We start from the raw sequence: 57671 nt of genomic DNA, 5'->3' as shown, positions 1-57671 counted from the left end.
TGGACTCCGTACAGCACCATGCAGACACGACCGCTCTCCGGTGTGTATGTTGGACCATCTGTGGGCAGTACGGTCTTTGTTGGTGGCATGAATGGCTGGATCGCCAATTCCAGTTATGCCAATGCCTCCGTCAACGGCAACCTGCAGGACTATGGAATCATTCTTGGGACAGGTGCTTCGACCTCGGCCTATACCGTCTACGGAACCGACCTCTACGGCAACAATGCCGCGAAGGTAGGGCAACAGACCGGAGGCGGTACGGGCGCAACCGTATTGATCCCTAACTGAGCATCAGGAGACGCGCTCTAATCATGCCGGTCGATACGAGACCATCAAGCTGGAAGCATTTCCTCACCATGGGAGCGGTCGTCGTCACGATGATCGCTCTCGGGTTCAGCCATGCCCAGGGGCAGGATGCAGAGGCTATCAACTTCCAAACTCATGCTCTCTGGTCGCCGCGGCTGAACATCGAGGCCGGCACGGCCATCGTCTATGGCATCGACGCCACGCTTCCCCAGCGCGTCGAAAGCTGGCGCAGTCACGGATATCACGTTGCGCTTATGACCGGCGTCTCCTGGGGAGAGTACAGCGATTATCTCGACGGCCGTTTCGACGGCAAGAAGCACTGGGACGAAGCCCAGATGGACCGCGATGGGAAGATGGTCCTGCACGGCAGCAATCCCCGCATCCCTTACATCGCTCCATCGGCCTCGTATGGAAAATTCCTTGCAGCCGGAGTGCTGCGCGCTCTCGATGCCGGTGTCGAAGCGGTCTTCCTGGAGGAGCCCGAGTTCTGGGCGAAGTCCGGCTGGAGCGAAAGCTTCAAACGCGAGTGGCAGGCCTTCTACGGAACTCCATGGGAATCACCCGACAGCTCGCCGGACGCACAGTATCGCGCATCGAAGCTCAAGTACTTCCTCTATCGCCGCGCGCTTGCGGATGTCTTTGCCGCAGTGAAGCAGTACGGAGACGCACATCACAAAAGAATTCCCTGCTACGTCGCGACTCATTCATTGGTGAACTACGCGCAGTGGCGCATTGTCAGTCCGGAGTCGTCGCTGATCGATGTCGGCGCCGATGGATACATCGCGCAGGTCTGGACCGGAACATCGCGCACACCCAACGCTTATGACGGCAAGGTGCAGGAGCGTACCTTCGAGGCCGCCTTCCTGGAATACGGCGCCATGCAGAATCTCGTCCGCGCCTCAGGCCGCAAGGTCTGGTACCTGAACGATCCCATCGAAGACAATCCCAACCATACCTGGGAAGACTATCGCTTCAACTGGGAGAGCACGCTGACGGCATCGCTCTTTCAGCCGGAGGTCAGCAGCTACGAGCTTGTGCCGTGGCCCGAGCGCATCTTCGGTCCGCGAGGCGTCTATCCCTCGGAGGCTGATCCATCCAAGCGGGTGCCTATAGCGGCTTCCTATGAGACGGAGCTCCAGACCGTTTTCCATGCTCTCGGCCAGATGAAGAAGAGCGCAGGCCGTGCACAGTGGCTGGCAGCGGGCTCACAAGGAATCGGTGTTCTGGTCTCAGACGCCCTGATGTTCCAGCGCGCCACGCCCTCTTCTTCTGATGAGCGGTTGAGCTCCTTCTTCGGCCTGTCGTTGCCGCTGGTCTCTCACGGCATCCCGGTGGAGCCGGTCCAGATCGAAAGCTTCCACCAGGCGAAGATTGCCGACCGTTATCGCTGCCTGCTGCTCACCTATGAAGGGCAGAAGCCGCCGTCCATCGCCTTCCACCATGCACTCGTCAATTGGGTAAAGGCTGGTGGAGTCCTCGTCGTGATCGATGACGGAAAAGATCCGTATCAGGCCGTCACCGATTGGTGGAATGCCGCGCCGCGTCACTATGCCCGCCCGATGGATGAACTCTTTGAAGAGCTCGGTATCGCGAGCTCGCAGACCGGTGTCGTGCATGTGGGCAAAGGAGCAGTGCTCCACGAGGCCGCATCGCCGACCGCGCTGGCGATGCAGGCGGATGGTTCGCACCATCTCCTCAACAGCGTCAAGACTGCGCTCGCGGCAAGGTCGATGCGACTCGAGGAGAGCGATCGCCTTGTCCTTCGCCGTGGACCATACATCATCGCGAAGGGACTTTCTGAAGCAACGACCGCTTCTTCCGGTAAAGCATCCGGATATTACGTCGATCTCTTCAGTGCCAACATGGACGTGCTGCATACCTACGCGCCCAAAGGGAACACGCACCGCTTCCTTCTCGATATTGCGGCCATCAGCACTGCAACGCCAACGGTCATTGCATCTGCGGGACGCATTAGCAACGAACACAATGAACAGAAGTTACTGACCTTCTCCGCCGATGGCATTGAAGGCTCCACGGCCATGGTTCGTATCAAGACAGCCTCCGCCGTTACCGGAGTACGTGTGAACGGCGCTGCCCTCGACCATACCGCCTTCGGCTCTGACGGCGCCACCGCATGGCTGCGTTTTCCGCAGCATGCATCGCCACAAACGATCGAAGTGCATTTCAAATAGTCTGCGCCGCAATTACGGCGTGGAACCGCTGCATCATTTTGGGAGTCATACATGAAGCTCGCGCAAAACACTAAAAGCCGATGGACGTGGCTGCTCGTCCTTCCTTATCTCGGTCTTCTTTTGCCGTTTCTCTATGCACGGCGTACGCCGGAGATCTACGGGGTGCCGTTTTTCTACTGGTACCAGTTCGTCTGGGTTTTTCTCACTGCGGCACTGACCGGCATTGTCTACTGGAGGACACGCTAAATGCAGCTCCTTCACTCCCCAGCCTTTCTTGTCTTCCTCGCGATCCTTGCCGCTGTCTCTGTGCTTGGTTTCCTCGGTGCCCGTTGGAAGCGCGGGGACCTCGACCAGCTCGACGAATGGGGTCTTGGCGGCCGGCAGTTCGGCACACTGATCACGTGGTTCCTTGTGGGCGGTGACTTCTACACCGCCTACACCATCATCGCTGTGCCGGCTCTCGTCTTCGGCACCGGCGCAATGGGTTTCTTCGCGCTGCCTTATACCATCATCGTGTATCCGTTTGTCTTTCTTGCCATGCCACGCCTGTGGTCCGTCGCCCGCAAACACGGCTACATCACACCGGCTGACTTCGTGCATGGCCGCTACGGCAGCCGCACCCTGGCGACGCTGGTGGCCATCACCGGCATTACGGCAACCATGCCGTACATCGCCCTGCAGCTTGCCGGCATGGGAGCCGTGCTGGCGCAGCTTGGCCTTACTGGAGATTCCTGGATCCAGCAGGATCTGCCGCTCCTCGTCGCATTCCTCGTCCTGGCGCTCTACACCTATTCGAGCGGTCTGCGCGCCCCGGCCATCATCGCGATCGTGAAAGACGTTCTGATCTATGTCGTCGTTATCGCCGCCATCGTCATCATTCCTGCAAAGGCCGGTGGTTACACCCACATCTTCTCCGGGGCAGATGCTGTCTGGAGCCGCCAGAACACGGCATCGCTCATTCTGCTTCCCAGGGACTACACCGCCTACGCCTCGCTTGCACTGGGTTCCGCTCTGGCGGCGTTCATGTACCCCCATACCGTGACCACCATGCTCGCTTCGAGCAGCGGCCAGGTCATTCGCCGCAATGCGGTGCTCCTGCCCGCATATACCTTCCTGTTGGGGCTTATCGCTCTCTTCGGTGTGGTCGCGGTCGCTGCCGGAATTCACCCCGCAACCTCCAGCGGAGTCGTGCCGGAGCTGATGACCCGTTTCTTCTCGCCCTGGTTCACCGGTCTTGCCTTTGCTGCCATCGCGCTGGCGGCGATGGTGCCGGCGGCGATCATGTCGATCGGAGCCGCCAACCTCTTCACCCGCAGCATCTACCGCGCCTACTTCCGGCCTCATGCAACGGCACAACAGGAGTCGCGCGTCGCCAAGAATGTTTCCTTCGGCGTCAAGTTTGGAGCACTGCTCTTCGTCTTTACCTCATCGCACGATTTCGTCATCAACCTGCAACTGCTGGGCGGAATCTGGATTCTGCAGACCTTCCCTGCCATCACCTTCGGTCTCTGGAAGAGGGTCTTCCATCACCAGGCTCTCATCGCCGGTTGGGTCGCCGGGATGACCGTAGGAACATCGATGGCCGCGGCGCTGCGCCTGCACTCCTCTGTCTATGCACTCAACATCGCAGGCACAAACATCAGGCTCTATGCCGGCATCTGGGCACTGATGGCGAATATCGTTGTCGTGTGGCTGACGTCGATGCTTCTCGACCGCACCGGTATCCAACGCAACCACGACGAAACTGCACACGCCGATTATCAGGACGAGTGTGGCGTCTCCGAGGTTCTCATCAAAACGGTGTCATCGTGAATCAACGGTTCCCTGTCTTCGTACCCTCCACCCAATCGTCTGAATCACGACCGCCGCAACGCTCAGGCAGGCAAACACAACCACCCATGGAAGCTTGCGTTTCTCGATCATCTGGTACGCAACTCCATGCGCGATGGTGAGCCCGAAAGTGACATAGGCCCACTGCTGTATTGCCTTCCAACGCCCTACCCCGAGGCGGCGTAGCGAAAGGTCGTTCGAGATCGCCAGCAGCACCAGAAAGAGTAACGCCGCCCCCAGCCCGACAAAGTTGGCGAAACCAAACTCCGTATTCTGGATCGCCAACGGATGCAGGCGCTTGAAGAAGTACATCCACATCCGCCCCCGCAGATGCACCGTCAAGCCAACGGCGGTATGTACCAGCGCAAGTATTGCGGCCCAGATGCCGATATCTCTGCGCAGGTCGAAGCTCACCGGGTTTGGTCTGCGGCGAAGAACGTTCCACGGACCAAGCCACAGCGAAGCCACAAAGAAAGCTAGGCTGGCATACGCTGTTGCCATGCTGAGCCGATGCCTGAAGTCAGGAGGAGGTGTCGCAAGATAAGCGCCGGCGGTGATGATGATCGCGCTCATAGCGAGCAGGCTGTGCCGCTTCGTGCGGTTCACCCAGTATGCTGTGCTGCCCATAACTTTGTTTCTCTCTTGTAGACATGGTTGCGGACGTTCTACGTCCCGGCAGTTCCGCCCATCCTTCTTACCATTGCGGAACGGTCTTTGCGAAGTAGATGAACCAAGCGGACAAATGGGCGTGAAGCCAGCCTGCTCTCCATCGCATAGTGGTCCCGGGCACGAATTCTGCCAGCGAAGCGAAAAACGGCCCATGTCCCTATGGGGACATGGGCACGTGGAGATGGTTGATCTCAAATATGGCGCGGGGCTTCTATAGTCCACCAACTAACTTCGCAAGCTGCTCCGTGCAGACCTTCCACCCCTCATGGAAGCCCATCTTCTCGTGTGCTTCGCGATCCGCCTCGGTCCAGTGGCGCGCGACCGCGGTGTACTTCGTCTTCCCCTCGTATGCCTCAAACGTAAGCGTGACGGTCATGAAAGGCTTCTCCGAGGGCGCCCATGCGTCGGTATAGGCGTCGGTGAAGACCACACGCTCATTCGGCACTACCTCCAGATAGACGCCGCGGGATGGAAACTCCGTTCCGTCCGGACCGCGCATTACGAACATCGTCGTTCCGCCTGCACGAAGGTCAGTCTCCGCATGCGTGGTCGTGAACGGTAGGGGAGCGATCCACTGTTTCATCAACTCCGGTTCCGTCCATGCGCGAAACAGCTTCTCCGGTGCGGCGTCAATCACGCTGGTAAGAATTAGGTCGCGGCCTTTGGTCTCTGTCGTCGTGTTGCTCATACGTCCATTGCTCCTTTTACTGTGAAGATGTGAAGTCGATGTGTTATCGCGGCTTATTAAGAAAGGGCGCAGTTGAAGAACCACTGGATTCCGAACTTGTCGGTCAACATGCCGAAACGTGCGCCCCATGGCATATCGCTCAGCGGCAGGCGAATCGTACCGCCGTCTGCAAACACAGCAAAGAACTGTTCCAGCTCAGCCAGTGACTCGCAGTCGACTGAGACCGTAAAGTTGTTCCCGGCATGGACCTTGCCACCGGGCGCTGAGTCCGAGGCCATCAGAATGGCTTGACCCCTGTAGTTCAACTGGCTGTGCATGATCATGRCATCGGCATCGCTCGAAGGCTGACCTTCGGCATTGGGATACGGGGTGAGCTGCAGCTCCGTGCCAAGACATTGTTGATAGAAATGCATCGCCTGGCGGCAGTTGCCTTCAAAGTGCAGAAATGCAAGAACGCTCTTCATCGTGATCTCCTTGTGTCGAGTTGTGGGGGGGATTTAGAGCATTTTCCTGTTGCGGAGTATCCCGTGAGGAGTGTGCAGCGGCGTTTTCATTGAGGAAAACGTCCCTAGATGCACAAGCCCCGCACGACGCCTACAGGAAAAATGCTCTAGCGTGCGAAGACAGTCTTCAGCCGCCAGTCGCGCAGATAGAGGCCTGCCCAGGCAATCGCGCCAAAGACAACCGGGAACAGGATGTTGAACCAGCCTGCGCTGACGCGAACATGTGTTGCCACCGCTCCACCCAGGTAGCCCGTCAGCAGCACCGCGCCCAGAATGGCGGTGCGGGGAATGAGGTAGAGAAGTGTGCTCAGCAGCAGCACTACACCGAGGCCGATGATGCAGCTTTCGGGATAGCCGAGCTGCACGGTGGCCTGCACCACAAAGGGCGGCTTAACCAACAACGATGAAATTGGCGACGGTAAGCACCAAAGGTGCGCTCTATACCAGCCTAGGGTGAAGCCCTAGGTCTTCGGCCCATTGAAAAATAAGGGCTGAAAGCCCGCTCTATAGATCTTCAAACGCATCGAATTTGTCGATACACCCTAGCAACTAGACGGTTATCCCAAACCCGAACCGGGGGAAAAGGCGTGCCGTATCCAGGAACGTGGTTACGCCGGCGATGCGGTCGCCATCCAGCTCCAGCACGATCAGGCCCCAGGCCTTATGACCGCCCTCGGGATTCGGGCGGTATTGCACAAATGCAGGCCAGCCGGAGGCAGAGGTTGGGAACAAGCGCGATCCCTTGCAGCCGCAACCCAGGCCCAGCATCCACGTCTGAATCTCCTCTGGCCCCTGCAGCCATAGTTCGAACGGAGGCATGCACAGCGTGACATCCTCACGCATCAGCGCCGTAAGCCCGGCGACGTCGTACTGTTCGAAAGCGGCGACATAGCGCCGCAGCATTCCCTGCTGGGCTGCGGTCAACGAAACCGGCTGTTCCTCACTGCGTTTCGCCAGCGTTGCCCGGGCGCGCTGCAATGCGCTGTTCACAGAAGGCACGGAAGTCTCCAGCGTCTCCGCCACCTCGGCGGCAGAGCACCCCAGAACCTCCGTCATCAGCAACGCGGCGCGCTGTCGTGGAGCAAGATTCTGCAGTGCTGCCACAAAAGCAAGCCGCACGCTCTGCCGCTGCACCACCTGTTCCGCCGGGCTGGCATCGTTCGATACCACCTGTGTATCCAGAATCGGTTCAATCCAGTACTCCTGCGGCTGCTGTGTCAACGACTCCAGCGGAGGCGCACCCGGAGAAGGCATTCCTTCGTCAACCGGCCGAGCACGCCGGCCACGCTTCTTCAGCTCATCGAGACATACGTTCGTGGCAATGCGGTACAGCCAGGTCTTCAAGGTCGAGCGGCCGTCAAAGCTCTCAAGGCTCTTCCACGCCCGGATCATCGTCTCCTGCACGGCGTCGTCCGCATCGAAGACAGATCCCAGCATGCGGTAACAGTGGCCGGTCAAAGCAGGCCGATACATCTCGATCTGGCTGATATCTACGGTCACAGAAGCGGAGTCGATTGTAGCGGTTCGGCGTAGCCGTTGTCCTTTGCCGGCTCCGATCCGGTAAACAAACGTATTGAAAACTTTGCCATCTTCAGCAATCATTCCAACACGCCATCAGGAACCATACTCTCCGCCGCAGGAGGTCTTCGATGTCGCACTATAAAAGCCTTTCCTCTCTCGGTCGTCCTGTCAGGATAGGGGAAGTTGCCTACTCCTTCGACAACCTGCAAAGTTCACCGGCTCTTCTGGTTGAATTAGGCCTGCGCCTCGACCCGCTGCGCACGCTGGTGGTGCAGGAAGACGCCGATGCTGCGGCGGTCGCCGGAGTTGTTGATGCCGGAGAGATCTCGCACATTGTCGTTCGTTCTCCACAGGGGCCTCTCACCGGCATTGTTGTGGTCGATTGGGCAACTGGCCGGATCGCCGGCATGCTCGATGCCACCGTAAAGGATTTTCAAAGCGCCATTACTGCTGTACAGCGCGGTGGAATTCGTGGCGGCAGTTATCACCACGAGTGGCTCACAACCGCCCGTCCCCCGCTGATCTACTGCCGCGGAGGACATTGGGCTGACGCCGACCCGTGCGACCTCCATAAGAAGTAGCCGGCAATGGGCGAACTGATCAAGCAGCTCGACATTCGCGGAATCTCATGGCGCAGCCTGTTTCTTACCGGTGCGTTTCCCGCTCTGCTGTGTGTCAACTGTGTGCTCGGGTATACGAAGGGCTGGCAGGGTTGCACGCAACTCATCGTGACCCTGGTGTCCTTCAAAACCGAATGGCAGAGCGTGCTGCGAATCCTCATCGCCTACCTTCTGCTCTGTGCGCTCTTTGTCGCATTGCGCGTTCCGATTCTCGTCTTGTACCGGCGTATTCCTCTCCCTCTCATACATGGCTGGTGTCTCCGGTGGCATGTCGGCAGAAGAAGATCCGCAAACACTGCAAAAGAGCAAGCTCTCTGGAAGATCTCTGTCGCCCGCTGGCATGAACGTGCTTTCGATGCCAATGTCTCCATGGTCGAGAGCGTACGGAAGAAACTTACGCTGCCGAGCGAAGACAAACTGAAACAGGTATGGAATCTTCGGCGTACGCAGATTGCCGCGAATGCGCACTTCGGGTCGTGGAGACGTTCTCAGTTACAGAAGGCTCTCGAATGGCTCTATGTGCTGGCATCGATCCGCGCTCTGGTGGCTCAGCGCGCCGCGGAGATCGCCGGGCGCGCTTCACAGAGCGATGCGGCAAACTGGCAGCAGGCACAGGACGAGCTTGGAATGATTGCGCCCTCCGGCTGGATCAATGAGGAGCTGCAGCGTTGGAGAGACCTCTGCCATTCCAATACCGCACAGGAGCGAATCGCTTCGCTCAACCGGCATGAGCTCTATGACAACTATGCCCGGGTGTTCCGCCGCGCCGAACAGTTTCCCTCGGAGGAGTGGATCGAGGCCACGCCGCTCGGCAATACGATGGCTGCGCTGGAAGGCTATTCCACGCTTCGCTATGGCATTGACACCAGCCTGCTATGGTCTCGTGTCGAGAAGGTTATTCCTGCCGCTCAGCGCGATGAGATCTATGCCGCCCAGACCGCCGTCTATGCCCTGCTGAACAGCTCCGCGGCCCTGTTCATCGCCGGTGTTGCGGCCATCGCCTGGACGGTAAAACATCTCTCTGAGGTCTGGCAAAGCACAGCCCGCCATCTCTCCCTCCTTGCCTGCTTCTTCCTTCTCGCCTGGATCTTTTCAAAGTTTGCGGTGTACGCGGCAGGGCAGCTTCGCTATCAAATCGAGGCAGGGGTCGATCTCTACACACCGCGTCTGCTCGCCGCGCTTGGCCTGGTTCCGAAAGACCTGGCCGAGCGCCGCAGTATGATCGAGTCCCTTGGCCGTTTCATGGATGGTTCCAGCGTATCCAGCTTCAACTTCGTCCTGCAGCCTTTGACCGATCCGGTTCTGTCGATCGAAAAATCAAAGTAAGACAGGGAAATTCAGGAAGAATCACTCATGGAGTCGCTGGTGTACTTGGTCTGGCTGGCGGCGCTTGCCCTGCTTTATCCACTCCGCCGCGGGTGGCCATGGTCAAATCCAGAAGACGCTCCTGGTGGCTCTTCTATCTATGACAGCTAAAACGCTGTCATCCTGAGCGCAGCGAAGGACCCGCTTTTCTGGTCGCCCGCTGAGGTCAATCCAGCCAACATCGTTAACGCGGTAGAATCCCATGCAACGCACGCCGAGAGGGAGATCTGGATGGACGCATTCGATCCACAACGCCGTTCCTTCCTCGTGGGCGCCGGCAGCCTCGGCCTGTCCCAGGTATTGCCGCCCGCTTCGGCTCAGACGAACAACCCGGTCCAGCAAGGCTATGTGCTCGGCGCTGCTGAAGGTGAAACCCTCATCCACTTTCGCGATCACGGCGCTATCATCATCAAGGCATCTCCGGTAACAGGTTCCGGCGAGCTCGCGCTTGGAACACAGCAGGTAATGCAGGGTACGGGAATTCCCGTTCACCGGCACTTTCATATGGACGAGGCCTTCTACGTCCTGGAAGGCAGCGGCAGCGTCCTTCTGAACGACGTTCCCCAGGGCTTCGAAAAGGGCGCAACCATCTTCATCCCGCGTAATGCGTGGCACGGCTTTCAGAACCCCGATCACGAACTGCTCCTTCTCTGGATGGTTTCGCCTCCGGGATTGGAAGGTTTCTTCCGCGAAACCTGCACCGCTCCCGGAACACCGTCCAAGCAACTCACCCGCGAACAGATCCACGCGATCGCACTTAAATACGGAACCGAGTTCCGATAGCTCTCCGGCGACCTCCGATGACTCCTCTAGACTGGCTACTCGAATCCGACCCCGCCATTCGCTGGCAGACGATGCGCGATCTGGTGGAATCCTCCCAATCGGCGGTCAACGAAGGAACTATTCGACAAGCTTCATCCGAGCGTTCCCGCATCCCAAACGAAGGCCTGGGAGCAAGGGTTCTCTACAGCCAGCAGCCGGATGGTTCATGGCTCCGGACCGACGAGCCCAAATGGGCATCAACGCTCGTGACCATGCTTCTGCTGCGATCCTTCGAAATCGATCCAGCCGATCCCGCCGTGGATGCGGCGGTTGTCCGGCTCGAGACCAGTCTCTGTTGGGATGACCATCCCGGCTTCTGGGACCTGCGGCCTCCCACACCCGGCGGCAATCCATTCTTCGAAGGCGAAGAAGAGCCTTGCATCAACGGCGGTGTGCTCGCGCTCGGCGGCTACTTCGGCCGTCCGTCCTCAACCCTCGCGCAACGTCTTATCTCGCAGCAGCTTGAAGATGGAGGCTGGAACTGCGACGCTCCAACCAGCAGCCGCTCCTCCTTCCACACCACCATCTGCGTCCTTGAGGGTCTGCTCGAGTATGAGTGCGCCGCCGGGCCGTCTCCAGAGATTGCCGCCGCCAGAGCCCGCGGTGAGGAATACCTGCTGGAGCGCAGCCTCTTCCGCAAGCTTTCGACCGGCGAAGTCGCAAACGCCGAATTCCTGGAGCTCGCCTTCCCGCCGCGCTATCACTACGACATTCTCCGCGCCCTCGATTACTTCCGCGCGGTTAACCGCGCCGATCCGCGGCTCAGCGAAGCAATCGGGGTTCTCAAGAGCCGCCGCCAGCCAGACGGCCGTTGGCTTCTCGACCGTGCTTACGACGAGGCGCTCCCGTTTCCGATGGGAGAGACAGTTGGTGGGCCCAGCCGGTGGAATACTCTCCGTGCCCTGCGCGTCCTTCGCTGGTACGAACGGCAAGCTTGACCCTACAGCGATGGGTATTGCCGAATTCACCGCCAGAATGCATGACGACGCAGCAGGAGAGGGGTATAGTCGAGGGCAAACGCTCTAGTCGAAAGAATGACTGGGACGGTGACAACTGCAATCCCTGCCCCGGCAACTAAAGTTGCATGAAACGGAAGGTGAAAGAAGCGTTGCAGATAATCGCGTTCTCGGTGAGCGCACTGGCCTTTGTCATGACGGCCTGCAAGAAGACAGCCACGGTCGCCCCTAACTATGCCGGCGCGATCGATACGTACTACGCCGCTCACCCTCTCTGCGTATGGCCGACGCCCCAGCAGTTCCCCGTACAAGTAGCGCACTCTGACCAGGACAAGACGCGTCAGTTCGACGCCCTGGTCGACCAGGGACTGCTGACCCGCACCTCGGCCGAGAAGAAGATCATCATCGTCTCCAAACAGATGAACAATTACGACATCAGCGAAAAGGGCCGCTCCGCCTGGACTACGGATCCATCCCAGCCCGGCTACGGCAACTTCTGCTATGGCCATCGCAAGGTTGCGTCGATTGACAGCAACACGCCTACCTCCGATCAGCCGGGCGCGACCACGACGGTGAACTATCACTACACCATCGACGGCGTCCCCGCCTGGGCAGAGGCCCCCGAAACCAAGATCGCCTTCCCAGCGATACAGTTCGCTCTCAGCGGACCTAAACCGACAACCGCAATGCTCACCAATACCCCGCAAGGCTGGCAACTCACCAAAGCCGCTAACAGCAGCACCGGCGACGACTCAGGCGTCGTGCAGTAGTTAGGGTGACAGATTCGGAAGCAGTACATATAAGCGCTGAAGGCGCGCTCTATACCAGCCTGGGGCAACGCCCCAGGTTAGCGGTATTAACAATCTAAAGGGCTGAAGGCCCGCTCTATAGAAATGCAGCTTGTGGGACTAGAACATTCTTCCTGTGGGTCTAATGTAGGGGTTCCGCACCTATGGGGTTCGCGCAATGAAAACGCTCTATTACTGCGTTTGTCGAGCACCAACCGTCCGGGTTGTCATCCTGAGCGGAAGCGAAGGACCTGCTTTGTTCAACCTTGGTCAAAAGAAATTCACGAGATCGTCTTTACCAACCGGTATCGATCCAGGGTGATCTGTGCCCGGATAGCATCAACAGCACTTGGATAACGCACCCGCGCAAACGCAACCCAGGCATCGCGATACGCCTCCCACGCTGTCTCCGCGCTGGAAAGACCATCTGCCGTCACTGCTCCCTCGTCGATCGCTTCCTTCGGCTGCGTCCGCAAGCCCTTGACCTTCTTCTCGTACTCACGCTGCAACAGAACATCAGACGTAGCAATCTGATTGGCAGAAAGGACAGGCCATTGCTTGCGTTCGAAATGCGTGATCTCTCCACGAAAAAGATCGTTGAGGATCTCCTGTGAACCAAGAGTCCGTATCGTGCGGATAGTTCCACCCTGATACACCTCGGAGATATGTGCGTCGACGTATGCATTCTGAGCGGCAAGAAGTTTTCCGAACGCCTCCTTCTGTTCAGGATCCATCGAGGACTTCAATGAGTTGTAGTAATGGCTCCGCCGCTCATCCTTTATCTCGGATGCGTAACCGCTGCAGAAGTTCATCGTGAAGGTGTTTCCTGCATAGTCGCAGAACTCAAACGGCTCACGATTGCCGCGGGCGCGTTTCTCAATCTCCGGCAGTGCGCCTGTCGCCATCCACTCTTCCGTCTCGCAGGCGAACCGCATCGCCAGGGGAACGTTACGCTGCACTCCTGCGCCGTTGACATAGAGATCGGCCAGAATCAGCGAACCGCCAACCACCCAGCTCGTAGGTTGATCCGGGTTCTGCGCGAGCTTAGCCTTCTGCGCAAGCCGCTCCTGCCACGCACAGGCACGCGCTTCAGCGTAGTTCACGGCCTGCCCGATACCGCGATAGGAGCGATAAGACGCACACGCCGGAAATACCTTCGGAGCAGGAACCGTCTGTGCCTCGGCGGGCAGCGGAACGGAGGCATACGCAGCGCAATCCGCAGGTTGGCCGGCAGAAACGGTCTGACCCAGGGCAGCAAACGCACAGTTTGCCATGAGAGTGGCTGTCGCGAGACCAAAGAGCTTTTTCCAGCGGGAACGCGCGCAGATCATGTGAGCGCAGTATATGACGATTCGCGAGCACCGCACGCTACTTGTACCTTGTCACGCCATCGAAGGGCGCCTCGATCTTCACTCCGCCACGCACCATTCAACTATTCAACTATTCAACGATTCAACGATTCAACTACCTCACGCGTAGTTCCCGGCTGAACGGAAACACTTGCCTTCATCGTTAAAGAAAAGGATTTCCCCACAGCGGCGGCCCGCCTGGTTGGTGTAGCAGATCACCACTGAATTCGCTCCGGTGTAAACCGTCTCCAGCGTGAAATGCAAACCCGGAAACAGACCCATGGCCTTCTGCCAGTAAGCACGGATGGCGGGCTTGCCGTGCAAGGTACCGGAAGGTTCTCCCATAATGTTCACGATATGCGGAGACGACATTTCAAAGTCGTCCGTGTAGAACGCCATTACCTGGTCCAGATCATGCGAATTCCAGGCAGCAATCCAGTTAGCGGCGAGATTCGAAGGCATCATGCCTCATTGTGGCACGGCAAATGAATGAGAACCCAAGGTCTTACCGACAAATGTGCCTACCATACTCTAGATGGCCCATCCATCGCTTATGAATCTCCGACGAACTTTGTTCGTTGAGCGGTAACGCGATGGACGGGATCGTCGGGATCCTCAGCGAACTCGATTCGCTTTGGGGTATTCGAGCATCAGTTCGAACCGTTTTGCTTAAGGGCATGGCTTCAGCCATGCCGCACATACGCCAAAGAAGCAAGCGGCTTCAGCTGCTGAGGTCCGCTCTTCACCCGTCCGCACCATTCAACCCGCAGAGAGAGCCATTCAACCGCAGCTCGAACCGCCATCAAACCTTAAACAATCCGCGAAACCCTCTGCCGCGGTAAAAGCAGGGCGCAGTGTTGTGATACACAAAGACGCGCCCATAGCGCCGGTCGCCAAAGATAGCTCCGCCCAGCTTCGTAATCTCATCCGGCGTCTTCAACCAGCTCTGCGTCTTGGTGTCGAAGCTCCCAAGCTTCTGCAGCTCTCGATACTGCTCTTCGTCCAAAGGCTCAATCCCGATCTCCGCCGCCATATCCAGAACATTACCCGCGACCGGTAGGCCTTCCTTCTCCCGCTTCTTCTGCCCTTCCCGGTCATAGCAGACGTTTCGGCGACCGTCGGGACTTTCGGCCGAACAATCACAGAAGATGTATTCCCCCGTCTCATCATCTCTACCGATCACATCCGGCTCACCGCCGGTCCGCTCCATCTCAATCAACGTCCAAAGCGCCCGAGTCTTTCGTTCGAGCCTTGCCTGCACGTCATGCCATGCAAGCCCTGCATGACGGTTCCCATTCCTCTCAAAGCGTTCCTGCAGCGTTTTGAAGAGTGTCTCGCGTTGTTCCTTTGAGAGAGTCGCAGCGGCCATCGAGGGAGCTTCTGCAATGGCGCGACTGTCAGCGCCAGCCTGAATGGATGATAGCGAGCAAACAGGCTCTCCGTGGATAAACCGCCGACTAAAACTTCTTATTGAATCTCGTGATCTCGTTCCTAATACATCTTCGTAGGCGTGCACGGGTCATACCCAAGCGACTGCACGCTCACCGGCACCGGAGGCGTCGGCGGCGTTGACCACGGCACTGCATTGAAGTCGAAGAACTCCAGCAGATTCGGTTGCGCTGCATCGCGTGCCGTCAGGTGCGCGGAGGAGCCGAGGAAGCGGTTCTCCACGAACTTGATCACCGCCGTGTGATCCATCGGCGTGTGCGAGACGAAGTGCTTACGCGTGAAGGGCGAGATGATGATGTTCGGAACGCGGAAGCCGAGCTGGGCCGCGAAGCCCTGTTTGGCAGGTGCGTCGGCCGCGTTGGCTCCGGGGTCATTCGAGTTCAGGTCGCAGTGTGTGGTCGGTACTCCACCGCTGGGTACGCAGGGTTTGTAGGAATCGGCATTCACGGAGATCTGCGCGACGTCCGGAATGGAGCCGAGTGAGGCATCGGTATTCGCGTTCGATGCACCCGGCACCGGAGGCACATGGTCATACGGCCCGCCGCCTTCGTCATAGCTCAGGAAGAAGACGGAATTCGACCACGCCGGGCTGGCCGTGAACGCATTGATGACCTTAGCCACCTGCGCCTGTCCTACGATGTTCGACCCGCCGGAGCCTGGATGTTCATCGTTATTGCCGTAGCCCGCTTCGATGAAGGAGAAGCTCGGCAGCGTGTTGTTGGTCAGGTCAGTAAAGTAAGTCGAGAGAGGTGCAACATGGTTGGGATCGATGCAGAAAGAGTTGGAAGCATCGCCGACAACACTGGACTTCTGCGTCGGAGCCACGCATGCTGATCCCGAAGGGTTCTGGTACAGATACTTGTTTGCCCACCCGAAGTAGCTGAGGACGGTGGCTGGGAACTGCGCCGCCGCGCCTCCCGTGCAGTCATCCGCGGAGAGGCATGAACCCTGAGTGACCGTGTAGTAAACCTTCCAGCTCACACTGGACTGGTCCAGCTCCTGGAAGATGGTCGGCAGGCCAAGCTGCGGTAGGTGATCGTTCGAACCGGGATCGAAGACCAGGCCCTGTGTGGTTCCACCGGTAAAGGTGGCGATGCGGTTGGGAATGCTCTTGCTCGAGAGCGGTGAGAACCAGCGGTCAGAGACGGCGAACTGCGACGCCATGTAGTAGTAGTAGTTCAGGAATCCCTGATCGTAATACCCCATCACACGCATACCGTTTGTGTCCGTATAGTTGCCGGAGCAGACTCCCGACTGCAGGCACGACTTCGCAAAGCCTTCGGCCGTGTGCACGAAGCCGTCAAGATTGATGCCCCGCAGCGTGCTGAAGTCATAGCGGCTGACGTCGCCATAGCTCTCCAGCCAGGAAGAGCTGGCGTCATCAATGCAGGAGCTCTTCAATTTGAAGAGCTGATACGAGACACCTTCATCATTCTGGTTGCTGACGCTGGCGAGCTTATCGTCAATGCCGTCGACGTTATACGTCTTGCCATCCTGGCCGATATTCCAGCCGTTGCTCAGACGATACGGATTCAGCATGCCGAAGTAGCTGTCGAAGCTGCGATTCTCCTGCAGCATGAAGACAACATGATTGATCTTTTGTAGATCGGCCGCGGGCACAACCGTAACCGTAGCAACCACCGAAGTGTTGCCATCCGAGTTCGTGGCGGTTGCCGTGTAGTTGGTTGTGGCGTTGGGTGTGACCACCTGCGTTCCGCCGGTCGCGGCGAGCGTGTAGTTGGAGCCATCGTTTCCGCTAATAACGACTCTGGTGGCATCGCCGGCGACGACCTTGAGCGTGGAAGAGCCGCCCGCCGTAATCGTGGAAGAGGTCGCGGTGAAGCTGACTGTAGGCGGCGCCTGATTCCTGACCGTGATGTTTACCGGTGTATTGAGCGCTCCGCCGCAGTTATCCCACTCCTGCACGAAGGTGTTGTATGAGCCTGGATTGAGAGTCAGCTTGGTGTTAAGCGACGCGCCGTTGACGTGGTAGGCAAGCGTGTTATTGACGTAGATGCCCATCGCTGCCACACCTGCCGCGCAGGTGGTGCTGCCTGCCGTGGCGGTGTAGGTCACAGGCGAAGTATCCGTGCTGTTGTTCGCGGGCGAGCTGATGGTAACGCCGTTCTGTGTGCTGCCGCCGGGGATCGTAATACTGACCGGCGTAGTCGTCGAACCGCCGCAGTTATCCCACTCCTGCACCACTGTGTAATACGAACCCGGACTCATCGTGAGCTTGGTGTTCAGCGAGGCGCCGTTCACCTGATAGACAAGCGAGTTATTGACATAGATCCCCATCGCGGCGACGCCGCTGGAGCAGGTCGACGCAGTAGCCGTGGCAACATAACTGACCGGGGAGCTCACCGTCGAGCCGTTCTGGGGACTGGAAACCGAGACGGTAGCAAATACGGGAGCAGCCAGGAGAAAGAAAACAGCAGCAAGAAAGACACACAGCTTGCGATTCATATTGTTTTGCCCTGCAAATCGTCAGAGGGATCGACCGGCGTCGGCTTTCCCGCACACCCGGACGAAGATGTGTGATGCCAAATTGTTCGGTAGCGACTGCCTGGGTCATGAGATTTTTGTCAGCCGAAATCGATAGATTCATTCTGTGTTTGGGTAGGAATCCAGGGTCTCCGCACCCGCCCTAGCGTTGCGAGGGCGGGGCACCCATGCGAAGGAAACGCATACTCCTTCCGAAAGAGATAATGCACTCATGGTCAACACCCGCTCTGCTAGCGCAATACGGCCCGCAAGCGTAGCCGACGCCGATAGCATCTGGCTCATCCTCGAGCCCGTCTTCCGTGCCGGCGAGACATACACCTTGCCTCGGGATATCGGACGCGATGAGGCGCTTGCCTACTGGTTCTCAGCCGGTAACCAGGTCTTTGTCGCGGAAGATGCCGGTGAGATTCTCGGCACCTATTACCTGCGCGCCAATCAACGCGGCGGCGGATCGCATGTCTGCAACTGCGGCTACATGACGGCAGTGCGCGCAACCGGCCGAGGCATTGCCCGAACGATGTGCCTGCATTCCAAAGAGCAGGCAAAACACTCCGGCTTCCGTGCAATGCAGTTCAACTTTGTGGTCAGTACGAATGACCGCGCCGTAAAACTTTGGCAGAGTCTCGGGTTTGCGATTGTAGGAAGGCTGCCGCTGGCCTTTCAGCATCCATCAAGGGGCCTCGTCGATTCACTCGTCATGTTCGCGGAGCTCTGATCGAGAGGACAAGGTCCCTTTGTTTGGTCATTTCGTAGCTCCCAAAGGGAACGGAGAAATCTGCTTCTCCCCCATACTTTCCTCCCAGCGACAAAGCCCCTCAAGAACCTCATTCGAGATTTTGAAAGACAAACCTTGCCTGCCCATCGATCAGGGTGTAGATTGTCTACATCATTGATGTAGGCGGTCTACACCCTGGAGTATTTTTCCTGGAGGTGTAGTGCAGGGCTAGTGTATCTATGGGCGTTTTCCGCAATGAAAACGCCGCCGCACGCTTCTCCCCGGGATACCCAGCAACAGGAAAAATACTCTATGGCGACAAAGACGAAATATCAGAACCGGATCGAGCTCCTGCAAGGCACCTTGGACATGTTGATCCTGAAGACGCTTCAGTGGGGCGAACAGCATGGCTATGGAATCAGTCAGGCGATCCGGGTGAGTTCCGGTGAAGTTCTTCAGGTGGAGACCGGCTCGCTTTACCCGGCGCTGCACCGGCTGGAGAACCAGGGCTGGGTCGAAGCCGAGTGGCGGAAGAGCGAGAGTAATCAACGCGCGAAGTATTACCGGATCACGAAGCTGGGCAAGGAACAACTGGCTTCCGACTACGAACGCTGGGGGAAGATGGTTGCCACCATCGAGGCAATCATGACGGCGAAGTGAGGTAGTACATGAGACTATTTCGATTCTTACGGCGCAAATCTGATCTGACGGAAGAGCTTGAAAGCCATCTGAAGATGGCAATCGCAGAGCGGGTAGCACGCGGGCAGTCACCGGAAGAGGCTCGCAGAGCGGCTCTCCATGAGTTTGGCAATGTGCCGATGATTGCAGATGTGACCCGAAGCCAATGGGGATGGCTGCGTCTGGAGCAGTGGCTACAGGACGTCCGCTATGCGCTGCGGCAGCTACGTAAAGAGCCCGGCTTCACGCTCACCGTTGTCATCACCCTCGCGCTTGGCATCGGTGCGAACACTGCCATCTTCACGCTGGTGCAGGGCATCCTGTTACGCTCGCTGCCGGTGAGTGATCCTTCGCGTCTCTATCGCGTCGGCGACAAAAACGATTGCTGTTACTACAACAACTATCAAAACGATAACGGCGATTTCGATATCTTCTCCTACGATCTCTATCTCCACCTCAAGCAGGCGGCGCCGGAGTTCGAGCAGTTGGCGGCAGTGGAGGCCGGTGGCAACGGATTCAGCGTGCGCAAAGGCGCTGAGCCGGCTCGCCCCATGCGAAGCGAATATGTCTCGGGCAACTACTTCGCGACCCTGGGTGTAGGCGCGTATGCCGGCCGTGTCCTCAGCGAAAACGACGACACACCCGGCGCCGCACCCACACTGGTGCTGAGCTACAAGACCTGGCAGGCCGACTTCGCCGGGGACGCAGGCATCGTCGGCTCCACCGTTTATGTGCAGACGCATCCCTTCGTTGTGGCGGGCATCGCGCCTCCCGGATTCTTCGGCGACCGCATCATCTCCAACCCGCCCGACTTCTGGATGCCCCTTGCCAATGAGCCCGTGCTTGAAGGGGCTAACTCCGCACTGAAGGGCGTCGATGAGCTCTGGCTCTATCCACTCGGAAGACTCCGTCCCGGTACCAATGTGCAGGCCTTGCAGGCGAAGCTGTCGGTAGCGTTGCAGCAATGGCTCACCACGCGTCCAACATACGCCGATCATGGGGGTACCGCGCTGATCCCGCGGCAGCATGTCGTTCTTGCACCCGCGGGCGGCGGCATTCAAAGGCTGCAGCAGCAGACGGGCACAGGGCTGCGCATGATGATGATCCTTTCTACGGTGGTCCTCCTCATCGCCTGCGCCAATATCGCCAACCTGCTTTTAGCGCGCTGCACCGCACGCCGCGCGGATGTGGCGGTGCGCATCGCGCTGGGTGCATCGCGGTTCAGAGTCATACGTGAGATTCTCACCGAGAGTGTCTTGCTGAGCCTGATGGGCGGTGCGGCAGGCTTGGCCGTCGCCTACGCCGGTTCGTACACGATGTTGACGCTCGCATTTCCAACCGCCAGAAATATGCCGGTTCAGGCGCTTCCTTCAACCGCGGTCCTGGCGTTTACGTTTGCCGTGTCAGTGCTTACCGGCATTGTCTTTGGAACGGTGCCCGCATGGCTGGCGTCGTATGCGCAGCCAGTCGATGCTCTTCGTGGAGTGAATCGGTCGACCGCAGATCGCTCGTCTCTGCCGCAGCGGATTCTGATCGTCTTTCAGGTAGCCCTGTCGATGGTCCTGCTGGCTGGCGCATTGCTGATGACAAAATCCCTCCGCAACCTGGAGCATCAGAACTTCGGCATCACCACCGCCAACCGCTATGTGGTCTCCATTGATCCAAAGGGAGTGGGTTATACCGTCGATCGACTTCCCGCGCTTTACCAGCAAATTGAAGATCGATTCACCGCGCTGCCGGGAATGGCCAACGTCAGCCTTGTCCGGTATATCCCTCTCGGCGGCAACATGTGGGGCTCCTGTGTTATCCCTCAAGGTCACGCTACGCCGGGGCCAAAGGACCCCTGTTTTGCAGCCTGGGATCGCGCCAGTACACGCTTTCTCGATTCGCTTGGGGTGCCGATTGTGCGTGGCCGCAATTTCTCCACGCGGGATACTGCCACCTCGCAGCAGGTCGTCCTGGTGAATCAGGCCTTTGCCAGGCACTTCTTTCCCAACCAGGACCCGATTGGCAAGCACTTTGGTGTGGGTTCGATCCAGTACTCGGGCGCCTTTGAAATCGCAGGTGTCTTTGCAGACTTCAAGATGACCGATCCGCGCGGCGAGGTGCGGCCGCTCTTCTTCCGTCCGTTGTCTCAGCAGTTTCACGGGTACAAAGAACCGGATGCCGATGCAGCAGAAAAGAGCTCCATGTATCTCAACTTCATCATTCTTGACTTTGTGCAGGCGCCGGCGGACGTCGAGACGCTGACGCGCAGAACGCTTGCTTCCATCGATCCAAACATCCCGGTAATGCATTTCAGCCCCTACGACGTGGAGGTTGCAGGCAACTTCAACCAGGACCGGCTGCTGGCGCGACTCACCAGCGGATTCGGAGCCCTGGCATTGATCCTGGCTTCGGTGGGGCTGTACGGTGTGATGTCCTACTTCGTTGTCAGGCGGACAAGCGAGATCGGCATCCGCATGGCGCTCGGTGCGGCGCGCTCCAGTGTGGTGGCCATGATGTTGCGCGGTGCGCTTTGGCAGATTCTCGTTGGCCTGGGGATAGGCATACCTGCAGCTCTGATTGCCGGCCACTTTATGGCGAGCCTTCTCTACGGAGTGAAGCCATATGATCCGCTGGCGTTCTTCGGCGCGATCATGCTGCTGACCCTCTGCGCCGCCGTGGCCGGATTCATTCCTGCACGACGGGCAGCATCGATTGATCCAATGAAGGCCCTCCGGGCCGACTGATAGCGCCGCGCCAACGCGGCGACCGCCGTTGGCGTCCTAGATTGCCGAAGGAGGAAGACTATGGCGAACCCAACTCCTCAGGATCAAACGCAGCAGAACGCCGGCACGGCAGGAAACAACGAACGAGACCAACAACTCGCGGAGGCCGCCGAGATGAGAGAACGAGGCACTCTCACGCCGGAAAGCAAAAAGCAAGGAGCCACCTCTCACCTTCCTGTCGAAGAGACCGAATACATGTATCGCACGGAGGATGAACGTGACGATCTGACTACGGATAAAAAGGATCTTCGCAAGACCGCCTGAACAATATGTATCGACTTATTCGACATAGCCGATGACCGGGTCCCCCATGTCCCTGAGGGACATGGGCCCGGCTCTCTCGTCCCCAAGTTGACCGCCTCCGACGGTCGCATCAACACAGGATGAATTGGTTCTGCAGTAAGTCACCAGGGACCCCGCCATACGGGAGCGCTTGGGCAGGAAAAAGAGAATTGCGACGCGATTCTCTCAGGGGGCCCTGGTAATCCACTTAGTTCGAGCTTCGCCCGAATTCCTTTTATCTATCATTTGGCGGTTGTCAAGGCGACCGGTAAGCCCTATCCGACTGGTGGAGACTTCATGGTTGGTTACCTGGTACCCGGGAGTGGAAAAACGGGTTTTCCCTTACAAAACCAGATTTCGATTAAAAGCCAGGCGCGTTTCCGCATCGGAAACGCGCACGATCAGCTGTAAGGTAACCCGGGCAGGATAACCAAAGAGTTCGTGGAAAAACTGTTTGTTTCTTGTCATTTACCCCACATATCCGCCAGCATCTCTAACACCGTTCACAAAGAGCGGGAGCTGTAGTGGAGAGGGGTAGTATGCAGTTCCTCGGACAATACACATTAGAACGTAACCCAATGAGCCTCACAAGAGGCCTGGTTGTTGTAAATGCGACGAAACGGCAGCTACAAGCGCTGTCAGTCCTGCTAGACGCCCAAGGTGAAGTTGTTAGCCGTGAAGACCTGCTCAACAAGGTATGGTTCGATGCGGCGGTTGAAGATCACAATATCACTCAGACCATTTTTATGCTGCGGCGTCTTCTTGGCCGCTTGCCGAATGGAGCGGACTATATCGAAACCATCCCCAAGCGCGGATACCGTATCTCTCGTGCCGCGTTGCAACCCGTCTGGACAGATGACACATCGCTGACTCTGCTTCCCTTGGAAAAGAAGAAGCCTATGCGAGCGAAGGTCGCCGATGCGTTTCGAGGCATCTTTCATCTACATCGACAGGTCCACGCCAGCTAGAGCATTTCTCCTGTAGGTGTAGCGCGGGCTTATGTATCTATGGGCGTTTTCCGCAATGAAAACGCCGCTGCACGCTCCTTCCGGGATACCCCGCGACAGGAGAAATGCTCTAGGGAATATCTGGGTTCGGCCCTTTTGAGGACGGCAAAAATGTGACGAAGCGCTTCCGGCGCGATTTGAAGCGCTCGTCACGTCTCGCCGGGCGATCCGGCGGCCACATGGGATAAGCTGTCATTCCAAGAGATATATGAGCTATCAGGTGGTGCATGCTGAAGGACTCCCGGCGTTTCTGCGCTTCGGCCGTAATCGGCTTCAGTTCGTTGCGGAGATGGCCCGCCGCGGTATCGACGTCAGCACCTTGCGGTTAGGATCGAAACGGATCTATGTGATCAACCACCCTGACCTGATCCGCGACGTGCTCGTAACCCACGAAGCAGGCTTCACGAAGGGCGCGGGATTGCAGGCGATGAAGCCCATTCTCGGCCAAGGCCTGCTGACCAGCGAAGGCGAACATCACACGAGCCAACGCCGCCTGGTGCAGCCGGCGTTCCGGCACGAGCGGATCGCCAGCGCGGCCACCACCGTCGTGCAATGTGCAGCGGCGTTGCGGCAACGATGGGCAGACGGCCAACAGATCGCCATGGATCAGGAGATGATGCAGCTCAGCCTGCGCATCCTCGGGCTTACGCTCTTTGGTGCGGACAGCGACGGCTCCGGCAAAGAAGTGTCGCAGGCGCTCACTCTTGCCTACAGCGTGTTCACAGGCTTCAACCCCCTGATCGCGTTATTTGCTCCCGCGCGCAAGCGCTTCGAACGCAAGGCGGCGATGGTCCGGGGCCAGGTCGATCAGGTTCTCAAGAAGGTGATCGAGGACCATCGCAGGAATCGGGAAGCATATACCGACATTCTCTCCCTGCTGCTGGAATCGTTTGGCGATTCCGTACCTGAAGATCTGTTGCGCGACGAAGTGCTGACCCTCTTTCTGGCAGGGTATGGCACTACCTCGATCGCCCTTACCTGGGCATGGTTCCTGCTCGCGCAGCATCCCGAAGTGGCTCGCAGCATGCGCGCTGAACTGGATGCAGTCCTTGGCGAGAGCCTTCCGGCGTTCGAGCATCTCCCGCGGCTGGAATATACGGGATGGGTCTACCGTGAGGTGCTGCGCCTCTATCCTCCTGCATGGATGATCGCCCGTGAACCCATTGCGCCATACATGTTGGGAGAGATCCAGATCCCTGCAGGCTCCATGATCACGATGAGCAGCTATGCAACCCAACGGGATTCTCGCTTCTGGCAGAAACCCGAGGCCTTTGATCCGGAGCGATGGCAGCCTTCGCGGCAACAGGGCCATCCCCAGTTTGCTTTCTTCCCCTTCGGCGCCGCCTCGCGATCGTGCATGGGCGAACACTTCGCCATCATGCAGGGGGTCCTTGCGCTTGCAACGCTGGCGCAGCAATGGAATCCAGTGCTGCGTGAGGATCAGAACGTGGAGCTGCGGCCACAGATTACCCTGCGACCCAAAGAATCGATACGCTTCACTCTGCAGCGACGTTGATTGACCCTTCCTGTAAGTCCTGCGACCCAGTGAACGAAGTCACTGCACAGGCTTTTCGTTTCCGGGAACAATGCGGGACGTGACCTGTAGCTGATGATAGTTGCGATAGGTGGCGAGGAAGGACCAGACGGTCTTGTGGAAGGTTCCGGCGCCCTGGGTGACCTGCAGGTTGATTGTGGACGGCAGCCAGAAAGTCTCACCATTGAGTGCGACCGGTGCGTAGTCGACGGTGATGACCCGCTGACCCACAACAGCCGATTGATAGAAGTATCCCGGTTGAATCACGTGACGTGGTGTGCGGATCTCCAGATGCGTGATCTCCATCGAGGCAGGATCGATGACGGCGACACCGGTGCTCTTTTCCGAGAGAAGACATTTGGCGGAGTCTTGGGATGTGAAGACTGTAGCGAAACGGACGATGTAGGGCTCCGCCGACCGGCTCTTTTTGCCTCGCTGCAGGGTGTAGTTGAGGCAGGCTGCCTGGTTGACAGAGACGACGGCGAGGCCGCCTTCAAACGCTCCATCAAGCAATGTGGGACTCTCCATGTTGTGTTTCGCCGCCGCCTTCCCGTTCGCACCTTTGATCTCGCGCGATTCGACAAGAGATGTGGTGCCATCAGAATTGGGAGTTCGCTTCAGGCGAAAGATAGCCTCGGTTACGGTGTTCTTGTCTGGAAGACCAGGTTCCACCTTTGAGACCACCTCTTCATCGCAGAAGAGACTGGGGAGCCGAGTGTCGTAGTGGTTCAGATTTGCTTCCAGCCGCTGCAGTATCTCTGCCAGCGTGGCCGTCTTCTGCCCCTGTGCATGTAGCAAGGGCGACATTCCAAGCGATGCGGTAAGCACTACGATCGTGGAGGATGCTCTGGAACTCTTCCGCAATTCGCACCTCCTTCGTTCCATCGATAGTCAGAGGCAATATTTAGATTGTGTCGAACTTATTGACGGTCGGCGAGGGACAAGGTCACCCCCTCTCATGGGTATCCACTGACGAATATCGCAAACGAGATAGGGAACCGTTGCGTTCGGCGCAACCATTTCGCACCGCAGGTGCGAATGTCTTGCTTAAGGGGATGGCTTTAGCCATCCCGTACCAGGCCGAGAAGGAAAGCGGCTTCAGCCGCTGAGGCCCAGCTACATCGGGCTCCATCCTGTGGAGCCCTAGAGCTTTTTCCTGTAGGTGTAGTCTAGGGCTTGTGCATCTATGGGCGTTTTCCGCAATGAAAACGCCGCTGCACAACCCTTCCGGGATACCCAGCTACAGGGGATCGCTCTAATCAGCACCTGTAAGCTTCAGCCAGCGTCCTCTTTCGAAATACCAAACGATGGATGCTTTCTCTAGAAACGCATCGTCAATTCCCTGATGATCGACCGCGGGCGGCTTCGGTCCTCCGTACGCGCGATAGTGCTCGAGTATGAACTGCCGATCCACGGGCTGAATGGCACGCACGAATATCTGTCGTCCCTGGAAATCTGTTTCAAGATAATTGCGATCTGCCCGCAGTGTGAGACTAGCCGGTGCTTGACTCTCACCCTTCCACTTCCAGTACACGAGGATGCTTGAAACGCCTCTAACGGAGCAAAGCACAGCCCAATCCATCTGGCCTGGTCGCGCAAACTCTCCCTGGATGACATTGCTCGGTTTGTCGGAAGTTTCATCTTGAGGAACAAGACATCCTCGCTGTTTGAGATCAGCGGCAACCCCCGCGGGCAACTCGCGAAATGCTGATGGAGAGATAGATACCTTGCTGCTTCGGGACGCTGGAGCCTTGGCCATGAGTTAGAGCAGAACAAAGAAGAACGACTGTCGCCAGCAAGGAGATACGCATCGTTGTTGCTCCGGTGATCACAATATATACCGGTAGGTACCAACGCCTTCAGCGCCTACCCTGCCTGGGTGCCCCGCCCTCGCAACGCTAGGGCGGGTTAGGAATACCGCAAATTCCTAAGAAAAACTCAAATCGAATTTGTCGATACGCCCTAGTGTCCTGAGTCTGAAGCCCTCGCCGTGAATGTTGTCATCCTGAACGTTCGGGGTCCCCGGCGAACTTGTTCGCTGGGGTGATTAGTGAAGGACTTGCTTTTCAATGCTTCGGACGGCAAAAGCTCTTCATGATCTATGCCACGAACTTTGGGGACAAGACACTAGCAACTAGGAACCAGGAACCAGCAACTAGTCCTACAACTGCGCCCGATACCGTTCAATCGCCAATAGCACCAGTTGCGACCTCGTTCTCACACCAGTCTTCGAAAACAACTGCTGCAGCGTCGCCTTCACCGCACTCTCTGAGATGTTCAGCTCAGCCGCAATCTCCTTATTCGCTAAACCCTGCAGCAGATAACGCAATGTCGTGCGCTCCCTGTCTGTAAATCGCGGAGCATCCTGTGGTGTATTCGCGGCAACGATCGTTTGCAGGTATTGCTGATCGATCAGCACGCGTCCCTGCGAGACCTCGAAGATCGCGCGCTGCAACGACTCCGGCGAATCCTGCTTATGAAAGATTCCCGAGATGCCCAGGCGGATCAGTGTCAGTGCATCGTTGTCCGGAAGCCCGRCAGTCACCAGCAGCACGCGGCCTTCGAACTTCTCGCGTTGCAGCGCCCGCATGAACTCCAGCGCCGTCTGACTGCCGAGGTCGTAGTCCAGGATCAGCACATCCGGCTTCGCTGCGATGATCTGTGGCAGCGCCGTCGATGGCGTGCCGCTGTGTCCCGTGATCTCGAACCTGGTGTCGCTCTCTAGCAGCCGCAGCAGCCCTTCACGGAAGAGTGCATGATCATCCAGAACAAACAGACGGACTGTCTTTGTACCCGTGCTCGAACTCGTACCTGTACTGCTCACTACGCCTCTACCTCCACTTCATTGTGTTCGATGCTTCCTGAAGCGGCAAAGCGCAGAGTCAGCTCGAAGGTCACGCCTGCCGCCGTCGGCACATGATGCAACTCGCCGCCGAAGCTCTTCACCATCGCGCGCGCCACATACAGGCCCAGGCCTGTGCCGCTGGTCGAGGCCGTGCGGAAGGGCTGAAACAGCGCAGAAGGATCGGCAATCGCCGGCCCGTTGTTTGTGATCCGTAGTACCGCACGTCCATTGCGGTCCAGCGCATGGATCGTCAGCCGCGGCTCATCGGTCTCTTCAGCGGCGCGCAACGCATTCTGCGAGAGATTCAGCAGCACCTGCAGCAGGCCATCGCGCTCGGCCTGCACCAGAGGGAAGCTCGCCGGTACATGCCACTCCAGCTGGCCGCCAATCTCCTCCCAATCCTGCCCGATGATCACACGCAACTCATCTGCCAGCGCCGACAACTGCACAGGTGGATGCTGCATCCGCGCCTGGTTCCGTAGATCGAACGAGGCCATGTTGCTCAACCCGGAGACCAGGTTCTTCAGCGCCTCGAAGTCTGGATCTTTCGAGAGATGTCCGTGCCGTTCCAGGTTTGACGACACCACTGCGATCGCCGAACACAGGTTGCGGATCTCATGCGATACCGCACCTGCCAGCACGCGGTTATGCTGGGTCAACTGCTCGAAGTGCGCATGCTCGCGCTCGCGTACATCGTTGGACGTATCGACGAGGATCGCCGCCAGCCTCCGCTGCTCTCCATCGCCGTAGATAGAGAACCACGCGCTCGCTGGAAAATGGGTCCCATCGGCGCGGCTTGCCCAGGTGCTCGTGCTGGTGCGAATGCGTCCCAGGTCCGCCGGCAGCCGCAGGGCATCATCGAAGAAGGTCACAAAGTCGCGGATCGGCCGCTGCAGCAGCGACTGCTCGTCACGCAGCTCGAACATCGTATGGGCTGCCCGGTTCGCAGCAAGTATGCGTCCATCGGCTGCGACTGTCAGGATCGTGGCCGGCGAGCTTTCGGCCATCAGCCGTAGTTGCTCCTCTGCTCTGCGTCGCAGCTTCTGCTCAAACCGCACGCGCGCGTAGTGCAGCAACACCACCCGCCGCGAGTCATTGATCTGGTAGATCAACAGACCGCAGCCGGTGTATGCAAGCGTCGCCATGGCGAAACGCAGCAGGTGCTCGACCTGGGTCTCATCGGCAGTAAACAGGCCGCGCGTGTAGGCGCAGAAGACGGACGCTACCACAATCTGCCATCGCGTCAGGACGGTGGAAGCAACCACCACCGGAAAGATATAGAGGATGCCCAGCGAGAAGTCGAAGTCGTAGATCCACTCCAGCAGCGCCAGCACGGCAACCATCGTTACGGCCAGCGTCAGCATGTGTTTCCGGCTCGACGCGAAACGGCGCACCCGGTTATTGATCCGGATACGGCGGCGTCTGCGTCGGCGTGCTGCTGCGGTAGGCATTCCCTTTATTAGACGCCACCATATCGCTCGATGCACCTAGGCATGCCATCAAATTCCCGATGTCAGGAATCTGATGGCACGCCCTACCTATCCGAAAGATAGCCTCGTCACCCATCCTCCGGCAGCGGCAAAAGACCCATGGAACGATAGGCCGGGATAGTCCGCGATCTCGCGTCCAATCGAATGCAACGAGAGAGGAACCGCATCCTTCCATGATTGTCCGTGACCGACTTCCGCTGAAACGTATCTGGCCGCAGGCCTGGCGCCGCCTGCTCATCCTTCTGTTCTTCGACTGCACCGTCGCCGTAATCTATACCGTCTTCAAACATCACTGGATCTCGTTGAACGGCTTGCCCGTTGCTCCCCTGGCCTCGGCTCTGACCATCTTTCTCGCCTTCCGCACCAACGCTGCCTATGGCCGCTGGTGGGAGGCGCGTTCCCTCTGGGGGCAGCTCGTCAATACTTCGCGCGCCCTGGCGCGGCAGTTCCTCACCATGTTCGACGATGAGCTCGAACCTGAGGACCGCATTCCGCTGCGCAATCAGCTTGTGCTGCACCAGATCGCCTTTCCTCATGTCTTGCGCTGCCATCTGCGCAAACAGACGCCCTTTCCCGAGCTGCAGTCCATCCTCGGCAACGAGATCGCCGAGGAGATGCGGAAGTACAAAAACGTCCCTGCCGCGCTACTGGTCCGCATGGGCCGCCTGGTGAAGCAGGCGCGCAACGAGGGCATGATCGACAGCTTCCGCTGGACCGCGATTGACGAGAACTTCACCACGCTCGCCAATATTCAGGGCGCCTGCGAACGCATCAAGAACACGCCGCTGCCGCGCCAGTTCGACTATCTTCCGCGTGTGCTTGTCGATGCCTTCTGCTGGCTGCTGCCGCTGGCGCTGGTTGAAGACCTCGGCCTGATGACGCCCATCGCCAGCACACTGATCAGCTTTACCTTCATCGCCGCGGATCTTATGAGCCGCGAGATCTCCAACCCGTTCGACAACACCATTCACGACACGCCGATGACCGCACTCTCACGCACCATCGAGCTCAACCTGCGCGAAGAGATGGGCGACGAACATCTTCCGCGCGAGCGGCGCAAACAGCTTGGCGACGTTCAACCCGTGGATGGATTTGTCTTCTAAAAGGAGCAACACAGATGCTGCAGCACACACGTCACATCATCTTTGCCACCAACTTCTCAGATGCCTGCCATGCTGTTATTCCTGCCGTGGCCCGCTGGGTGGATATGCTCCAGTGCAAGCTCACGCTGCTGCATGTCTACGACGCTGACCGCATCCTCTATCGCGACGCCAACGCGTTGCTGCAATCGTTTTTCGCCGAGGCCGATAACTATCCTCAATGCCAGCGTGTGTTGATGAGCGGTGATCCGGCGGAGGGCATTTCGGAGTTTTGCCAGAGACACCGCGATGCCCTACTTGTCTTACCTCCCAGCGACCAGACCGGACTTCCGCGCCCATGGCACCGCTCCCTGCGCGCGCGCATGATTCAGACGCTGCCTATTCCGGTGTGGACTCTTGGGCGCACGATGGTCGGGTCGGCGCTTGCGGCCAACAGCGATCGTCACCTCGGCGTCTGGCTCAGCAGCCCGGAGGAAGGTCTTGCGCATGTTCGTCATGCTGCAAAATATGCCGCGCAGACCGGATCGACGCTGCATCTGTTGCACGTCGTGCCCGATGTGAATGAAGGCTCATTGACACACACACTGCGTACGCAGGCTCCGCTGGGCGAGGAGTACGCCGAAGAATGGTTGACCCAGGTGGCCACCAGCCTGGACAGCGCACAGCGCGTGGAGATTCACGTCGGTCAGGGAAAGGCCCGCCGTGTGCTGCCCAGGCTCATCCGGAGCAGCGGATCGGAACTGCTCATGATCAGCCAGAACTCCGCCATAGAACGCGGCCTCTTCCGCTCCGAAGTCAGCTCCATCTTCCGCGAGTGCTGCTCAGGTATCGTCAGCGTTCCGGTCACAGCATATGGCAACCTGACGGTCAGCCGCTCTCCCGCAGTGCTGGAAGAGGTTGCTTAGAAGCTCCCCCTGTTGGACCCTTCTCGCCCCCGTTCCCCCATCGTCTTGGGAGCGGGGGATTTTTTTAGATGGTTGAATGGTGGAATTGTTGAATAGTTGAATGGTTGGAGTGTCACCGATATTTAGGGTGTCATCCTGAGCGTCAGCGAAAGGTCGTTCTTACTTCTCCATATCCGGGTGCCCCACCCTCACGGAGTTAGGGTGGGTAAGGAAGCCACAAGCTGTAACCCCCAGGCAAGAAACCATTCAACTATTCAACCATTCAACTAACCAACCATACTCCCGCCACTAGCAACTGCACCACCAATAGCGCCCCACTCAGTGCCAGGAACAACTTCCGCTGCTTCGTCTCCAGCGCATCCGCAAAGACGCCGCCGGCAAAGGCGAACAGGAAAGGCAACGCCCATATCCACGGAGCCGACCGCACGCTCGTCGAGGTCATCGGCAGCAGCAACAGTGCCACCAATAGCGGCACCGTATTGCCGAAGTAGCGTGAGCGCCGTACCGTGAACCAGAGGAAGAGAGATACCAGCAGGGCGATCTCAATCGCCGCATTCTCCATCCAGTTGGCGAAGAAGAGGCTTGCTCCGTTCAGCGAAAACCAGAAGCGTGCCGCTCCTGCTGTAAAGACGTAGCTGAACGGTCCTATGCGGAACGAGAAGAAGGCAAAGACAATCGCCATGGCGCCCACAGCCGCCAGCATCATCGCCTGCATCACCGGCCCGCGACGGCGTTCCGCGAGATACAACATCAGGACGAAGGCGACGATATAGCCGATCACCGCGGCCAGAATATGCGCGGTCGCGGTAAGTCCCAGCGCCAAGGTCAGCAGCAGGATGCGCGGCTTCCACTTATAACGCGGTCCCTGCATGGCATGTGCCACACCAATGCCGGTATAGATCAGACCAAAGATGCCCCATGCCGCCAGGATCTCGTTGTTCGGCGTGGTTGAGATACGCAGGACTTCAGGACAGAAACTGTACAGCCCCAGCGCGAAGAAGCCGCCTTCATTGCCGAAGAGCCGCCGGGCCACCCACCACAGAGCTCCGCCCAGCCATACGCCAAAGCAGAGAAAAGGCAACCGCAGCAACCAGTTCACATAGGACAACTGGTGCCGCGCCTCCCATGTGGAGCCATTCAGCGTGTCACCGGGGTAAAGCTTGTCCTCCGGCTTGCGGAAGTGGTCAGCGGCGAGCAGTGTCCAGCGCTGCATGGTCAGCGGCAGGCCAGCAACACGGTACGCAAATGTCCCATCACCCTGCATGTTGCCGCAGGAGGTGAAGTACCCCAACAGCGGGGAAGGACGCTCCCACATCTCGCGTCCGCAATGGGCGTAGCGATAGTCGGTCTCGGTCAACGGAGCATGGGCAATGCGGTACAGCCCAAGCAGCGAGAAGACGAGGAGCAACAGCGCAGCCAGTTGCTGCGGTCGGCCAAACTGAATCCGTGGAAGGGTCATTGCCAGCGATGCGCTCTTCCGCGCACCTCGCGGGTCAGAGTCCCCTTTGAGTGTATCGTGAGGTGTATGGATTCCGTCTCGTTCCGGCCCGGCAAAGCCTATCTCTCTTCCCTCTCTCCGGCCGTGCCGTGGGCCGTTATCTTTGAGGATGAGGGCGATACCGCGTATTTTTACGCAATCGATACAAGCCGCGGAGACTCCGACGACCGCATCCTCGATGCTGTGCTCATCTACAACGTCAAGCACATTCCCGACGCTGAGCGCGAACACCTCGCCTCTATCGTCTGGTCACCAGACGGCCTGAAGGCACTGCTCTACCTAAACGGATACGCACACGCCATCTTCGACTTCCAGAAGCGTTGCGGCTACTGCCGCGCCAACTTCCCCAACTTCATGGAAGACCAGGCCAGCACCTGGCGCACCTCCAGCCACGCCTGGAACGACGATGTCCTGCAGGAGTTCGAAGCGACACTTTACAGCTAACGCTTTCACGAGTTGGTTGGTTGAATCGTTGAATGGTTGAATGGTTCCGAACACCCCCATCAATTCTCAGGTGTCATCCTGAGCAGAGCGAAGGAGCTGCTTTCAAACCTCGTCCCTGACACGGGTGCCCCACCTCATTCACAACATTAGGGTGGGGAGGAAGCCACAAACCTCAACTCAGTCAAGAAAACCATTCAACTATTCAACTATTCAACAATTCAACCAATCAACTATTTTGCGCCATGAATCGCCAGTCGCATCGTCACCGTCTGTGGTGCAGCTAATGTCAGTACGCCCGTCCGTCCAGCATCGATCGACCGGTCGAGCAGATTCTGAACTGCGACTGAAGCTGTAAAGCGCCGTGCGAAGTCCCGCTCGGCTTGCACATCAAAGCGCGCATAGCTTCCCAGCTTCAAAGTGTTCAGCGTGTCGTCATACTGGCGTCCGCTGACATACGTCACCACATTCAACCGTCCGATGTGCTTGCTCTCTGCTGTGGTGGTCAGCGTAAAGGAGTGGCGTGGAACCTGTGGAGCCCATTTGTTCACAAGCTGCGGCTGCTGATCGAAGCGTGTCACGGTTGCAACCGCGAGTTGATACGCTCCTGTGATCACCAGCGGGCGGATGGGATGCACGCGCGCCTCCAGCATCATGCCGCGGCTGCGAAGCTGGCCTGCATTGAAGCGCTTGTCGGTGGTGGCTGTTGCGGTCTGAGTCTGAATCACAGTTGTGATCGGCCGGTTCACCATCGTCCAGAAGCCTGAGGCGCGTAGCTGCACATCATGCGCCAGCGTCGCATTGCCACCCAGCTCGAATCCCGTTGCCTTCTCTGACCGAAGGTCCGGATTCGCCAGCGTTGTCGTCGTGCCCACGGTGCTGGTGCGATACAGCTCGTTCAGTGTCGCTCCACGGAAGGCGCGGAAGACTGATCCTGTCAGCGAGACGCCGCGACCGATATCGCGCACCACACCCAGCCTCGGGCTGAAGACATTCTCGCCACGTCCGGTCAGTGTTACTGCCGGTGTCGAGATCTGCCTCGGATCGATGATGGAGAAACGGTCATACCGTCCGGAGAGCTGCAGCGTCCAGTGCCGCGGCTGCCACACGCCAAGCGCGTAAGCTCCGCTATCGCGCTGCCGTGCCCGCGTGTTGATCTGTGCCTGGGCCACGCCGGTGGTGCTGTAGGGCGTCTCGATATTGGTTGCGCGGATGTCGCGCAGATCCGAACCGAAGGCAATGGTTACGGGTGCTCCGGCGAATCCACGCGCCCACTGCGCGGCATAGCCACGCTCTTCTGAAGGAACGCTCTGCGTACGCACCACACGCTCTGAGCTGCGTGCTGTTCCGCCGAGCACCGTGCTGAAGCTCTGGCGGTAGTTCTCTTCCGCTCCATAAAGCCGCAGGAAGGCGCGTCCATGATTAGCGGAGTTCCAGTCGCTGCCGGCGGTGTAGCGCCAGAGGCGGGTTGCATTCGTCGTCAGCGGAGTTCCGTTGCCGCGGTTCTCATTCAGCAGGTTGCCGCGCAAAAATCCCGAGAGCTCATTCGTGAACCGGCGCCGCATCTCGGCACGTCCGCTCTGCCAATGGACAAAGGCTGGTACATCGACTGGGCCGCGCGCTGCCGGAGCCGTCAACTTATATCCGTCAGTCTGAAAGAGTGTGACTGCTCCCAAACCGCTCCACGGTCCCTTGGCCAGCGTCAGCAGGCCATCACCGTCGGTTGTATTCAATCCACCGCCCTCGATCGACGCACCGTAGCGCAGAGGTCCGGCCTCTTCAGGAGTGACATTGATGGCTCCGCCGATTGCAGACGATCCATACAAGTCAGAGGCTCCACCCCGCATTAAGTCCACCTGCTGCAGCGCCATCCGCGGTACCTCATTCCAGTGCACCCAGCCGCCGAAAGCATCGTTCAACGGCACCTGGTCGCTTAGCACCAGCGTGCGCGAGGCCGCGGTCGATCCCAGGCCGCGTAGCGAGATGCCCTGCGATGTGGGGTTGGCGACCCACGACGACGTCCTGCGAAAGAGCTGAAAGCCCGCCACTTGTTTCAAGCGGTCATCAAGCGTGAAGCCCGGAGTGCGATCCAGATCCTCATTCGAAAGCACGCGCACGCTGGACGCGCCGGCATCCAGTGACAGGGCCTGCCGCGAGGCCGTCACCGTCACCTGCTCATTCACGGTCGGGCGCGTCGGCTGGGCGGGAGTCGATGCGGTTTTCGAGTTCGGTACGCTTTGCGTGCTGGGTACGACTTGCGAGAAGGCCGGAGCAGAGAGACAAAAAACTGCAGCAACTGCGGCGTGCTTAACGTGCTTCATAGAATCGATCATGGCATAGGGTGTGGAGGTTTGGCTTGTCATCACTAGAGCATTTTCCCTGTTGCTGGGTATCCCGGAAGATAAGTGCAGCGGCGTTTTCATTGCGGAAAACGCCCATAGATGCGGAATCCCTACTCTACAGCTACAGGGAAAATGCTCTGGCGGAATGACGTTTCGGCGCGCGAGAATGTTTCTTATGGCAGTTCCGGCGCATGTGCGCATCGACAAATGGCTTTGGGCCGCGCGCTTCTTCAAGACCCGTTCTCTCGCGGTCAAAGCCTGTGAGCTTGGTCGCATCCTGTCCAACGGGCAGGCCGCTAAGCCCGCACGAGAGGTAAGACCAGGTGACCGGCTGCGCATCACCAACGATGGCGGTACGTTCGAGGTGACCGTCCTCGCTCTCAGTGAAGTGCGCGGACCCGCCGCTGCCGCTCAGGCGCTTTACCAGGAGAGTGAGGAGAGCAAAGCCGCCCGCGCTCTTGTCGCCGAAGCGCGCAAGTCCATGCCTGTCTTTGAGTTCCAGCACGAGGGCCGGCCTTCTAAACGTGATCGTCGCCAACTCAGCCGCCTTCGCGGGAGATGAAATAATCGCTTTATGACATCCCGGAAGGTCACGCTCACGCCCAAAGAGTTCGCGCTGATTGGCCGCGCTCTGGCCGAGCCGCGTCGTGTGCAGATGCTGAAAGACCTCTCCGCCCGCGAGACCTGTATGACCTGTGGTGAGCTGCAGGAGACCCAGGACATCACCCTTCCTACTCTCTCGCACCATATCAAGGAGCTCGAAGCCGCAGGTCTGATCGAGGTCCGTCGCGAAGGCCGCTGCGGCTTCCTCACGCTGAATCGCGAAGTCCTCAAGGCCTACCTCGAAGAGCTCTCCCGGATTTAATGCATCTCTGCCCCGGGCGTCTTTGAAGCCACAAGACTCGTTGCCCCATTCTTCGCGGTTTCATCGCGAAGGGTGGGGTATCGCGCTGTGCGCGACCGCTTTTATCTTGTGCCTCCGGAAGTTTCATCGCTTTCTACATAACGAATCGGCTGAGCGGACAGCTCTTCCCACTCCCGATAGCTGCTCCAAACCCACTTTCCTGGCTTATCGACCAAGTCCCGTCTGACCGGATTCAGATGGATATAAGCCAGCTTCTCATCAAACTTGTCGGGGTTCGGGATCAAGTAATCGTAGTACCGCGTCTCCCAGACGGGGATTGTGGCCGACGCTCCAGCGCGTGAGGTAAGAGTTGGGAACAGGTCTGGCCTGATTTTCCGAATCATCTTCGACGACCGTTGCTTGACCACCTGCATGACAGTTGCAATCGATCCGGCTTCAGGTTCACCGAGGATAAGGTGGATGTGCTCCGGCATGATCACAAAGCCGCGCAACCGGGCCTGGTATTTTTCGGCCGTTTCGCGAAGGATGCGTAGACATTGGTCTCGCTCCTCTGCTCTGCCGAGAAACGGCATGTGTCGATAGCAGCTACAGGTGATGAAGTGGGAAAAGCCGGTATCGTGATGACGCTTCAAACCTGTTGGCATGGCAAAAGTCTAAAACGGTCGCGCGTAGCGCGATACCCCACCCTTCGCTCCGCGAAGAATGGGGCAACGAGTGTCGTTACCAGCATAAACAGAACAGCCACCCCGAAGGGTGGCTGTTCTATTTATCAGAGAGCGTGTCTATGAGTTACTCGCGCTCGCTACGCTTCCAGTTGATCAGATCGCCCAGCGTGGTGCTGGAAGAGTTGGAAGTGCTTGAAGAGGCGGAGGCCTTGGACTTGTAGCTCTCGACCTCTGCACGGCTGGCGTCGTCGCCGATACCGCGCAGGCTCAGACCAACCTTCTTCTCTTCCGGGCTCATCTTCACGATCTTGAACTCGCGCTCGTCACCGATTTCGAGGTGTGCGGGTGCGCCGAAATCGTCGACCATTTCGGATACGTGGCACAGACCCTCGACACCTTCGGCGATCTCAACGAAGGCGCCGAACTGTGCGGTGCGGAGAACCTTACCCTTCACCACATCACCAGAGCGGTGCTGCGCGAAGAAGGTATCCCAGACATCGGGCTCAAGCTGCTTGATGCCGAGCGACAGGCGGCGGTTCTCCGGTTCGACGCCGAGAACAACAGCCTTGACCTTCTCACCCTTCTTCAGAACTTCCGAGGGGTGCTTCACGCGCTTGGTCCAGCTCAGGTTGCTGACGTGCACCAGGCCATCGATGCCGTCTTCGATCTCGATGAAGGCGCCGAAGTCGGTGAGGTTGCGGACGCGGCCCTCAACGGTGGAGCCCACCGGGAACTTATCGTCCAGCTGCTCCCACGGATTCTCCTGCAGCTGCTTCATGCCCAGCGAGATACGACGATCCTGCGGATTGACTGCGAGGATAATGGTGTCGACCTCGTCACCTGGCTTGACCAGCTTGGAGGGGTGCTTCAGGCGCTTGGACCAGCTCATCTCGCTGACGTGCACCAGACCTTCGATGCCCTGCTCCAGCTCAACAAACGCGCCGTAGTCGGTTACCGAGAGAACGCGGCCACGAACCTGGGCGCCAATCGGGTAACGCTCAACGGCGTCCAGCCACGGATCAGGCGTCAGCTGCTTGAAGCCGAGCGAAACGCGCTGCTTATCTTTGTCGAACTTCAGAACCTTGACCTGGATCTCATCGCCAACCTGTACCAGGTCGCGCGGATGCGTCAGGCGCCCCCAGCTCATGTCAGTAATGTGCAGCAGGCCGTCCAGGCCGGAGAGATCGACGAACGCGCCGTAGTCGGTGAGGTTCTTCACAACACCGGTCAGCACTGCGCCCTCTTCCAGGGTCTCCAGCGTGGCAGACTTCTTGGAGTTCTGCTCCTCTTCCAGGATCTCCTTGCGGGAGACGACCACATTGCCGCGCTTCTTGTTCAGCTTGATGACGCGGACATCGATCGGATGGCCCACATAACCATCGAGGTTACGGACGGGGCGGATCTCAACCTGCGAACCCGGCAGGAATGCCTTGATACCGATGTCGACGGTCAGGCCACCCTTCACACGGCCGAGAACGGTGCCGGTGACGATGGTCTTTTCATTGGCAGCCTTCTCGAGCTCGTCCCATACGCGCAGGCGTTGTGCCTTCTCGTAGCTGACTAAATAGCCGCCCTCGGACTCCTCACGCTCGACAACCACGTCCACCGTGTCACCGATATTGAACTTCGGCGCGCCGGTGTGATCCACAACCTGATCCAGCGGAATCAGACCCTCGGACTTCAGGCCGATGTCGATCACGACATGCTTGTCGGTGATCTTCACCACGGTGCCTGTCGTGATGGTGTCGTCGGACATAGCCGACTGGGCTGCTTCCTTTTCGGCTGCCTGCTCGCGGTCGAAGCTCTCGAGCGCGCTAGCAAAGTCCGCCATGTCGTAGTCGACATCGTGCTCATCGGCTACATCAGTGGTGTGAGTGGTTTCGGTGGCGGCCGCAACGGCGGTCGTCTCTTCAGGGGTGAGGGTTTCCAGTTCGGTGTTCAGGGTTTTGCTCTCTGTTAAAGGATTTTGGGGTTCAGCCATTGGACGAGTTTGGGATTCAACCATTGGACGAAAACTCCCGAGGCCAGGATTCACGCGACCTGCTAATTTCCGACAAGGACATCAAGTCAGCCCGCAGCATCTTGGGGGCCGGCTCAACTACTTGTCACACTTCCCAGAGGAAGGCTCGGCAGGCAGGAGCGAATCGGTTGTTGCAGGGTCCCCCCGCTGGTCTCGTAGAGCAGAGGGGCTCGCCTTCTATGTTAGCAATGTGCATATCCCGCGTCAAACTAACCTGACACAAGATTTACATGCATTTGACGCGGATTTAAGCGCGACCTGCGGAAAGAATCAACCTGTGGGGTTCACCATAGGCGTCGAGCCCTATCTTTTGATAGGTCAGCTCCTCCAATGCAGCTCCACCGGACCCGGAAGCGGATGTTCTCCCTCGCCAGAAAGCCGCCGCTGTTTCAGGGCGAAATACCATTTCGCAGGTTTGTCGGCGTCGTCGATCAGCATCATAGCCGGCCGGAAACGCAAACCCTCCGCCTGTTCCATCATCGTTTCCTGGTCCTGGCGGACAAAACGCTTGCCAAACCACATGGCGATGGGCCGCACGATCGGCAACCAGGTCAGCATGCTCCAGGCCGCAATCACATCGATCCGGCAGGTGGAGGCGGTAACCGGCGTAACCGTTGTCAGCGAGGCGAACCAGTGGGTGATCTCGCCGTTCTTTCTGGCCACCACCGTCTCAAATCGCCGGTTCGGCAGGGAAAAATCGATTGTCGTTTCCGGTTTTCCTATTAATTTGTAGGGGGCCGAGTTCGACGAGGGCGTGTGCGGCGACATCCGGAAGCCGTCCGCAATCGGCTCAAAGTGCTTGGTCTTCTCGTGAATGCTCGCGGCGCTACGCCACCACCAGGCACGGTGCACAAAGGGGCCATGCGCCGGGTCCATCAGGCCGATGATGCCGTGGTCCACATTGCACGGCAGGTCCGCCTGCAGATGCGCTGTCGTAAACCGGGGGCCAAACTTCGGCAGCTCCGGGACAGGCGGCAGGCTGGCAGGCACCCGGTTTTCGCCCGGTTTGGGGACGTAGACCCAGGCGTAGCCGTCCTGCTCCACGCAGGGATAGGCTCCGGCGAAGATCTTGCCGGGCTGCAGCGTGTCAAATTGCGTCAGCGACGGGATTTCGGCGCACTGGCCGCCGCAGGGCTCGAACTTCCAGCCGTGGTACTTGCACTGGACGTGTTCGCCGTCGAACCAGCCGGCCGAAAGCGGAATGCCGCGGTGGGGGCAGAGATCGCGCATGGCGAAGATGCGGCCGTCGTTTTTGCGTCCCAGCAGCAGCGGAACACCCAGCAGCAGCGAGGTCGTGGTCTTTCCCTTGCGCAGCAGATCGCTGCGGAGCGCCGGGTACCAGTCACCGAAGATCAGCTCGGTCGGGGGACCTTCGACATTGGCCAAAAGACTGTCATTGCGCAACTTCATCCGAGCCTGAGGCTACACCATCCCGGCCGTAGAGTAGTTCTCCTAAAAGTCTAGAGCGGAGTATCGGGGCCCCCAGCGAACTCGTTCGCTGGGGTGAAGTTCTGGCTGTCTGCGCGGTTTTCCTGCGAAGAAAACGGCATTCACTGATTTATCCAACGCCACATCATTAGGAGAACTGCTCTAAAGGCAGAGTAATGCGGCACACATACACTGAAGGGAAGCCATGCGTGAGATCGCCCCCTCTACCCGACGTCTGCTGTGGCTCTTCGCCCTTTGGGCTGTCTTTTATGGCAGTTTTACGCTATTTACCCCACCTTTGCTGGACGATGCCGACTCGGTCCACGCCGAGGTAGCGCGCGAGATGGTGCAGCGGCACGACTGGGTGACGCTGTACGCCAACGGCATCCGGTACCTGGAAAAGGCGCCGATCCTGTACTGGTCAATGGCGGCTTCGATAAAGCTGTTCGGGGCCTATGCCGCCGCCGCCAGAGTTCCTATGGCATTGATGGTGCTGGGCTTAGCTGCGGCTGCCTGGGCATTTGGGCGGTTGCTGGCTGGGCACGAGCGCTCCGGGTTCTACGCGGCGATCGTGCTGCTCTCGAGCTTCGGCATCTTCATCTTCAGCCGGATCCTGCTGCCTGACGTAGCGGTCTGCCTGTGGCTGACGCTGGCGATGTTCTGTTTCTGGCAGACGGAGAAGATCGACTTCACCGACGCGGAGCACGGATGGGGCGGGCAACGTCGCACCCAGCCGGTGGTCTGGTGCTGGGGTTTCGCGGCCTGCTGCGCCCTGGGGGTTCTGACCAAAGGGTTGATCGGCATGGTCTTTCCCATCCTCATCGGCGGGGCCTATCTGCTGCTTACGCGCGGAGTGAAAGGGGGGCTGGTCCGCCTTTGGCAGCTTCGGCCTATCAGCTCGCTGCTGGTCTTTCTGGCTGTGGCGGCGCCGTGGCATGTTCTGATCGCGCGGGCGAACCCGAGCCAGGGGCATCCCGGCGGCCTTATCCGTCTGAACGGACACTGGTTTGTCCCGGAGCCTACGCTGGGCAATGTGCATGGGTGGACCTGGTTCTACTTCATGAACGAGCACGTGCTGCGGTACATGAACCTGCGCGTGCCGCGCGACTATGACACCGTGCCCCTCTGGCTCTTCTGGCTGCTGGTGCTGGTCTGGCTGTTGCCCTGGTCGGTGTTTCTGTTCCCGGCTCTGAAGCGGATTCGGCTGCGGGAACGGACAGAAGCCGGGCGGGCGAAGCTGTTTCTTGCCGTGTGGGCGGCGGTGCCGATGCTCTTCTTCAGCTTCTCCACCCGGCAGGAGTACTACGTGCTCCCTGTACTGCCCGCTCTGGCGCTACTGATCGGATGGTGGATGCACGATGAAGCAACGGAGGCCGAGAGCTTTGCTGTTCCCCAGCCACTGGTCGCTGCCGGGCAGCGTGCCGCTACGGCTTTGTTCGTCATCGGCGTCGTGGTGATGCTGGCCTGCGGCCTGCTTCTGCTGAATGCAAAACAGCCTGCTCCGGGCACTGATATTGCATCCCTGCTGCAGCAGAATCCTGGTGACTACGCCCTGTCGTTTGGGCACTTCCTCGACCTGAACGCGGCGGCAATGGGAATGTTCGCCGGCCCCTTGGGTCTGACCGCCATCGCCTTCGGTGTGGGTAGCGCGATGGCATGGTGGAAGCGGCGGCAGTTCGAACCGCATCACTCAAACCTCTGGATCGCGACGTTAGCTTTCACCTTCCTGCTGGCGGCGCATACGGGACTCCGCTTCTTCGCTCCGGCACTGAGTTCCAAACAGTTGGCGGATGCCATCAAAGACGAAGTCCAACCGAACGATCTGATTGTGATCCACGGCGAGTACGAGGCCGGATCGACGCTGGGCTTCTATCTCCAAAGGAACGATATCCATATCTTCGAAGGACACAGCGCGAACCTCTGGTACGGCTCGTTCTTCACCGATGCTCCAAAGATCTTCGAAGACGAGGCTTCGCTGAAAGCGAAGTGGAAGAGCCCGCAACGAATCTTCCTATGGGCCGAGAGTGGCAAGGTCCCGGCATTCCTCGGGAAAGACTACGTCGTCGTAATCGAGAGCGGCGGAAAGCTGTTGATCGCGAACTACGCAATGAAAACTGAATCATTCAATCATTGAATAATTGAATGATTCAATTTGCTCGAATCAATTTGCCCTTATCCAGCTTGAACCGTTCGCCGCGCCACTCGATGGTGTCATCAAGCAGTCCGAAGAGCCAAAGCAGAAGGCAGGCGACGTCCTTGAAGGGGATGACCCAGAGGTCACGCAACACCTGGCCGTCGCGCAGCACTCCGACACCGATCGTCAGGCAAACAGTCATACGGGCCAGAAGAGCCATGGAGAGCAATGAAAAACTCCAGAGATCGAAGCCGCTGGCGATGACGGTCGCCACCGCCCACGGAACGCAATATGTGGTGGGCAACCCGAAGTAGCCGCCGGGACGGGCATCACGCACGGTGCGATACCAGCGGAGCTGATGTGTCCAGTAGCCTGAGGCGTCGTATTGCGGTACAGAGGTGTCGACCACCTCATCGGAGAGCACGACCTTATATCCGGCCTGGCTGATGCGAAGCCCGAGTTCGTAGTCATCGGCGAGATACTCCACAATCGATTCCAGACCTCCAATCTCTTCGATAATCCGCTTGCGTGTTGCCAGCGTAGCGCCCAGCCCGAAGCGAATACCCTTTTCCAAACGGCGTGCAGTCAGCAGACCGGGAATGAAGTCGCAGGAGACGCCCAGAGCTTCAAACTTCGCCCATAGCGTCGCGCCGCGTGCAGCAGTGACGACGCGATAGGCACAGGTCACCATGCCGATGCGGACGTTATCGAAGGGCGAGAGAACACGAGCCAGGTAGCGCGGCGAGACGACGATATCCGCATCGTTGATGACGATGTACTCGTGGCGTGCATGCGGCAGCATCTGCGCCAGGTTGCTCACCTTGCCGCTGGTGCCCAGACGCAACGGACAATGCACCAGCACGATATCCATCTCAGGGAACTCGGCTTGCAGCCGGTGTACCTCGGCAACCGCGGGGTCGCCCATGTCAGAGACACCGAAGAGCAGTTGCACCGGTCCAGCATATTGCTGGGTGCAGTGGCTGGCAAAGGCCGCATACAGCTTCGGGTCAACGCCCTTGAGCGGCTTCATCACCGTGACGCCGGGAGCAAACTCCGGACGCTTGGCCGTCCGCCAGAAACGGACAAAGTCACGCGTGCCCCACAGGGCCAGAAGCGAAAAGGCAATACCTGCCAGCGTGAGCAGGGCGAAAAAGATCGCGATCCCGAGAGCCATTATGGTTAGGGTAATTGGTCCGGAGAGAAACGAGTTGCTGGTTGCTGGTTGCTGGTTGCTGGTTGCTGGTTCCTAGTTGCGTCGCGATCGCGCTGGCAGCCACGAAGCTGGGTGCCCCATTCATGCGTAGCATGAGTGGGATGAATCGCGCTTTGCGCGATCCGTTTTTCCTTCTTGCGCAACACTGCCCACGGGCGTTGTTTTGACTGTCACTAATGCAGCTCGGCCGAACTAGCAACCAGGAACTAGCAACCAGCAACTGCTCTGCGCTACTCGTAGCGCAGAGCGTCAATGGGGTTCAGATTCGCAGCTTTCCACGCCGGGTAAATCCCGAAGACCAGGCCGATGCCGCAGGAGCCGATAAAGGCGACGATGATCCAGATCGGCGAGATGCTGACCGGGACAATGAAGTGAAGCAGGCTGGCGAGGATGCCACCTACGGTGATGCCGATGAAGCCGCCGACCGCGCACAGCGTGATCGCCTCCAGCGTGAACTGAGAGAGGATCGTCTTCTTGGTGGCTCCGATGGCCTTGCGTACGCCGATCTCGCGCGTGCGTTCGGTGACGGAGACCAGCATGATATTCATCACGCCAACGCCGCCGACCATCAGGCCGACGGAGGAGAGGCCGAACATCAGGGCGAAGAGACCGCCCGTGATCTGCGACCACAGACGTGTGATCGAGTCTGAGGAGAAGATGGCGAAGTTGTCGTCCTTGTTGTTCGGCACCTTACGGCGGCGGCGCAGCATGTCGCGCAGCTCGTCTTCGACCAGCGAACGGTTCTTCTGGTCGTCGTACTTCACGCTGACCCAATAGTCGAGCACCTCGGGATGCAGCTTGTGGAAGGTATTCAGCGGAACATAGGCATAGTTGTCTTGCGGATTCTTTCCACCGCCGACGAGCGACTTCTGCTTGTCCATCACACCGATCACCGTGAAGGAGCGGCCTTCCAGCGAGATCTCCTGGCCGAGCGGATTTTCGCCGGGGAAGAGGCCCGCGGCCGTGTCGTGCCCTAGCACGACGACGTCGGAGGCGCGCTCTTCCTCTGTGTCCGTGAACATGCGCCCGGCCGTCATGTTGTAGTCGTAGACGTCTTTGACGGCGGCGGTATCGCCTTCAATCGAGACCGACTGCACCTTGCGGCTCTTGTATTTGGCGGTGACGTTGCCTTCGTTGAACTGGAAGTTGGTATAGCGCAGGCCCGGCGAAACGGCGGCGACGTGCGGCAGATCCTTCATTGCCATGGCGTCTTCGTAGGTCAGCTGCTTGCGCGTCAGCATCTCAGTCGAGGGCCGGCCGAAGCCGAACTCGAAACGAAAGACCCACAGCACATTGGTGCCAAAGCTGGCGACCGCGTCCGAGACCTGGCCGTTGAGGCCATTGATCACAGACGAGATCAGAATCACAGTGGAGACACCGATGACGATGCCAAGAATGGTGAGGCCGCTGCGCAGCTTGTTGGCGCGCAGCGTGTCCAGCGCCATAGTAACGGTCTCTTTGAAGTCGCCAAGGTTCATTTAGAGCTCCGACCGCAGCGCAACGATGGGATCAAGCATGGCTGCCTTTCTTGCGGGATAGACGCCGAAGAACAGACCGACGGCGGTGGCGACAAACAGGCCGGCGAAGATACTCCAGACGGCGAGCGATGAAGGGAAACCGAGGGCCGCGGTGACGCCCTGCGCGACACCGATGCCTCCGATGACGCCAAAGACACCGCCGACCAGCGAGAGTGTCGCGCTCTCGATCAGGAACTGCAGCATCACGTCGTTCCGCTTGGCTCCAAGCGCCTTGCGGACCCCAATCTCGCGCGTGCGTTCGGTAACCGAGACCAGCATGATGTTCATGATGACGATGCCGCCGACCACCAGCGAGACACCGGCAATGGCGACGGCCACGGCTTCAAAGCCGCCGGCGATCTGGTTCCACAGGCCAACGAAGCTGTCGTTGGTGTCGAGGTTGAAGTCATCCTCCTGGCCCGGGCGGTTGTGGCGCTCGCTGCGCATCAACGTGCGGACCTCTTCCACGGCGGCGTTCAGCGGCTCGCCCGTGGATCCGGCCTTCGCGTAGATGGTGACGGTCTTCGCGGTACCGTAGCTGCGCTGGTAGGCGGTGATGGGGATAGCGACCCAGTTGTCCTGACTGGCCCCGAAGCTCTTGCCCTGCTTCTCGCCAACACCGATCACCGTGTATGGAACCCCATCGACGCGAATCTCCTGCCCGAGCGGGTCATTGCCGCCGAGGACGTTGTCCTGAATGTCGGTCCCAATGATGGCGACGTGCGAGTTGTGCTCCTCCTCCGTCGGTGTAAAGCTGCGCCCCGACACAATGTTGAGGTTGTACATAGGCGGCATGGAGGCGGTCCATCCGCGGATGTCGGTATCAGTGGTGGAGTGTGTGCCGGAGACGACCTTGCCGGTCGCGCTCTGGAGTGCGCCCACGGCCTGGCAGCGATGGCAGTGCTCCATGACGAACTGGTAGTCCTCCAGGCGGATGATCTTCCGCTTCTGGAACTTCGAGTACTCGTCGTACGAGGAGATGACGCGCGGCTGCTTGCTCACGGTAAAGACGTCGGCGCCGTAGCGGTAGATCTTTTCGGCGACGTAGACGTTGGCGCCGTTGACCAGGGTGACGACAGCAATCACCGAGCCCACACCGATAACCACGCCGAGCAGCGTGAGTATGGAACGGAGCTTATTGGCCCACAGCGATTGCAGGGCGATCTTGATGGCTTCGCGGAATTCCATGGGTGGGTGATCTTTGTTCGATAAGGGTACGTCAGAAACACGGCAGAAGTTTCGTTGGATTGCTCTCCCGGTGGGTATATTCCAGAGCTTCCTCATTCCAGGGGCGTTTTTCGCGATGAAAACGGGAAAACGCTCTAGAATGAAGGGAGCAGATGGGGCCGGATGGTCGCTGCCGGCTTCGGCTGGGAGAGGAAAGTCCGAACTCCGCAGGGCAGTGTGCCGGATAACGTCCGGGACTGCATCGTCAAGGGTGCAGGACGGCTAGTGCCACAGAGAAGATACCGCCCCGGGTAACCGGGGTAAGGGTGAAAAGGTGCGGTAAGAGCGCACCGCGCAGTCAGTAATGGCTGTGGCAGGGTAAACCCCACACGGAGCAAGACCAAATAGGCGGGGAGATGGCTCAAGACCCAAATGGGGCCATCGCGTGCCGGCCCGGCACGTTAAGGTGGGTTCCCGATGCGGTTCGCCGCAAAGGGCCGAAACTCGCGGGTAGGTTGCTGTTGAGTGTCCGCAGTAATGCGGCGCCTAGAGGAATGACCGTCTAGAACAGAATTCGGCTTACGGGCCTTGTCTGCAAAACACGGCCCCGGGACATGGATGTGTTCCGGGGCCGCCATCTTTTGAGTTGAAAGTTCCAGGTTGAAAGTTGAAGACGTACGACGGTGGAGGCCTGGGTGTGCCGACACATTCAGACAAGCCATACACCGGGTGCCCCAGGTCCCCATAGGGACATGGGTATTCGCGCTATGCGCGAACCGTTTTTTGTGTCTTTGCATCGTGTGGCGACTTCTATCTCCCACACCCATGCAGCACGTCTTCAACTTTCAACTTCCCTGTGCCATGAATACGGCATCGTGTGACGACTCTGTCTCCCACACCACTACCGTACGTCTTCAACCTCTTTCCCCTTCCGGGGAAAAGAGAGACAATCATCCCCATGGAACTTCGCGCTCGCCTCTCTCCGTTCGTTGATGCCGGAACCAACACGCTGACCCGCTCCGTCGTAAAGGTCGCTCTGGGAACACTCTTCCTGGCGGCTTCGTCGTGGCTGGCCGTGCCCATGTTCCCGGTGCCGATCACCATGCAGACCTATGCGGTGCTGGTGGTAGGAGCTCTCTTCGGCGCGCGGCTGGGAACCATTACCGTGCTGGCGTGGCTGGCGGAAGCAGTGATCGGGCTGCCGGTGCTGGCGCACGGCGCGGCCGGTGTCGCCGTGTTTATGGGACCGACTGCCGGTTACCTCGCAAGCTTCCCGGTGACGGCTGCCTTTATCGGCTGGCTCACTGACCGCAAGTGGATCAACGGCGTTGCCGCCAATCTGGGCGCAATGTTGACGGGCAACGTCATCAACCTGGGTATGGGAGCCGCATGGCTGGCCACTCTGGTGGGCTGGAACAAGGCCATCGCCGCGGGCGTGATGCCCTTCGTCGTCGGCGCTTTGGTGAAGGCCGGTCTGGCGACCGCTACGGTGATGGCGGCGCGGCGTACCTTCAAGCCCGCAGCCTGAAGGCAGGAAATCTCATGATTCGTCTGCGTCCGCATCATCTGCTGTGCATGCTGACGTACAAGGGCGAGGGCTACTCGCCGGAGTTTATTGCGAACTTCGACCGGCTTATCCGGCAGCTTGCTGCCGGCGGTGAGCCGGTCGAAATCGTCTCCGGCCCGGACGACATCTGCGCCCCTCTGGTCGCCGGCGGCGACTGCCACTGCTTCAACGAAAGCGTCCTGGAACGCGACCAGAAAGCAGCCCGGCAGCTCTCTCCCCTGCTGGGAGAGCCGGTTGTTCCCGGAGCCGTTCTGGAGCTGACCGGCGCCCGTCTGGCCATGCTACGCACCGCCTTCCGCAATGGAGACATCCGCGCAGCCTGCGAAGACTGTCCCTGGAAAGAACTCTGCGACGGGATCTCCGGCAGTGGCTTCACGGGAGTGAAGCTGACCTGAAGAGTTGAAAGTTCCAAGTTGAAAGTTGAAGCCGTACAGTAGTGCAAGCTATAGATTCCGTGCCATCAATGCCTTCCAGTTTCAGCGTGCAACCTCGATAACGTCCCGTCGAGAAAGTTACGTCTTCAACTTTCAACTTCTGAATCGAGCCGCGTTGCTAATTTTCGGCGCGGCCTTTCCGACCACCCGTACCGTACGTTTTCAACTCTGGAAAGTACTTGACGCCACACACTGTACATGACACAGTATGTGGTGTACAGGGTATGAATACCATTCTCCCCAACCCCGAAGTTGCCGAAAGCCTCACGCTGGAGCTGCGCCGCGGCTCGTTAGTGCTGGCCGTCCTGGCGGCGCTGCAGCAGGAGCACTACGGCTACACCCTGCGCAAGGCGCTGGCCGAGCGCGGGTTGGAGATGGAAGAGAGCACGCTGTATCCGCTGCTGCGGCGGCTGGAGACACAGGGTCTGCTCACCAGCGAGTGGCGCGAGGAAGACAAACGCCGCAAGCGGTTCTATCGCCTGTCAGCAGCCGGAGTCACAGTCTTCGAAAAGCTGCTCGCCGAGTACGTAGGGCTGAGCTCTGCCCTGGAACGGATTCTTAGCTCGTCCGCACGGATTCTTGCTTCATCTGCTGTTGTCACCAAGGAGTGACCGCCATGAACCAGCCCAAGACCGAACCGATCTATCCATCCACCACGTTTGCCCTACTGATGCCGTACCTCGCAGCCGTCGGCAAGCATCTCCCCACCCACCGCAAGAACGACATCCTGGCTGAGCTGGGTGCGAATCTGCTGGATGCCATGGAAGACCGTGAGGAAGAGTTCGGGCATCCCTTGACGCTGGAAGAACAGGCCGCAACGTTGCGGGCACATGGACATCCGTTCGAGGTGGCGATGCGCTACCAGCCGCAGCGGGCGCTGATCGGTCCACTGTTCGGGATCTACTGGTACACRCTCAAACGCGCAACTCCCCTGGTGATTCTGTTTGCCTTCGCGACTCAGATGATGCTGGCATTTGTGAGCCCCGAATCTGGAAGCCTGATGTACCGCCTGGGCGTGGTACCGTATGTGCTCTTTCTTTTTTGGGCGGTAGCCACCGCCGTCTTCGCTGGTCTGGACTACGGTGTAACGCACTACGTCGGAGCCAGGCGGCTTACGGCACAATGGGATCCGATGAAGCTGCTGCAAGAGCAGCCCCGGCCTGTACTGCATGGCGTCGCGCCGAAGTATCCGATTGTGGACCTGATCGCGGATGCAGCAGCGCTCTTATGGCTGGTGGCGGTGCCGCATTTCCCCGTACTGTTATTCTTCGGGCCCGCAGCCCGTCTCTTCCACATCGAAGCCACACCCATCTGGCACCGCATGTTTGCGCCTATCGCTGCGCTGCTGCTTACCCGGCTTGTACTGAAGGCGATTGCGATCGGCAGTCGGCATTCGGCCCGAAGGACTGGTTTGCTCTATGTGGCGGCTGACCTGTGCTCTGTCGTGGCGCTCGCGCTCCTCGTACTTCCAGGAGAGGCGTTGTTCACCATCACTGCGGGCGTCCCTGCCGAGACAGAGACGGGAATTCAGTTCGGCATCATGATGGGGCTCAGAGTAGCTTTAGTCGCAGCTTCGCTGGCCGCGGCGTGGAAGCTGTGGCAGGCCATGCGTCTCAGTGGTCCGGCAGATGGAGTACGCGGTACCGCGGTCTGCCTGTAACGCCGGTTTATAACCAGGGCGACGGAGCATTTTCCCTGTAGGTGTAGAGTAGGGTTTCTGTATCTATGGGCGTTTTCCGCAAAGAAAACGCCGCTGCACACCTCCTCCGGGCTACCTAGCAACAGGGAAAATGCTCTAGCCGCATTGCTACACTCGGGGCAATCGTGCAACTGCAACACACCATCGGCGGTACGACCTACGGTTTTCGCGATCTGAAGGATCTGCTGGCGAAGGCGACCCCATTGCGCTCCGGCGATGAGCTTGCCGCCGTCGCTGCAAGCTCGGCCGTCGAACGCGCCGCCGCGCAGATGGCGTTGGCCGATCTTCCCCTGCGTACTTTTCTGGAAGAAACCCTTGTCCCCTACGAAGAGGATGAGGTGACGCGGCTGATCGCCGACAGCCACGATCCTGTGGCCTTCGCTCCGGTCAGCAGCTTGACCGTGGGTGGGTTCCGCGACTGGCTGTTGTCAGACGAAGCGACAAGCGACGTCCTGTCGGGACTGGCCACAGGCCTCACCCCCGAGATGGTTGCCGCCGTCAGCAAGCTGATGCGGGTCCAGGACCTGGTTGCTGCAGCACGTAAGATCCAGGTGGTCTCGCGCTTCCGGACGACGATTGGCCTGGCAGGGACACTCTCGACGCGGCTGCAGCCGAATCACCCAACGGATGACGTCGTCGGCATCGCGGCATCGATCCTCGATGGCCTGTTGCTCGGTTCCGGCGATGCCGTCATCGGCATCAACCCCGCCACTGACAATGTGGAAACCACCGCGACCCTGCTGCGACTAATCGATGCAGTGCGGGAGCGGTATGCCATTCCCACGCAGAGCTGTGTCCTGGCGCACGTGACCACGCAGATGGCAGCCATCGAGCGCGGAGCTCCGCTGGATCTGGTCTTTCAATCGATTGCGGGAACAGAGAAGGCGAATGCGTCCTTCGGCATCACGCTGGCAATGCTGGATGAGGCGCATGCAATGGTGCGGGAGCTTGGTCGCGGCGGCGAGAACCTGATGTACTTCGAGACCGGGCAGGGCTCGGCACTCTCCGCCGAGGCGCATCACGGCATGGACCAGCAGACCTGCGAGGCCCGGGCGTACGCCGTGGCACGTCGCTACAAGCCGCTACTGGTGAATACCGTCGTCGGCTTTATCGGGCCGGAATATCTCTATGACGGGAAGCAGATCCTGCGCGCGGGCCTGGAAGATCACTTCTGCGGCAAGCTGCTGGGGCTGCCGATGGGCTGCGACGTCTGCTACACCAACCACGCCGAGGCCGACCAGGACGACATGGACACCCTGCTGACGATGCTGGGCGCGGCAGGAGTGAACTACATCATGGGCGTCCCTGGAGCGGACGATGTGATGTTGCAGTACCAGAGCACCTCCTTTCACGACGCGCTCTATCTGCGGCAGGTGCTCGGCCTGAAGCCCGCGCCGGAGTTTGAAGCCTGGCTCGCGGGCGATCATGCAGCAAGGTTGGCAGAGGCAAGTCCTCTGCATCTCACTGCCGGAGGGGGTGCATGACACAAGCTCTGAGCACGCTACGTCGCTACACACCGGCGCGAGTGGCGCTGCCATCCACCGGTGTGAGCCTCGCGACCAGCGAGGTGCTGGCCTTCCAGTTGGCGCACGCACAGGCACGCGATGCCGTCCATGTGCCGCTGCATCTTCCGAGTCTCGCACTGCGCCTGCAGCAGGAGGCAGGTGTCTCACAGGTGCTGCAGCTAACCACATCTGCACCCGATCGGGCACAGTATCTTCGAAACCCCGGCCTGGGGCGGAAGCTGAGCGACGCCTCTCGCACCCAGCTCGTGCACGGAGCACATGACCTCGCAATTGTGGTCGCGGATGGATTGTCGGCATTGGCAGTAGAACGGCACGCGGTTGAGACACTGGCTGCCCTGCTGCCGATGCTTGCCGGATGGGCTCTGGCCCCGATCGTCCTGCTGACCCAGGCTCGCGTTGCGGTCGCGGATGAAGTAGGTGAGTGCCTGGGAGCGAAGTGCTCGTTGATACTGATCGGCGAGCGGCCAGGGCTGTCATCGGCAGATTCGCTGGGAGCGTACCTGACCTGGAATCCGCGTGTAGGAAAGACCGACGCAGACCGCAACTGCATCTCGAATATCCGCTACGGCGGTCTGGAGCCAAAGGCAGCCGCTGCGAAGATCTTCTGGTATCTGCAGGAAGCAAAGCGGTTGGGTTTGAGCGGAACGGTTCTTAAAGACGGTGGAATCGTTGAATTGTTGAATAGTTGAATGGTGAGGCTGCGGCCTCAGCCGATTGGTGGAACCATTCAACTATTCAACCATTCAACTAACCAACCAGACGAGCCACTAAAATCTAAGGTATGGAGTTTCCTATCACCCGAATGCGCCGTCTTCGCCGTACCGCGGCGATGCGCTCGCTGGTCCGTGAGACCCATCTCCGTCCCGGCATGCTCTTGTATCCGCTCTTCATCTGTCCAGGAGAAGGTGTACGGAAGCCCATCTCTTCCATGCCCGATGTCTTCAACCTCTCCATCGATGAGGCGTTGAAGGAAGCGCATGAGTGCGCAAAGCTCGGCATCGGCGGTCTGCTGCTCTTCGGCCTGCCCGAGAGCAAGGATGAAGCCGGTACCGGCGGTTACGCCGAGGACGGCATCGTGCAGCGGGCGATCCGCGCCATCAAGGCCGACCGTGCGCTGGATGGGCTGCTGGTGATCTCCGATGTCTGCATGTGCGAGTACACCTCGCATGGACACTGCGGCATCATCGCGCGTGAGGGCGACCACTATCACGTCGACAACGACGCAACCATCGAGTTGCTGGCGAAGACCGCGGTCTCACACGCGAAGGCGGGCGCGGACATCGTTGCGCCGTCCGACATGATGGATGGCCGCGTCGAAGCCATTCGCGAAGAACTGGATATCGAAGGCTTCACCGAGGTGCCCATCCTCAGCTATGCGGCCAAGTTTGCTTCGGCGTTCTACGGGCCCTTCCGCGAGGCTGCCGATTCTGCGCCGCAGTTCGGCGATCGCCGGACCTACCAGATGGACGCGGCGAATCCGCGGGAAGCCATGCGCGAGATTGAGCTGGACCTGATGGAGGGCGCGGACATGATCCTGATGAAGCCAGCGGGCGCTTACCTGGACATCATCCTCGCCGCCCGCGAACGCTTCGAGGTGCCTATCGGCGCCTACCAGGTCTCGGGCGAATACTCCATGCTCTGCGCAGCCTTCGAAAAGGGATGGCTGGAGCGCGAGCGGACCATCCTGGAAAGCCTGCTGGCCATCCACCGCTCCGGCGCGGACTTTATCTTTACGTACTTTGCAAAAGAAGCAGCGAGGCTGCTTCGCAGCAGTTCGTAAGTGCTGGTTGCTGGTGTCTTGAGTCCAAAGCAGTCTCCCCACCACGTCGTGTCATCCTGAGCGTATGCGAAGGACCTGCTTCTAGTTGAGCCACCGATCTCGGTGCCTGCCAAGAAAGCAGGTCCTTCGCTACGCTCAGGATGACAACGCGAAAACTCCGGCAACTAGTCAATCCACCGCAATCGCGTCATACTCAACACCCGAAGCAGAAGGCGCCAGCACCCACAGGGTATAGATCCCTAGCGCGGTACCGAACGGAAACTTCAGCAGCGCCAACACGCCAAAAACAATGGCAAGCACGCGCCCCCAGGGCTTGCGTTGCAGCAGACTCCAGCAGACCAGTGCGGCCGCTCCGGCCATCACCAAGGTGGTGGCAAAGATGAACGGCATCATGGCATGAAAGAAGGGCATCTGCAGCGGCGAGGATCTCCAGCCAAAGAAGTGCGAGCGCATCATGACGTTGGCGAACGCCAGACCGAGAAAGACGCTGACGACGCGGTACGCGGCGAAGATGCCCCACAGCACGGCAAGGGTCTGCAGGTGCCGCGGCACACGCGGAATGTAAGGCACGCCATAAGCCATCGGAACTCCGGCCGGCGCGGGTTGAGGTGCAGCGCCAGGCTGAGAGGTAGCTTGTGCAGCGGGTTGAGGAGCTCCGCAACGGGAGCAGAAACCGCCGGCAGCGGCAGTAGGGGAACCACAGGTAGCGCAGGTCATTGTTCGCGCCTCCTTTTGAACCAGTCAGAGATACGCAGCGAAGAGACGACGAGTTCCGTTGCGGGGAATTCTACTCCCGTGCACTATAGGCGAAGCTCACGATGGAGCGGCCGATGCGTTTCATGATCATGCGTTGCAGCAGCCTCTGCATTCTGTTGTTGGGATTTATGACTGGAGCCTTGGCACAGGATGCGCCGGTCATTCGGCGTGAGGCCACGCTTGTCCTTGTACCGGTGCTGGTGACGGACAAAGACGGTTTGCTGCCGGAGCCATTGACCGCAAAGGACTTCGCCCTCACCGACGACGGTACGGCGATGAATCTCCATCTGGAAGATCGCTCGTCGCAGCCCCTGGCGGTGCTGATCGTGATGCAGACCGGCGGACGGGCGCCGCGACAGTTCCGTAACTACCGCGGTTTGGAGACCATGCTCGATTACATGACCGGTTCAGCCGACCGCAGCTTCGGCCTGCTGACCTTCGACAGCAAACCGGAAGGGATGCTGCGCTTCTCCCACGATGTCGGCAAGCTGCACGAGGCCATCGCCTCACCCGAGCCCGGCGATCACGGCGCCGCAATCCTCGATGCGGTAAACACCGGCATCGACCTGCTGGCCGCACTGCCGCCCGCAACGCGCAAGGTAGTCCTGCTGCTCAGCCAGCCGCAGGACACCGCTAGTAAGACACCGGTCGACACGGTATTGCGCAGGATGAGCGAGAACAACGTTGAGATCTACTCTCTAACGTTCTCGCCGGAGAAGACCGAGTTGATGGATTCACTGAAGGGCGATCGTTACGTGAATCCTCCATACAAACTGTCGCCGCTGGTTCCACCTGTCTTGTACACGCTCGATCTGGGTAAGCCTTTGGGAATGGCCTTCCGAGCCTTACAGGAGAATGCGGCGTCCGAGGTGGCTTCGCTCTCCGGCGGAGAATACCTCCGCTTCGACGACAAAGCCGATCTGGAGCGGCAGATGGCCATCCTCGCCAATCATCTGCCAAACCGCTATCTTTTGAGCTTCCAACCGGTTTCCGGCAAAGAAGGTTTGCATCGGATTGAGGTACGAATACCGGCGCACCCGGAGCTGACTGTGCATGCGCGCAACGCCTATTGGTCGACCGCATCTACCCCCAGCGCATCTACCCCAACGCATCTACCCCAACGCATCTACCATAGAGAAGTGAGTATCTTACGCGAGACGAGTGCGGCGGCCCTGGAGTGGCAGCGGCTGCGGGAACAGATGGCGCGTCTGACGGGTTCAGCAGCGGGACGCGAGCGTGTGCTTGCCCTCGAGCCCTCGACCGATGCCGCCTGGATCGCACAGCAGCAGGACTGTATCGCCGAGGTTAGGCTGTATCTCGCAACCGGCGCTGCGTTCTATTTCACTGCTGTCTTTGCCCCAGGCTCCATGCTGGAGAAGGCGCGGATTCCGGGCGCTGCGCTGGAGCCGGCAGAGCTTCTTCAGGTACTGGCGCTGTCAGAGCTGATGGAAGAGTGGCGCGCCGTCGCGCAGCTGGAAGAGCCATGGAAGGCAATCGCGGAGATCTCGCTTCCGGTAACGCAGGCATACCTCGCTCCGTTGCTTCATGCCCTGCGTGGCAAGATCGAGCCCGACGGCTCGCTGAGTGACGATGCCTCACCGGAGCTGGCGCGGCTGCGCAACGCCATCGCACGCCAGCATCGTGCCATTGAGGAATCGCTACGCCGCAGCCTGCGCGCCATCAGTGAATCCGGAGCAGCCCAGGAAGAGCTGATCACGCTCCGGGGCGAACGCTTCGTGATCCCGGTCAAGACCGAACAGCGCCGAAAGGTGCCGGGTGTTATCCATGGCTCCAGCTCCAGCGGACAGACTGTCTTCGTCGAGCCGTTGGAGACCGTCGAAAGCAACAATGAATTGCTGCGTCTTCTGGATGAAGAGCAGGCCGAGGTGCATCGCATCCTGGTCGCGATGACGCGCGCCGTAGGCGACCATGCTGCATCGCTCGAATCAGGTGCGGAGGTATTAACGGAACTCGATGCTCTCTTTGCCGGTGCGCGCTTCGCGCAGACACTGGATTGTGTCCGTCCTGAGTTCGTCGAGCATGAGATTGCGGTGAAGGCGGCGCGGCATCCGCTCCTGGACCTGCGGTTGAAGTCTGAAGGTGGAAGCGTAGTTCCGCTATCGCTGTCGCTGGAAGACGGAGCGCGACAGTTGATCATCAGCGGACCGAACACCGGCGGAAAGACCGTCTCCCTCAAAACCGTTGGCCTGCTTGCGCTGATGGCGCAGGCGGGTCTGCCGGTGCCGGCCGAAGAGGCAAAGCTTCCGATCTTCGCAGCGGTCTATGCCGATATTGGTGACGCCCAGTCGATCGAGCGCAATCTTTCGACCTTCTCGGCACACATGACCAACCTCGATCGCATCACGCGTGAGGCCGATGCCTCCTCGCTGGTGCTTCTGGACGAGCTTGGCTCGGCGACCGACCCCGAGGAAGGTGCGGCGCTGGCCGTGGCTATCAGCGGACACTTTCTGCGTATGCGCGCCTGGAGCCTGGTGACTACTCACTTGAACTCCATGAAGATCTACGCCGCCACGAACGAGGGCGTGGTTAATGCAGCGGTCGGTTTCGATGAAGAGACGCTTGCTCCGACGTACACATTGCGTATGGGGATTCCTGGAGCATCCGCCGGTATCAACATCGCGCAGCGCATCGGCCTGCAGCCGGAGATCATCGCCGCTGCGCGTAACCAGCTCGACCATCAGACTGCCGACATCGGCCGCTTCATCGACCAGTTGCACATGCAGCTCGCCGCGGCCAATGAAGAGCGCGAAGCACTCCGCAAACGCGAGCTCGCACTGGAACGCGAGAAGCAGCGGCTGGAAGCAGAGGGCCGCAACGAACAGCGGCAGAAGGCGCGCGAGCTCGAGGGCAAGCTGGCTTCGTTGATGAAAGACTTTGAGCACCAGATGCGCGAGGCTGCCGGAGCGATCGCCGACAAGGCAGCGAGCCAGAAGCTGGCCAAGGAGACGGAGCGCCGGCTGGCGCGGCTGAAGCGCGAGTTCTCCGAACAGTTCAATGCAACTGTTGTTGCTCACATCAGCGGCGCCGACAAGAAGGATCCGAACGCGCAGCCGCACGTGGTGAAGTCGATCAACGTCGGCGATACGGTCAAGCTGCGCACGCTGGGCCGCGAGGTACGTGTCGACCGCGAGGTTTCCTCGAATGTCTTCGAGGTCAGCATGGGACCGATGAAGATGCGGGTGCAGCGTGACGACATCGCCGAAGTGGTGCGACGAGCGCCTGCCGAGACGCCGTTACAGGCGGCAAAGCGCAAGGGCGGCGTGACGGTAGCGATGCAGACCGATCCCGACATTACCCCACGCGAGATCAACGTCATCGGCCGCACAGCCGACGAAGCCCAGGACGAAGTGGAACGCTTCCTCGACCAGGCCTTCCTCGCCGGTCTGCCCTCCATCCGCGTCGTCCACGGAACCGGCATGGGCATCCTCCGCCGCACCCTGCGCGACTACCTGCGGCGACATCCACACGTAGCCAACGTTACCGAGCCTCCGTACAACGAGGGCGGTCAGGGAGCCACTGTCGTTGAACTACGCTTGTAGCGAAGTTCAACGACAAGTTGCTGGTTGCTAGGGCGTATCGACATATTCACTTCCGCTGCGGGAGAGTTTTTGTTGCAGTTTTTGCATGGGAGTATTGCGCTACGAGCTGACCGATGCTCAGTGGAATCGGATAGAAGGGTTGTTGCCAGGCCGAGCGGGTCATGTGGGC

51 protein-coding genes and 1 other RNA gene (1 of these 52 running past the window's edge) are annotated in these 57671 nt (G+C 59.2%); 31 read left to right on the top strand and 21 right to left on the bottom strand.

Annotation, left to right across the window (positions count from 1 at the left end):
* The 4 genes in view from AB4Y89_RS22155 to mctP are tightly spaced (at most 51 nt apart) and all read left to right on the top strand, a layout consistent with a single transcriptional unit that may run on beyond the window.
* Nucleotides 1-288, top strand: the end of a protein-coding gene (locus AB4Y89_RS22155; RefSeq protein ID WP_442303117.1) for a hypothetical protein. The gene continues 2682 nt to the left of window position 1, outside the view; the window shows 288 of its 2970 coding nt (coding positions 2683-2970); its start codon lies beyond the left edge, outside the window; it ends in the stop codon at nt 286-288.
* 23 nt (nt 289-311) lie between these two features.
* Nucleotides 312-2498, top strand: coding sequence for a hypothetical protein (locus tag AB4Y89_RS22150; protein WP_442303116.1), 2187 nt, complete (start codon nt 312-314; stop codon nt 2496-2498).
* Nucleotides 2499-2549: 51 nt separating this feature from the next.
* Nucleotides 2550-2744, top strand: a complete 195-nt coding sequence (locus AB4Y89_RS22145) for a DUF3311 domain-containing protein (protein ID WP_442303115.1) — start codon at nt 2550-2552, stop codon at nt 2742-2744.
* Nucleotides 2745-4310: a monocarboxylate uptake permease MctP gene (mctP, locus tag AB4Y89_RS22140; protein ID WP_442303114.1), complete on the top strand. Its 1566-nt coding sequence runs from the start codon at nt 2745-2747 to the stop codon at nt 4308-4310.
* Here mctP and AB4Y89_RS22135 read toward each other — a convergent pair.
* The 5 genes from AB4Y89_RS22135 to AB4Y89_RS22115 form a co-directional block, all read right to left on the bottom strand.
* Entirely contained in the window at nt 4302-4955 is a 654-nt protein-coding gene (locus AB4Y89_RS22135; RefSeq protein WP_442303113.1) for a hypothetical protein, read from the bottom strand. The genes mctP and AB4Y89_RS22135 overlap by 9 nt on opposite strands.
* 253 nt (nt 4956-5208) lie before the next feature.
* Nucleotides 5209-5685 carry an SRPBCC family protein gene (locus tag AB4Y89_RS22130; RefSeq protein ID WP_442303112.1) on the bottom strand — a complete coding sequence of 159 codons (477 nt, stop codon included), beginning with the start codon at nt 5683-5685 and terminating at the stop codon, nt 5209-5211.
* Nucleotides 5686-5741: 56 nt separating this feature from the next.
* Nucleotides 5742-6149: a VOC family protein gene (locus tag AB4Y89_RS22125; protein WP_442303111.1), complete on the bottom strand. Its 408-nt coding sequence runs from the start codon at nt 6147-6149 to the stop codon at nt 5742-5744.
* A 146-nt stretch (nt 6150-6295) separates the two neighbouring features.
* Nucleotides 6296-6586: a DoxX family protein gene (locus tag AB4Y89_RS22120; protein WP_442303158.1), complete on the bottom strand. Its 291-nt coding sequence runs from the start codon at nt 6584-6586 to the stop codon at nt 6296-6298.
* Between the two features lie 151 nt (nt 6587-6737).
* A complete protein-coding gene (locus AB4Y89_RS22115) occupies nt 6738-7790 on the bottom strand; it encodes a sigma-70 family RNA polymerase sigma factor (protein ID WP_442303110.1) in 1053 nt (350 codons plus the stop codon).
* 47 nt (nt 7791-7837) lie between these two features.
* Between AB4Y89_RS22115 and AB4Y89_RS22110 the strand changes: the two genes are divergently transcribed.
* From AB4Y89_RS22110 to AB4Y89_RS22085, 6 genes are all read left to right on the top strand, one after another.
* On the top strand, nt 7838-8290 hold the full coding sequence (locus AB4Y89_RS22110; protein ID WP_442303109.1) for a hypothetical protein: 453 nt from the start codon (nt 7838-7840) through the stop codon (nt 8288-8290).
* Between the two features lie 6 nt (nt 8291-8296).
* A complete protein-coding gene (locus tag AB4Y89_RS22105) occupies nt 8297-9655 on the top strand; it encodes a hypothetical protein (protein ID WP_442303108.1) in 1359 nt (452 codons plus the stop codon).
* A 27-nt stretch (nt 9656-9682) separates the two neighbouring features.
* Nucleotides 9683-9805, top strand: a complete 123-nt coding sequence (locus AB4Y89_RS22100; RefSeq protein WP_442303107.1) for a hypothetical protein — start codon at nt 9683-9685, stop codon at nt 9803-9805.
* A gap of 120 nt (nt 9806-9925) precedes the next feature.
* On the top strand, nt 9926-10477 hold the full coding sequence (locus AB4Y89_RS22095; protein WP_442303106.1) for a cupin domain-containing protein: 552 nt from the start codon (nt 9926-9928) through the stop codon (nt 10475-10477).
* A gap of 17 nt (nt 10478-10494) precedes the next feature.
* On the top strand, nt 10495-11454 hold the full coding sequence (locus AB4Y89_RS22090; RefSeq protein ID WP_442303105.1) for a hypothetical protein: 960 nt from the start codon (nt 10495-10497) through the stop codon (nt 11452-11454).
* Nucleotides 11455-11612: 158 nt separating this feature from the next.
* Complete coding sequence (locus AB4Y89_RS22085; protein WP_442303104.1) at nt 11613-12242, top strand: hypothetical protein; 630 nt, start codon at nt 11613-11615, stop codon at nt 12240-12242.
* Between the two features lie 299 nt (nt 12243-12541).
* On the opposite strand, the gene AB4Y89_RS22080 is transcribed toward AB4Y89_RS22085, so the two are convergent.
* The 4 genes from AB4Y89_RS22080 to AB4Y89_RS22065 all read right to left on the bottom strand — a co-directional run bounded on the left by AB4Y89_RS22080 (nt 12542) and on the right by AB4Y89_RS22065 (nt 17524).
* Complete coding sequence (locus tag AB4Y89_RS22080) at nt 12542-13534, bottom strand: hypothetical protein (RefSeq protein WP_442303103.1); 993 nt, start codon at nt 13532-13534, stop codon at nt 12542-12544.
* Between the two features lie 195 nt (nt 13535-13729).
* Nucleotides 13730-14074 carry a nuclear transport factor 2 family protein gene (locus AB4Y89_RS22075; RefSeq protein WP_442303102.1) on the bottom strand — a complete coding sequence of 115 codons (345 nt, stop codon included), beginning with the start codon at nt 14072-14074 and terminating at the stop codon, nt 13730-13732.
* A gap of 337 nt (nt 14075-14411) precedes the next feature.
* On the bottom strand, nt 14412-14978 hold the full coding sequence (locus AB4Y89_RS22070; protein ID WP_442303101.1) for a DUF4256 domain-containing protein: 567 nt from the start codon (nt 14976-14978) through the stop codon (nt 14412-14414).
* Between the two features lie 122 nt (nt 14979-15100).
* On the bottom strand, nt 15101-17524 hold the full coding sequence (locus AB4Y89_RS22065; protein WP_442303100.1) for an alkaline phosphatase family protein: 2424 nt from the start codon (nt 17522-17524) through the stop codon (nt 15101-15103).
* Between the two features lie 250 nt (nt 17525-17774).
* On the opposite strand from AB4Y89_RS22065, the gene AB4Y89_RS22060 reads away from it, so the two are divergent.
* The 6 genes from AB4Y89_RS22060 to AB4Y89_RS22035 all read left to right on the top strand — a co-directional run bounded on the left by AB4Y89_RS22060 (nt 17775) and on the right by AB4Y89_RS22035 (nt 24532).
* Nucleotides 17775-18278: a GNAT family N-acetyltransferase gene (locus tag AB4Y89_RS22060; protein ID WP_442303099.1), complete on the top strand. Its 504-nt coding sequence runs from the start codon at nt 17775-17777 to the stop codon at nt 18276-18278.
* A 312-nt stretch (nt 18279-18590) separates the two neighbouring features.
* The gene (locus AB4Y89_RS22055) at nt 18591-18938 is read left to right on the top strand and encodes a PadR family transcriptional regulator (RefSeq protein ID WP_147646281.1); all 348 of its coding nucleotides are present in this window, start codon (nt 18591-18593) and stop codon (nt 18936-18938) included.
* A gap of 8 nt (nt 18939-18946) precedes the next feature.
* Nucleotides 18947-21688 carry an ADOP family duplicated permease gene (locus AB4Y89_RS22050; protein WP_442303098.1) on the top strand — a complete coding sequence of 914 codons (2742 nt, stop codon included), beginning with the start codon at nt 18947-18949 and terminating at the stop codon, nt 21686-21688.
* 60 nt (nt 21689-21748) lie between these two features.
* On the top strand, nt 21749-21991 hold the full coding sequence (locus tag AB4Y89_RS22045; protein ID WP_442303097.1) for a hypothetical protein: 243 nt from the start codon (nt 21749-21751) through the stop codon (nt 21989-21991).
* 557 nt (nt 21992-22548) lie between these two features.
* Nucleotides 22549-22977 (top strand): winged helix-turn-helix domain-containing protein, encoded by a 429-nt coding sequence (locus AB4Y89_RS22040; RefSeq protein ID WP_442303096.1) that lies wholly within the window; start codon nt 22549-22551, stop codon nt 22975-22977.
* Between the two features lie 247 nt (nt 22978-23224).
* Entirely contained in the window at nt 23225-24532 is a 1308-nt protein-coding gene (locus AB4Y89_RS22035; protein WP_442303095.1) for a cytochrome P450, read from the top strand.
* 39 nt (nt 24533-24571) lie between these two features.
* Here the strand turns inward: AB4Y89_RS22035 and AB4Y89_RS22030 are convergent, their stop codons facing one another.
* From AB4Y89_RS22030 to AB4Y89_RS22020, 3 genes are all read right to left on the bottom strand, one after another.
* Nucleotides 24572-25414, bottom strand: coding sequence for a hypothetical protein (locus AB4Y89_RS22030; protein ID WP_442303094.1), 843 nt, complete (start codon nt 25412-25414; stop codon nt 24572-24574).
* 1297 nt (nt 25415-26711) lie between these two features.
* Nucleotides 26712-27374 carry a LuxR C-terminal-related transcriptional regulator gene (locus AB4Y89_RS22025; protein ID WP_442303093.1) on the bottom strand — a complete coding sequence of 221 codons (663 nt, stop codon included), beginning with the start codon at nt 27372-27374 and terminating at the stop codon, nt 26712-26714.
* Nucleotides 27374-28846 (bottom strand): ATP-binding protein, encoded by a 1473-nt coding sequence (locus tag AB4Y89_RS22020; protein WP_442303092.1) that lies wholly within the window; start codon nt 28844-28846, stop codon nt 27374-27376. The genes AB4Y89_RS22025 and AB4Y89_RS22020 overlap by 1 nt, the downstream gene beginning before the upstream one ends.
* Nucleotides 28847-29058: 212 nt before the next feature.
* Here AB4Y89_RS22020 and AB4Y89_RS22015 point away from each other — a divergent pair, with 212 nt between their 5' ends.
* The gene (locus tag AB4Y89_RS22015; protein WP_442303091.1) at nt 29059-29988 is read left to right on the top strand and encodes a bestrophin family protein; all 930 of its coding nucleotides are present in this window, start codon (nt 29059-29061) and stop codon (nt 29986-29988) included.
* 14 nt (nt 29989-30002) lie between these two features.
* Entirely contained in the window at nt 30003-30890 is an 888-nt protein-coding gene (locus AB4Y89_RS22010; RefSeq protein WP_442303090.1) for a universal stress protein, read from the top strand.
* Nucleotides 30891-31152: 262 nt separating this feature from the next.
* Here AB4Y89_RS22010 and AB4Y89_RS22005 read toward each other — a convergent pair whose 3' ends face one another.
* Nucleotides 31153-32349, bottom strand: coding sequence for a hypothetical protein (locus AB4Y89_RS22005; RefSeq protein ID WP_442303089.1), 1197 nt, complete (start codon nt 32347-32349; stop codon nt 31153-31155).
* A gap of 66 nt (nt 32350-32415) precedes the next feature.
* Here AB4Y89_RS22005 and AB4Y89_RS22000 point away from each other — a divergent pair, with 66 nt between their 5' ends.
* Nucleotides 32416-32832: a DUF2251 domain-containing protein gene (locus AB4Y89_RS22000; protein WP_442303088.1), complete on the top strand. Its 417-nt coding sequence runs from the start codon at nt 32416-32418 to the stop codon at nt 32830-32832.
* Nucleotides 32833-33062: 230 nt separating this feature from the next.
* On the opposite strand, the gene AB4Y89_RS21995 is transcribed toward AB4Y89_RS22000, so the two are convergent.
* Nucleotides 33063-35150, bottom strand: a complete 2088-nt coding sequence (locus AB4Y89_RS21995) for a TonB-dependent receptor (protein ID WP_442303087.1) — start codon at nt 35148-35150, stop codon at nt 33063-33065.
* 196 nt (nt 35151-35346) lie between these two features.
* On the opposite strand from AB4Y89_RS21995, the gene AB4Y89_RS21990 reads away from it, so the two are divergent.
* Entirely contained in the window at nt 35347-35733 is a 387-nt protein-coding gene (locus AB4Y89_RS21990; protein WP_442303086.1) for an RNA-binding S4 domain-containing protein, read from the top strand.
* A gap of 12 nt (nt 35734-35745) precedes the next feature.
* A complete protein-coding gene (locus AB4Y89_RS21985) occupies nt 35746-36036 on the top strand; it encodes an ArsR/SmtB family transcription factor (protein WP_263416681.1) in 291 nt (96 codons plus the stop codon).
* A 101-nt stretch (nt 36037-36137) separates the two neighbouring features.
* Here the strand turns inward: AB4Y89_RS21985 and AB4Y89_RS21980 are convergent, their stop codons facing one another.
* The 3 genes from AB4Y89_RS21980 to AB4Y89_RS21970 form a co-directional block, all read right to left on the bottom strand.
* Nucleotides 36138-36680 (bottom strand): REP-associated tyrosine transposase, encoded by a 543-nt coding sequence (locus AB4Y89_RS21980; RefSeq protein ID WP_442303085.1) that lies wholly within the window; start codon nt 36678-36680, stop codon nt 36138-36140.
* A 145-nt stretch (nt 36681-36825) separates the two neighbouring features.
* The gene (locus AB4Y89_RS21975; RefSeq protein ID WP_442303084.1) at nt 36826-38682 is read right to left on the bottom strand and encodes a 30S ribosomal protein S1; all 1857 of its coding nucleotides are present in this window, start codon (nt 38680-38682) and stop codon (nt 36826-36828) included.
* Nucleotides 38683-39039: 357 nt separating this feature from the next.
* Nucleotides 39040-40131 carry a Rieske 2Fe-2S domain-containing protein gene (locus AB4Y89_RS21970; protein WP_442303083.1) on the bottom strand — a complete coding sequence of 364 codons (1092 nt, stop codon included), beginning with the start codon at nt 40129-40131 and terminating at the stop codon, nt 39040-39042.
* Nucleotides 40132-40354: 223 nt separating this feature from the next.
* Here AB4Y89_RS21970 and AB4Y89_RS21965 point away from each other — a divergent pair, with 223 nt between their 5' ends.
* On the top strand, nt 40355-42283 hold the full coding sequence (locus tag AB4Y89_RS21965; RefSeq protein ID WP_442303082.1) for an ArnT family glycosyltransferase: 1929 nt from the start codon (nt 40355-40357) through the stop codon (nt 42281-42283).
* A 13-nt stretch (nt 42284-42296) separates the two neighbouring features.
* Here the strand turns inward: AB4Y89_RS21965 and hpnI are convergent, their stop codons facing one another.
* The 3 genes from hpnI to AB4Y89_RS21950 all read right to left on the bottom strand — a co-directional run bounded on the left by hpnI (nt 42297) and on the right by AB4Y89_RS21950 (nt 46201).
* A complete protein-coding gene (gene hpnI / locus AB4Y89_RS21960; RefSeq protein ID WP_442303081.1) occupies nt 42297-43457 on the bottom strand; it encodes a bacteriohopanetetrol glucosamine biosynthesis glycosyltransferase HpnI in 1161 nt (386 codons plus the stop codon).
* Nucleotides 43458-43726: 269 nt separating this feature from the next.
* On the bottom strand, nt 43727-44974 hold the full coding sequence (locus tag AB4Y89_RS21955; protein WP_442303080.1) for an ABC transporter permease: 1248 nt from the start codon (nt 44972-44974) through the stop codon (nt 43727-43729).
* On the bottom strand, nt 44975-46201 hold the full coding sequence (locus AB4Y89_RS21950) for an ABC transporter permease (RefSeq protein ID WP_442303079.1): 1227 nt from the start codon (nt 46199-46201) through the stop codon (nt 44975-44977).
* Between the two features lie 150 nt (nt 46202-46351).
* Between AB4Y89_RS21950 and rnpB the strand changes: the two genes are divergently transcribed.
* The 8 genes from rnpB to hemB all read left to right on the top strand — a co-directional run bounded on the left by rnpB (nt 46352) and on the right by hemB (nt 53186).
* An RNA gene (rnpB, locus tag AB4Y89_RS21945) (RNase P RNA component class A) lies at nt 46352-46778 on the top strand.
* 360 nt (nt 46779-47138) lie between these two features.
* Entirely contained in the window at nt 47139-47708 is a 570-nt protein-coding gene (locus AB4Y89_RS21940) for a biotin transporter BioY (RefSeq protein ID WP_442303078.1), read from the top strand.
* 14 nt (nt 47709-47722) lie between these two features.
* On the top strand, nt 47723-48142 hold the full coding sequence (locus tag AB4Y89_RS21935) for a DUF1284 domain-containing protein (protein ID WP_442303077.1): 420 nt from the start codon (nt 47723-47725) through the stop codon (nt 48140-48142).
* A 263-nt stretch (nt 48143-48405) separates the two neighbouring features.
* Nucleotides 48406-48792 (top strand): PadR family transcriptional regulator, encoded by a 387-nt coding sequence (locus AB4Y89_RS21930; protein ID WP_442303076.1) that lies wholly within the window; start codon nt 48406-48408, stop codon nt 48790-48792.
* 5 nt (nt 48793-48797) lie between these two features.
* A complete protein-coding gene (locus AB4Y89_RS21925; RefSeq protein ID WP_442303075.1) occupies nt 48798-49841 on the top strand; it encodes a hypothetical protein in 1044 nt (347 codons plus the stop codon).
* 164 nt (nt 49842-50005) lie between these two features.
* Nucleotides 50006-51364: an ethanolamine ammonia-lyase subunit EutB gene (locus AB4Y89_RS21920; RefSeq protein ID WP_442303074.1), complete on the top strand. Its 1359-nt coding sequence runs from the start codon at nt 50006-50008 to the stop codon at nt 51362-51364.
* Nucleotides 51361-52095 carry an ethanolamine ammonia-lyase subunit EutC gene (gene eutC / locus AB4Y89_RS21915; protein WP_442303073.1) on the top strand — a complete coding sequence of 245 codons (735 nt, stop codon included), beginning with the start codon at nt 51361-51363 and terminating at the stop codon, nt 52093-52095. Before AB4Y89_RS21920 ends, eutC begins: the two co-directional genes overlap by 4 nt.
* Nucleotides 52096-52187: 92 nt before the next feature.
* Complete coding sequence (gene hemB, locus AB4Y89_RS21910; protein WP_442303072.1) at nt 52188-53186, top strand: porphobilinogen synthase; 999 nt, start codon at nt 52188-52190, stop codon at nt 53184-53186.
* A gap of 168 nt (nt 53187-53354) precedes the next feature.
* Here the strand turns inward: hemB and AB4Y89_RS21905 are convergent, their stop codons facing one another.
* Nucleotides 53355-53903, bottom strand: a complete 549-nt coding sequence (locus AB4Y89_RS21905) for a hypothetical protein (protein WP_442303071.1) — start codon at nt 53901-53903, stop codon at nt 53355-53357.
* Between the two features lie 113 nt (nt 53904-54016).
* On the opposite strand from AB4Y89_RS21905, the gene AB4Y89_RS21900 reads away from it, so the two are divergent.
* Nucleotides 54017-57502, top strand: a complete 3486-nt coding sequence (locus AB4Y89_RS21900) for an endonuclease MutS2 (RefSeq protein WP_442303070.1) — start codon at nt 54017-54019, stop codon at nt 57500-57502.
* The last annotated feature ends 169 nt before the right edge of the window (nt 57503-57671 follow it).

This window comes from Terriglobus sp. 2YAB30_2, from assembly GCF_052114765.1.
In the GTDB taxonomy this organism is placed as follows: Bacteria; Acidobacteriota; Terriglobia; order Terriglobales; family Acidobacteriaceae; genus Terriglobus.
This window is presented reverse-complemented; position numbering and strand designations above follow the sequence as displayed.

Excerpts from the sequence above, each read along its gene's own strand:
- AB4Y89_RS22150 (WP_442303116.1), top strand. The coding sequence starts at position 312 with ATGCCGGTCGATACGAGACCATCAAGCTGGAAGCATTTCCTCACCATG.
- AB4Y89_RS22145 (WP_442303115.1), top strand. The coding sequence starts at position 2,550 with ATGAAGCTCGCGCAAAACACTAAAAGCCGATGGACGTGGCTGCTCGTC.
- mctP (WP_442303114.1), top strand. The coding sequence starts at position 2,745 with ATGCAGCTCCTTCACTCCCCAGCCTTTCTTGTCTTCCTCGCGATCCTT.
- AB4Y89_RS22135 (WP_442303113.1), bottom strand. The coding sequence starts at position 4,955 with ATGGGCAGCACAGCATACTGGGTGAACCGCACGAAGCGGCACAGCCTG.
- AB4Y89_RS22130 (WP_442303112.1), bottom strand. The coding sequence starts at position 5,685 with ATGAGCAACACGACGACAGAGACCAAAGGCCGCGACCTAATTCTTACC.
- AB4Y89_RS22115 (WP_442303110.1), bottom strand. The coding sequence starts at position 7,790 with ATGATTGCTGAAGATGGCAAAGTTTTCAATACGTTTGTTTACCGGATC.
- AB4Y89_RS22110 (WP_442303109.1), top strand. The coding sequence starts at position 7,838 with ATGTCGCACTATAAAAGCCTTTCCTCTCTCGGTCGTCCTGTCAGGATA.
- AB4Y89_RS22105 (WP_442303108.1), top strand. The coding sequence starts at position 8,297 with ATGGGCGAACTGATCAAGCAGCTCGACATTCGCGGAATCTCATGGCGC.
- AB4Y89_RS22100 (WP_442303107.1), top strand. The coding sequence starts at position 9,683 with ATGGAGTCGCTGGTGTACTTGGTCTGGCTGGCGGCGCTTGCCCTGCTT.
- AB4Y89_RS22095 (WP_442303106.1), top strand. The coding sequence starts at position 9,926 with ATGGACGCATTCGATCCACAACGCCGTTCCTTCCTCGTGGGCGCCGGC.
- AB4Y89_RS22090 (WP_442303105.1), top strand. The coding sequence starts at position 10,495 with ATGACTCCTCTAGACTGGCTACTCGAATCCGACCCCGCCATTCGCTGG.
- AB4Y89_RS22080 (WP_442303103.1), bottom strand. The coding sequence starts at position 13,534 with ATGGCAAACTGTGCGTTTGCTGCCCTGGGTCAGACCGTTTCTGCCGGC.
- AB4Y89_RS22075 (WP_442303102.1), bottom strand. The coding sequence starts at position 14,074 with ATGATGCCTTCGAATCTCGCCGCTAACTGGATTGCTGCCTGGAATTCG.
- AB4Y89_RS22070 (WP_442303101.1), bottom strand. The coding sequence starts at position 14,978 with ATGGCCGCTGCGACTCTCTCAAAGGAACAACGCGAGACACTCTTCAAA.
- AB4Y89_RS22065 (WP_442303100.1), bottom strand. The coding sequence starts at position 17,524 with ATGAATCGCAAGCTGTGTGTCTTTCTTGCTGCTGTTTTCTTTCTCCTG.
- AB4Y89_RS22060 (WP_442303099.1), top strand. The coding sequence starts at position 17,775 with ATGGTCAACACCCGCTCTGCTAGCGCAATACGGCCCGCAAGCGTAGCC.
- AB4Y89_RS22055 (WP_147646281.1), top strand. The coding sequence starts at position 18,591 with ATGGCGACAAAGACGAAATATCAGAACCGGATCGAGCTCCTGCAAGGC.
- AB4Y89_RS22050 (WP_442303098.1), top strand. The coding sequence starts at position 18,947 with ATGAGACTATTTCGATTCTTACGGCGCAAATCTGATCTGACGGAAGAG.
- AB4Y89_RS22045 (WP_442303097.1), top strand. The coding sequence starts at position 21,749 with ATGGCGAACCCAACTCCTCAGGATCAAACGCAGCAGAACGCCGGCACG.
- AB4Y89_RS22040 (WP_442303096.1), top strand. The coding sequence starts at position 22,549 with ATGCAGTTCCTCGGACAATACACATTAGAACGTAACCCAATGAGCCTC.
- AB4Y89_RS22035 (WP_442303095.1), top strand. The coding sequence starts at position 23,225 with ATGAGCTATCAGGTGGTGCATGCTGAAGGACTCCCGGCGTTTCTGCGC.
- AB4Y89_RS22020 (WP_442303092.1), bottom strand. The coding sequence starts at position 28,846 with ATGCCTACCGCAGCAGCACGCCGACGCAGACGCCGCCGTATCCGGATC.
- AB4Y89_RS22015 (WP_442303091.1), top strand. The coding sequence starts at position 29,059 with ATGATTGTCCGTGACCGACTTCCGCTGAAACGTATCTGGCCGCAGGCC.
- AB4Y89_RS22010 (WP_442303090.1), top strand. The coding sequence starts at position 30,003 with ATGCTGCAGCACACACGTCACATCATCTTTGCCACCAACTTCTCAGAT.
- AB4Y89_RS22005 (WP_442303089.1), bottom strand. The coding sequence starts at position 32,349 with ATGACCCTTCCACGGATTCAGTTTGGCCGACCGCAGCAACTGGCTGCG.
- AB4Y89_RS22000 (WP_442303088.1), top strand. The coding sequence starts at position 32,416 with ATGGATTCCGTCTCGTTCCGGCCCGGCAAAGCCTATCTCTCTTCCCTC.
- AB4Y89_RS21995 (WP_442303087.1), bottom strand. The coding sequence starts at position 35,150 with ATGAAGCACGTTAAGCACGCCGCAGTTGCTGCAGTTTTTTGTCTCTCT.
- AB4Y89_RS21990 (WP_442303086.1), top strand. The coding sequence starts at position 35,347 with ATGGCAGTTCCGGCGCATGTGCGCATCGACAAATGGCTTTGGGCCGCG.
- AB4Y89_RS21985 (WP_263416681.1), top strand. The coding sequence starts at position 35,746 with ATGACATCCCGGAAGGTCACGCTCACGCCCAAAGAGTTCGCGCTGATT.
- AB4Y89_RS21980 (WP_442303085.1), bottom strand. The coding sequence starts at position 36,680 with ATGCCAACAGGTTTGAAGCGTCATCACGATACCGGCTTTTCCCACTTC.
- AB4Y89_RS21975 (WP_442303084.1), bottom strand. The coding sequence starts at position 38,682 with ATGGCTGAACCCCAAAATCCTTTAACAGAGAGCAAAACCCTGAACACC.
- AB4Y89_RS21970 (WP_442303083.1), bottom strand. The coding sequence starts at position 40,131 with ATGAAGTTGCGCAATGACAGTCTTTTGGCCAATGTCGAAGGTCCCCCG.
- AB4Y89_RS21965 (WP_442303082.1), top strand. The coding sequence starts at position 40,355 with ATGCGTGAGATCGCCCCCTCTACCCGACGTCTGCTGTGGCTCTTCGCC.
- hpnI (WP_442303081.1), bottom strand. The coding sequence starts at position 43,457 with ATGGCTCTCGGGATCGCGATCTTTTTCGCCCTGCTCACGCTGGCAGGT.
- AB4Y89_RS21955 (WP_442303080.1), bottom strand. The coding sequence starts at position 44,974 with ATGAACCTTGGCGACTTCAAAGAGACCGTTACTATGGCGCTGGACACG.
- AB4Y89_RS21950 (WP_442303079.1), bottom strand. The coding sequence starts at position 46,201 with ATGGAATTCCGCGAAGCCATCAAGATCGCCCTGCAATCGCTGTGGGCC.
- AB4Y89_RS21940 (WP_442303078.1), top strand. The coding sequence starts at position 47,139 with ATGGAACTTCGCGCTCGCCTCTCTCCGTTCGTTGATGCCGGAACCAAC.
- AB4Y89_RS21935 (WP_442303077.1), top strand. The coding sequence starts at position 47,723 with ATGATTCGTCTGCGTCCGCATCATCTGCTGTGCATGCTGACGTACAAG.
- AB4Y89_RS21930 (WP_442303076.1), top strand. The coding sequence starts at position 48,406 with ATGAATACCATTCTCCCCAACCCCGAAGTTGCCGAAAGCCTCACGCTG.
- eutC (WP_442303073.1), top strand. The coding sequence starts at position 51,361 with ATGACACAAGCTCTGAGCACGCTACGTCGCTACACACCGGCGCGAGTG.
- hemB (WP_442303072.1), top strand. The coding sequence starts at position 52,188 with ATGGAGTTTCCTATCACCCGAATGCGCCGTCTTCGCCGTACCGCGGCG.
- AB4Y89_RS21905 (WP_442303071.1), bottom strand. The coding sequence starts at position 53,903 with ATGACCTGCGCTACCTGTGGTTCCCCTACTGCCGCTGCCGGCGGTTTC.
- AB4Y89_RS21900 (WP_442303070.1), top strand. The coding sequence starts at position 54,017 with ATGCGTTTCATGATCATGCGTTGCAGCAGCCTCTGCATTCTGTTGTTG.